The sequence below is a fragment of the Streptomyces sp. NPDC088730 genome, assembly GCF_044751215.1.
Taxonomy (GTDB): domain Bacteria; phylum Actinomycetota; class Actinomycetes; order Streptomycetales; family Streptomycetaceae; genus Streptomyces.
The window spans coordinates 398,451-456,121 of the sequence record NZ_JBIVLK010000001.1 but is presented as its reverse complement, the minus strand read 5'-3'; the positions used below and the strand labels follow the sequence as shown (position 1 = coordinate 456,121).

Sequence of the window (57,671 nt, the reverse complement as noted above, 5' to 3'; positions counted from 1 at the left end):
GGTTGAGGACAGCCCGGCGGGACGTGCAACCCGCGCTCAGCGGGACTGGCATCCCGGGCACCAGAACAGGTTCCGGGCCGACAGCTCCGCCGCCCGGATCTCCGTGCCGCAGACGTGGCAGGACTGCCGCGCGCGCCGGTAGACGTACACCTCGCCGCCGTGGTCGTCCACCCTCGGCGGGCGGCCCATCGCCTCCGGCAGGTGCTCGGCGCGGACCGTGTCGATGCGGTTGTTGCGCACGCCCTCGCGCATCAGCTCGCCCAGGTCCGTCCAGATCGCGTCCCACTCGCGGCGGGTGAGGTCCCGGCCGGCCCGGTACGGGTCGATGCCGTGCCGGAACAGCACCTCCGCGCGGTACACGTTTCCGACGCCCGCGACGACCTTCTGGTCCATCAGCAGGGCGGCCACGGTGATCCGGCTCCGGGAGATCCGCAGCCAGGCACGTTCGCCGTCCTCGTCGGAGCGCAGCGGGTCGGGGCCGAGCCGGTCGTGTATCGACTGCTTCTCGGCGTCGGTGATCAGCGCGCACGTGGTCGGGCCGCGCAGGTCCGCGTGGTGCTCGTCGTTGAGGAGGCGCAGCCGGACCGTGTCGGTGGGCGGCGGGGCCGGCACCGTACCGAATCCGAGCTTGCCGAACAGGCCGAGGTGGATGTGGACCCAGCCGGTTCCCGCGAAGCCGAGGAAGAGGTGCTTGCCGTGCGCGTCGGCGCCTTCGAGCACCCGGCCGTCGAGCAGCGCGGCGCTGTCGGAGAACTTGCCCTGCGGGCTGCTCACCCGCACCGGCCGGCCGGCGAACCTGTCCCGGTGGTCGTCCGCGAGGCGGTGGATCGTGTGGCCCTCGGGCACGGCGGCGGCGCTCCTGGGTGAGGCGGTGGTGCGGGCATGGCTGTGCCGCCGGGGGCTCCGGCGGCACAGCGGGGGCGGTGCGGCGGTCAGCCCTGCTGCGGGTGGTGGGCCGGGACCGGGGGGAGCTCGCCGGTGTTCTCGTACGCCGTGAGCATCGCGATGCGGCGGCTGTGCCGCTCCTCGCCGGAGTACGGAGTGGCGAGGAAGATCTCGACGAACTTCGTGCACTCCTCCTCGGTGTGCATCCGGCCGCCGATGGAGATCACGTTGGCGTCGTTGTGCTCGCGGCCCAGCGCGGCGGTCTGCTCGCTCCAGGCGAGTGCGGCGCGGACGCCCTTGACCTTGTTCGCGGCCATCTGCTCGCCGTTGCCGGAGCCGCCGATGACGATCCCGAGGCTGTCGGGGTCGGCGGCCGTCCTCTCGGCGGCACGCAGGCAGAACGGCGGATAGTCGTCCTGGGCGTCGTAGATGTGGGGACCGCAGTCGACGGCCTCGTGGCCCTGGGCCTTGAGCCACTCGACGAGGTGGTTCTTGAGTTCGTAACCGGCATGGTCGGATCCGAGGTACACGCGCATGGGAGGAGTGTGGCACGAGCTTCGCCGGGTAACCGACGACGGGGTGCGGTGTGGCCCTGATGTGCGGACCCTGTGCGCGCGAAGCCGCTGAAGCGATGATCGTGTCAACGATGCGGATGTGGGGGTTCCGCTTTCGGGGTTGACCGGGCTTCAATGCAACGCTCGCCGCCCACCACCGTGCGGCGGCGGGCACGCACCGAGTGATCCGAAACGTGAGGATTCGATCCATGACGTCGCAGACGACTCTGGCCGGACCGGGCCAACAGCCCGAGGGGCCGGGCCGGACGGGCCCCGGGGACGGGCTCCAGGCAGGCCTCAAGAACCGTCACCTCTCGATGATCGCCATCGGCGGCGTGATCGGCGCGGGCCTCTTCGTGGGGTCGAGCGCGGGCATCGCCGCCGCCGGACCGGCCATCCTGCTGTCGTACGCGCTGGTCGGCCTGATGGTCGTCTTCGTGATGCGGATGCTCGGGGAGATGGCCGCCGCGCGTCCGGCCTCCGGCTCCTTCTCCGCCTACGCCGACCAGGCGCTGGGCCGCTGGGCCGGTTTCTCGATCGGCTGGCTCTACTGGTTCTTCTGGGTCGTGGTGCTCGCCGTCGAGGCCACGGCGGGTGCCAAGATCCTGGAGAACTGGGTGCCGGGCGTCCCGCAGTGGGCCTGGGCGCTGATCGTGATGCTGGTACTGACCGCGACGAACCTGGTCTCGGTCGGCTCGTACGGGGAGTTCGAGTTCTGGTTCGCCGGGATCAAGGTCGTCGCGATCGGCGCCTTCGTGATCGTCGGGCTGCTCGCCGTCTTCGGCGTACTGCCGGGCTCGGACAACGCCGGCTCGGGGCTGGCCCACCTCACCGACACCGGCGGCTTCTTCCCCAAGGGTCCCGGCGCCATCCTCACCGGGGTGCTGATGGTGGTCTTCTCCTTCATGGGCAGCGAGATCGTGACGCTGGCGGCCGGTGAGTCGGAGGACCCGCAGCGCGCCGTCCAGAAGGCCACCAACAGCGTGATCTGGCGGATCGCCGTCTTCTACCTGGGCTCGATCTTCGTCGTGCTGACCCTGCTGCCGTGGAACGACGCCTCGATCATGGAGAAGGGCAGCTACGTCGCCGCGCTCGACTCGATCGGCATCCCGCACGCCGGACAGGTGATGGACGTCATCGTGCTCACCGCCGTGCTGTCCTGCCTCAACTCCGGCCTCTACACGGCCTCCCGGATGGCCTTCTCGCTCGGCGGCCGCGGTGACGCCCCGAAGGCGTTCGCCCGGACCAACAAGCGGGGCGTGCCGCAGGCGGCCATCCTGTCCTCCGTGGTCTTCGGCTTCGTCGCCGTCTTCTTCAACTACCAGTGGCCGGACACCGTCTTCGCGTTTCTGCTGAACTCCTCCGGCGCGGTCGCCCTGTTCGTCTGGCTGGTCATCTGCTTCACCCAGCTGCGGATGCGCGGCATCATCCTGCGCGAGTCGCCGGAGAAGCTGGTCGTACGGATGTGGCTCTTCCCGTATCTGACCTGGGCGACCATCGCGATGATCTCGTTCGTGCTGGTCTACATGCTGACCGATGACGCGGGACGCGAGCAGGTGCTGCTCTCGCTGCTGGTCGCGGTCCTGGTGGTGGCCGTCTCGCTGGTGCGCGAGGTGCGCGGGCGCCGCAACGGCACCCCGGCCGGGAAGTCCGCCGAATGAGCCTCCATACCTGACCGGAACTGTCAGGTATCGCGGGGAGGCTCTCCCTCGTAAGCCGGCGAACGCGTGAGCCACCGAGCGCGTGAGCCATCGAGCGAGCGAGTGGAGAGCCTCCGCCATGACTGCCGTCCCGTCCGGTTTCCAGACCGGTTTCCCCGTCCGCCCGGACCTCGTCGTGGAGGCCGCCGGGGCCGGTGACGTACGTGACGCCGTGGCACGCGCCGCCTCTGGCGGCCTCCGGGTCGCCGTCCGGGCCACCGGGCACGGGCTGGCCGGCCCCGTGGAGAGCGGGGTCCTGATCGACACCCGCCGGATGGACTCCGTACGGATCGACCCGGTGCGCCGCACCGCCGCGATCGGGGCGGGCACCACCTGGGGGCAGGTGGTCGAGGCGGCCGCGCCGCACGGGCTGGCCCCGCTGAACGGTTCCGCGCCCGGCGTGGGCGCCGTCTCCTACACGCTGGGCGGCGGGCTGGGCATCCTGGGCCGGGAGTTCGGGTACGCCGCCGACCATGTGCGGTCGCTCGACGTGGTGACGGGCGACGGGGTGCTCCGGCATGTCACCCCGGAGGACGAACCGGACCTGTTCTGGGGGCTGCGCGGCGGCGGGCACCGGCTGGGCGTGGTGACGGGCCTGGAGACCGGGCTCGTCCCGGTGGCCCGGCTGTACGGCGGCTCGATCGCCTTCGACGGGGACGGCGGGGCCGGCGCCGAGGTGCTCCGGCGCTATCCGGAGTGGACCCGGACCCTGCCCGACGCGCTGACGTCGTCGGTGGCCGCACTCGTGTACCCGGATGTGCCGCAGGTGCCGGAGGCGGTGCGGGGCCGGTACGTCGTCTCCGTGCGTGTGGCGTACACCGGGAGCGCGGCCGGGGGCGAGCGCCTCGTCGCACCGCTGCGGGCGATCGGGCCGGTGCTCGCGGACTCGCTGCGGGAGATGCCGTACACGCAGAGCCCGGGTATTCACAACGATCCGCCGTTCCCGCACGCGTACTACGGGGACGGGCTGATGCTGAGCGGACTGGATCCGGAGCGCGCGGTGCGGGTGCTGGAGCTGACCGGCCGCGAGGCTCCGATGATGACCGTGGTCCAGCTCAACCACCTGGGCGGCGCCCTGGCCACCGCCCCGACGGCGGAGAACGCGGTGCCGTACCGGGAGGCGGGGTTCCTGCTCCGGCTGCTGTCCCCGCTGGACGGTACGGACGTGGCCGCCGTCCGGGCCCTGTACGAGGAGGTGGCCGGGGTCCTCGCACCGCTCGTCGTGGGCCGTTCGCTGAACTTCTCCTTCGGCGGCGGGGACCGTACGGACGGGTTCCACGGCCGCCGGACACGCGAGAGGCTCGCCGGTCTGGTGTCGCGTCACGACCCGGCGAGCCTCTTCGGTGGTGCGTACGGAAGCGGCGGGATCAGCCCCGGCGGCCGATGAGCTTCCAGGACGCGGGCAGCGCGCCCATCGCGAGCGCCGCCTTCAGCGCGTCGCCGAGCAGGAACGGCGTCAGGCCGGCCGCGATCGCGGCGCTCGCCGACATGCCGGTGGACAGCGCCAGGTAGGGCACGCCGACCGAGTAGATGATGGCCGAGCCGAGCACCATGGTGCCCGCCGTGCGCAGCGCCGAGCGGTCGCCGCCGCGGCGGGCCAGGCCGCCCACCACGGTCGCGGCGAGCAGCATGCCGAGCACGTAGCCGAACGAGGCACCGCCCGGACCGGAGCTGCCGGCCGAGAACCACGGCATGCCCGCCATGCCGACGAGCGCGTAGACGGCGAGCGCGAGGAAGCCGCGGCGGGCTCCGAGCGCGGTGCCGACCAGGAGCGCGGCGAAGGTCTGGCCGGTGACCGGGACCGGCGAGCCGGGCACCGGCACGGCGATCTGCGCGGCTATGCCGGTGAGCGCGGCGCCGCCGAGCACCAGGGCGGTGTCCACGGCGTAGCGGTGCCGGGCGGCGGGCAGCAGGTCGGCGAGGACCGCTCCGGTACGGACGGGGGCGGCGGCAGCAGTACTCATCGGGACTCCGCGGGGTGAGGGCAGGTGGGTGGAGGGCTGAAGCCTGACGCTATCCGACGGAGCGATGCTCGATCACCATCAGCGGCCCACAAAGCGGCGGTTGAGGCATTGGTGGGATTCACACAAAGCGCGGCACACCATTACCCCTGGACGTGATGCTCATCACGGAGGTCGGAGCGGATCAACCGCTCGCCGGCGGAGAGGTGCGACGGGGGCCGACTGTCGACTCCCTCTAAACGGCGGACCCGTGACGGAACCTCGGCACGGGGCCGCTCCACGCCGTGCGGTGCGCGCCCTGTGTGGGCATGGTGCCCGTATAGCGGATTTCCGTTCCGCCTGAGCGGGGGACGCGTCCAGACTGGGACGCGTCCCCCCGTCTCACCGACCGAACAGAGTCAGTCCATGCCCCGGACCTCCGTGCCTCCCCCCACCGGCACCCCGGCCGCCGCTTCCGGCCAGGGGACCGATTCGGCCCTCACCCACGGGCTCAAGCAGCGCCATCTGTCGATGATCGCCCTCGGCGGCGTCATCGGCGCCGGGCTGTTCGTCGGCTCCGGCGCGGGAATCGCCGCGGCGGGCCCCTCGATCGTCATCGCCTACGCCTGTTCCGGGCTGCTGGTCATGCTCGTGATGCGGATGCTCGGCGAGATGTCGGCGGCCAATCCGGCGTCCGGCTCCTTCTCCGTGCACGCCGAGCGGGCGATCGGCCCGTGGGCGGGGTTCACGGCGGGCTGGGCGTTCTGGGTGCTGCTCTGCGTCGCCGTCGGCCTCGAAGGGATCGGTGCGGCGAAGATCGTCACCGGCTGGCTGCCCGGAACGCCGGAGTGGGCCTGGGTGGCGCTGTTCATGGTGGTGTTCCTGGGGACGAACCTGGCCTCCGTGACGAAGTTCGGCGAGTTCGAGTTCTGGTTCGCCGCCCTCAAGGTCGTCGCGATCACGCTGTTCCTGGTGCTGGGCGTGCTGGCGATCCTGGGGGTGCTCCCGGACACGGACGCGCCGGGCACGGCCAACCTCAGCGGCGAGGGCGGCTTCCTGCCGAACGGCTCCGAGGGGCTGGTCATCGGGCTGCTCGCCTCCGTCTTCGCGTACGGCGGCCTGGAGACCGTCACCATCGCCGCGGCCGAGTCCGAGAACCCGGTGCGGGGCGTCGCGAAGGCCGTGCGGACGGCGATGTGGCGGATCGCGCTCTTCTACGTCGGCTCGATGGCGGTCATCGTCACACTGGTCCCGTGGGACGACCCGAAGGTCGTCTCGGTCGGCCCCTTCTACGCGGCCCTGGACCACCTCGGGATCAGCGCCGCCGCGGAGATCATGAACGTGGTCATCCTGGTGGCGCTGCTCTCCGCGATGAACGCCAACATCTACGGCGCCTCGCGCATGGCCTGCTCGCTGGTGGCCCGGGGCCAGGGTCCGAAGCGGCTCGGCCGGGTCTCGTCCGGCGTGCCGCGCGGCGCGGTGCTGGTCTCCTCCGTGTTCGGCTTCCTGTGCGTGCTGCTGAGCTACTGGCGGCCCGACGACGTCTTCCCCTGGCTGCTCAACATGACCGGGGCGGTGATCCTGGTCGTCTGGATCTTCATCGCCGTCTCCCAGCTGATCCTGCGCGCCCGGCTGGAGCGGGAGGAGCCGCAGAAGCTGGTGGTCCGGATGTGGCTGTTCCCGGGGCTCACGGTCGTGGCCCTGCTCGCCATGGCCGGCATCTTCGTCCTGATGCTCCGCCAGCCGGACACCCGCGACCAGTTGCTGGCGACGGGCGCGCTGACGGCGGTCCTGATCGTCATCGGCGTCGTACGCCAGCGCCGCTCGGCGGCCCCGCCCCCGGCGGCGGACGCGTAGACCGGACGCGCGGACCGGGCACCCACGCGGTGCACGAAGCGCCGGGCGGGCCGGAACACTCCGGCCCGCCCGGCGCTTCCGTATGCCCGGAAGGGGCCGCGGGCGGCCGGAGTCCTACGCCGAAGGGCTGATCCACCCTCAGCCACTCCTGCTGTTAGCCTGCTCTTGCATATAGGTTGCAATAACAACAGGACAGCAGCTGGAGGGTTCGCACCATGGCCACCTACACGCTCCCGGAACTCCCGTACGACTACGCGGCGCTCGAACCGGTCATCAATCCGCAGATCATCGAGCTCCACCACGACAAGCACCACGCCGCGTACGTGAAGGGCGCGAACGACACCCTGGAGCAGCTGGAGGAGGCGCGCGACAAGGAGGCCTGGGGAGCCATCAACGGGCTCCAGAAGAACCTCGCGTTCCACCTCTCCGGCCACATCCTGCACTCGATCTACTGGCACAACATGACGGGTGACGGCGGCGGCGAGCCCCTCGCGGCGGACGGTGTCGGCGGCCTCGCGGACGCGATCACCGAGTCTTTCGGCTCCTTCGCGGGCTTCAAGTCCCAGCTGACGAAGGCCGCGGCCACCACGCAGGGCTCCGGCTGGGGCGTCCTCGCGTACGAGCCCGTCAGCGGCAAGCTGATCGTCGAGCAGGTCTACGACCACCAGGGCAACGTGGGCCAGGGCTCGGTCCCGGTCCTCGTCTTCGACGCCTGGGAGCACGCCTTCTACCTGCAGTACAAGAACCAGAAGGTCGACTTCATCGAGGCGATGTGGCGCGTCGTCAACTGGCAGGACGTGGCGAAGCGGTACGCGGCCGCCAAGGAGCGCGCGGACGTGCTCCTGCTCGCCCCCTGACCCGGACCGAGCCGCCCCCTGACGTCCTGCCTCGTGATCGTCTTCTCAACCTTCACCGGGCAGGCGGATGAACGAAGGGCCCCCGCGAGGACATGACTCGCGGGGGCCCTTCCATGTCCGCGTGGCGCGGACGGCGGCTACTCGGTCACCAGGGCCATCAGCAGGCCGTCGTACCCCTTGGCGCCGACGGTCTGGAGCGCGGTCGCGGTCAGGGTCGGCTCGGCCGCGACGAGTTCGGTGAACCGGCGCACGCCCCGCACCTTCGGGTCCTCGCTCCCGGCGTCGGCCACCTCGCCGTCGCGCACGACGTTGTCGGCGACGATCAGACTGCCGGGCCGGGTCAGCTTCAGCGACCAGGCCAGGTAGTCGGGGTTGCTCGGCTTGTCGGCGTCGATGAACACGACGTCGAACGGCCCGTACCCCTGCTCCGCGAGGAGCGGCAGCGTGTCGAGGGCCGGGCCCACCCGGACCTCCACGACCTCCGCCAGACCGGCGCGCTCGATGTTCCGGCGCGCCACCTCGGCGCACTCCGGATCGGCTTCGAGCGTGACGACGCTGCCGCCCGCGGGGAGCGCACGCGCCAGCCAGATGGTGCTGTACCCGCCCAGGGTGCCGATCTCCAGCACCGTGCGCGCCCCCTGGAGCCGGGTCAGCAGGTTCAGCAGCTTGCCCTGGTTGGCCGCGACCTGGATCGCCGGCAGCCCGGCCTTCTCACTGGCCTCGACGGCCGCGTCCAGCGCCTCGTCCGGGCCCAGCAGCAGAGCGTTGAAGTAGTCGTCGACCTCTGCCCAGCGCGCCTGCGACATGGCATGTCCCCTCTCGGCACCCTGTCGGCACCTCTGTCCGCACCACTTACGTTCCCAAAAGGAACTTACATCATGCGGGGTGAATGGGATGATGGTGGCCCCAGCGTTTCCCTGGAGAGGACGTCATGACGATCACCGTGCGAGAGCTGGTGCACTACCCGGTCAAGGGCTGCGCGGGGACCGCCACCGAATCCGCGCGGGTCGTCGGAACCGGCCTCGAACACGACCGGACCTTCATGGTGGTGGACGCCGGGGAAGGCGCCTTCCGCAGCCAGCGCACGCACCCGGTGATGGCCGCGGTCAAGGTCACCGTCCTGCGGTCCGGGGCGGCGCTGGCGCTCTCCGCCGCAGGCGTCGAGCCCCTGCTCCTGGAGGTCGACCGGGACGGCCCGCGCCGCGACGTCAGCATGTTCGACCGCCCGCTCGGCGCGGCCGTCGACCAGGGCGACACGGTCGCGGACTGGTTCTCCGAGGTACTGGGAGCCAAGTCGCGCCTGGTGCGCGCGGCCCCCGGATTCGACCGGGACGGCTGGGGCGAGACCCCCGGCAAGCTCAACTTCGCGGACGCGCACGCGGTACTGGTCACCTCGACCGCCTCGCTGGACGACCTGAACGCCCGGATCGCCGCACGGGGCGACGCCGACGCCGTGCCGATGGACCGGTTCCGCCCCAACATCGTCCTGACCGGCAAGGACGAACCGCACTTCGAGGACCGGGTGCGCCGGATGACCCTGGGCACCGTCGAACTCGCCCACTCGGTACGGGCGACGCGCTGCAGCGTCCCGCTCGTCGACCAGATCACCGGCCTGCGCAAGGGGCCGGAACCGGTCCGGACCCTGGCGACGTACCGGCGCGAGGCGCAGTACGGGAACCGGGTCAGCTTCGGTGTGAAGAACGCGGTGGTCTGCGAGGGCGTGGTGAGCGTGGGCGACCCGGTCACCGTCCACAGCCTGGTCACCCCTTGACCTCCGGGCCCCGCTCCTCCGGACCCGCGCCCCCGAAAACCACCTGACCCCGCCGCGCGGGTCGCCTATCGTCAGCGTCATTTGCCGGTACGGAGCCACGCCCCGCGCCGGCCCCGGACGATGACGTGGAGGACGACGGTGCGCTACCGCGAACTGGGACGCAGTGGGATGCGGGTATCCGAGATCGGCTACGGCGCGTGGGGCATCGGCGAGTCCAGCTGGGTGGGCGCCACGGAGAACGAGTCCGTCCGCGCCCTCCACCGGGCCGTCGACCTCGGCGTGAACTTCATCGACACGGCACGCGGCTACGGCGAGAGCGAGCGCATCGTCGGACAGGTGGTGCGGGAGCGGGCCGGGGACGAGGTGCTGGTCGCGACCAAGGTGCCGCCGGAGAACGGGGTGTGGCCCCCGGCCGACGGCACGGACCCGGCCCGGACGTTCTCGGGCAGGCACATCCGCGCGACCCTGGAGACGAGCCTGCGCGCCTCGGGGCTGGACCACTTCGACGTGCTCCAGTTCCACGTCTGGCACGACGAGTGGGTGGGGCGCGGCGACTGGCTGGAGACGGTCACCGAGCTGAAGCGCGAGGGGAAGATCCGGCTGTTCGGGGTCTCCGTCAACGACCACCGGCCCGAGAGCGCGCTCGCGCTGGTCCGCAGCGGTGCGGTGGACAGCGTGCAGGTCATCTACAACGTGTTCGACCAGTCACCGGCCGACGAGCTGCTGCCCGCCTGCCAGGAGCACGGTGTCGGGGTCATCGTCCGAGTGGCCCTGGACGAGGGCGGGCTGACCGGCCGGATCACCGCCGGCACGACGTTCCCCGAGGGCGACTGGCGCAACCGCTACTTCCGGGACGACCGGCCGGCCCAGGTCGAGCGCCGGGTGGCGGCGATCGTCGCGGACCTGGGCATCGAGCCGGACGCCGTCGCGGAGCACGCGCTGCGGTTCGTACTGAGTTCGCCCGCGGTCTCCACCGTCATCCCCGGGATGCGCAGCGTGCGCAACGTGGAGCGCAACACCGCGCTGAGCGACGGTCGCCCGCTCACCGGGGACCAGCTCGCCGTGCTGGCCGGGCACCGCTGGCAGCGCGACTTCTACGCCTGAGCCGCGCCGGGCCGCGCCGGGCGCGACGGCGGCCCGGTGGCCCTCGTTAGGGTCCTGGCCCATGGCGATACGGAAGCGGTACACGTCCCGGGTCCTGCTGACCGACGAGCGCGACCGGCTGCTGTTGCTGTGTGGCCGCGATCCGCGCCGTGCGGGGGCGCGTTGGTGGTTCACGGTCGGCGGCGGAGTGGAGGCCGGTGAGGACTACGTGGCGGCGGCGCTGCGCGAGGTCCGCGAGGAGACCGCGCTGGAGCTGACCGCCGCCCGGCTGGGCCCGGTCGTCTGGACCCGGCAGATCCGGTTCGGGGTGGACGGTCGGCACTTCGACCAGTACGAGGAGTACCGCCCGGTCCGGGTCACGGCCGCCGAGGTGCCGGGGATGCGGGTGGCGACCGACGAGGGCTCGTACGGCCATCACTGGTGGACCGTGGACGAGCTCCGCAGCACCTCGGAGACCGTCCATCCGACCGGGATGGGCGGGCTGCTCCCCCCGGTGCTGACCGGGACCGCGCTGCCCCACCCGCCGGTGCACCTGGGTGACTTCGACGTGGACGAGCAGCGCGACGCCTGCTGAGACGGACCGCTCAGATCCGGAACACCGAGCCCACGAACTCCGCGAGCAGCCGTTCCTTCAGCGGTCCCGGCAGGGCGTCCAGCAGGACCAGGACCGGGGCCATCCGGGCGGGCAGTCCGCCGTCGCCGGTGAGGCCCGCGAAGGCCAGGACCGCGTCGATCTCGTCCGGGCCGAGGGCGGACGGGTCGAGCCCCGCGGCCAGTTCGGCCAGTCCGGGGTCCACCGCGACCGGGGGCAGTGCGCGGGCCGCGCGCAGGGCGGTGGCGAGGTCGGTGAGCAGGGCGTCCACCTGGCCGACCGTGGCCGGGGTCAGGGTGAGGTGCAGGTTGGGCGGCAGCCCGTCGAAGGACAGCTGCGGCTGGAGGTACCAGCCGCGCTCGCGCATCTCATCCGCCAGGTGCAGCAGCAGGCTCAGGCTCGGGGCCCCGTCCGCCGGGTCCACGACCGTGAACGCGACGAGCCCCGCGGCGGGGGCACCGAGGACCCGTACGTCCGCCGTCGCGCGCAGCCCCGTGAGCAGCCGGCCGGAGGCCTCGGCCACCCGGGCGGCCAGTGCGGTGTAGCCGTCCTCTCCGACGTACCGCAGGACCGCCCACGCCTGGGCCAGCAGCCCCGCCGGCTTGGTGCCCTGGACGGTCGGGTTGACGACCGGGTAGCCGGGCCAGCCCGCGTGGGCGAAGTACTGGTGGCGGCGGAGCGCCGCGTCCCGGTAGAGCACGACCGAGGCGCCCTTGTCCGCGTAGCCGTACTTGTGCAGGTCGACGGAGAGCGAGGTGACGCCGGGGACGGAGAGGTCGAAGGGCGGTATCTCCTGTCCCGCGCGCCGCAGATGGGGCAGCAGCCAGCCGCCGATGCAGGCGTCCACGTGGCACAGGACGTCCCGTTCGGCGGCGGCCGCGGCGATCTCGGGTACCGGGTCGATGACCCCGTGGGCGTACGAGGGCGCCGAGGCGACGACGAGGGCGGTGCGCGGGGTGATCGCGGCGGCCGTGGCGGCGGCGTCGGCCCGGTACGTCGAGCGGTCCACCGGCACCACGACCGGTTCCAGGCCCAGGTAGGCGGCCGCCTTGTGGAAGGCCGCGTGGGCGGTGGACGGCAGCAGCAACTGGGGTTCGCTCACCCCGCGTTCGGCCTTCGCGTGGTCGCGGGCGGTCTTCACCGCCAGCAGTATCGACTCCGTGCCGCCGCTGGTGAACGTGCCCTGCGCGCCGGGCGCGCCCAGCAGCGCGGCCGCCGCGCCCACCACGTCGTTCTCCAGCCGGGCCACGCTCGGGAAGACCGTGGGGTCCAGTCCGTTGACGGTCGCGTACGCGGTGTACGCGGCGGCCGCCAGCTCGTCGAGGCCCGCCAGTCCCGCGTCGTAGACGTAGGCGAAGGTCCGGCCGCCCCGGGTGGGGGCGTCGGCGCCGCGCAGGGCGGCGAGTTCGGCGAGTACGGCGTCGGCGGGGACGGCGGGTGCGGGGTCAGTCGGCATGGGCGGGCTCTTCCTGGAGTGGGTCTTCGTAGCGGTGCAGCATCCACAGGCTCGCGGCGGCCAGGACGGCCGGCAGCACGCTCATGCCCAGGGCGATCCCGGTCAGCGCCGCGCCGGGCTGGTCCACCCGGTGGCCGGCGTCGGAGGAGCGGAACCCGGTCGTGGCCAGGACGAGCGCGAACAGCCCGGCGCCGAGCGCGAAGGCCAGGGTCTCGGCGGCGGTCCAGAGCCCGGTGAAGGTCGCGGCGCGCCGCTTCCCGGTCCGGGCCGCGTCGGCGGCGATGGTGTCCGCCAGCATGGTCAGGGGCAGCAGCTGGAGCCCGGCGTAGGCGATGCCGATGACCGCGGTGGCCGCGTAGCCGAGGGCGGGGCCGCCCTGCCGGGTGAAGGCGAGCGCGACCGCTCCGGCCAGGTAGAGCAGCGAGGCGCACCCCTGGGCGTACTTCGTGCCGCGCAGCCGGGCCAGCCGGGTCCACAGGGGCGTGAACAGCACCAGCGGGCCGATCAGGCAGGCGAAGAGCGGGGTGACGGCGCCCGGCGAGCCGAGGGTGTACGTGGCGAAGTACTGGACGCCCGCGAGCATCACCCCGATCGCCAGGGCCTGGAGCGTCCACATGGCGGCGAGGTGGCGGAAAGGGCCGCCGGAGCGGGCGGTGGCGAGCTGGGCGCGCAGCGACGGTTCGGCCTCACTGCGGGCGACGGCCGGGGCCCGGCGGGTGGTGGACCAGGCGCCGAACATGCCGGCGGCGAGCAGTGCGGCGACCGCGAGGCCCATCAGCCGGTAGCTCGCCGGGGTGTCGCCGCCGGCGTGCGCGATGGCCGGGGCGAGCGCGCCGGAGAGCAGGATGGCGACGCCGAGGAAGGTGACGCGCCAGCCGAGCAGGCGGCGCCGTTCGGCGGGGTCCTCGGTCATCTCGGCGGGCATCGTCACGTACGGCACCTGGAAGACCGCGTAGGCGGTGGCGGCCAGCAGGAACAGGGCCGCCACATAGCCGGCGGCGGCCGCTCCCCGCAGCGGCGGTGCGGCGAAGAGCAGCGCGAAGAACGGCGGCAGGGTGCAGGCGCCGGCCAGCAGGAACGGCCGGCGCGGGCCGCCGCGCAGCCGGCTGCGGTCGGACAGTGCGCCGACGAGCGGGTTGATCAGGACGTCCCAGGCCTTGGGCAGGAAAACGGCGGCGCCCGCGACGGCGGCGGGCACGGCCAGGACGTCGGTGAGGTAGTAGAGCAGGATCAGTCCGGGCACGGTGGCGAAGGTGCCGGTGCACAGGGAGCCGAGCCCGTATCCGATCCGGACCTGCCGTGGCAGGAGCGGGCCCGGTTCGGGCCCCGGGCCCGCTGTCGCGTCCGTCGGGACGTCGGCTGGCATGCCGCCGATCATGAACGAGAGTTCGAGCCCGCGGCAAGGGGTCAGCGTGACGTGAGTGTGAACTCCAGCAGCGGGAGTTCGCGGCCCGGGACCGATCCGGAGGGCGTCGTGCCGATGCGTACCGCGCCCATCGCCCGGTAGAACGGCTCGGCGTTGGGGTCCGCGTCGATCGTGAAGCGGGCGAACCCGAGCCTGCGGGCCTCGGAGACGACGTGTCCGAAGAGCAGCCGGCCCACTCCGCGCCCGACCGCGTCCGGCTCGGCGAACATCATGCCGAGCACTCCGGTGGGCGCCGTTCCTTCCAGGGTGGTGAAGCCGAGGACCCGGCCGTCCTCCTCCGCGACCGCGGTCCGGCGGGGGCCGATGTCGTCGGGGTCCATGGTGAGTTCGGCCCGGCAGGCCGCGAGGAACTCCTCGTCGTATCCCCAGTACGCCTTGGAGCGCAGGGCGAGTCCGGTCAGTTCCGCGGCCTCGGAGGGGCGTGCGGGCCGTACCTTCATCCGGTTCTCCGTCTCGCTCGGCGGCTTGTCAACGGTGTCTCCGGACCATGATGTCAGTCCTGTCCGTCATGCTTCATCCCATGGACTCCAAGGACTTCTGGAAGCTGATCGACGACGCCCGCGCCCTGGTCACGGACCCGGCGGACGCACAGGACGTGGCCGACCGGATCTCGGATCTGCTCGCCGAGCGGCCGGCACGCGAGATCGTCGCGGCGCAGCAGTTGCTGTGGGACCTGATGGCCGCCTCCTACCGGGCGCCGCTCTGGGCGGCCGCGTACACGGTGAACGGCGGCTGCTCGGACGACGGGTTCGACTACTTCCGGGGCTGGCTCATAGCGCAGGGCCGTGACGTGTTCGAGCGGGTGGTCGCGGATCCGGACGCGCTGGCGGAGCTGCCGGTGATCAAGGAGGCCTCGGCCGACTACGAGGAGGTGGAGTGCGAGCGCATGCTCGGGGTCGCGTGGGACGCCTACCGCCGGGTGGCGGGCGAGCAGCTGCCCCGCGGCTCGTTCACGGTCGATCTTCCCGCCCTGGATCCCGAGTGGGACTTCGACTTCGACGACGAGGACGAGATGGCCCGGCGGCTGCCGAGGCTGGACGCGCTGTACGGGTGAGACGGCCGGGTGCGGGCCCCGTGGCGCACGGGGCCCGCACCCTCGTGGTCAGGAGAAGTCGGGCCCGGCGGTCCGGGTCCGCTTGATCTCGTAGAAGCCGGGGATCGAGGCGACGAGCAGCGTGCCGTCCCACAGCTTCGCCGCGTCCTCGCCCTTGGGGGCGGGGGTGACGACCGGGCCGAAGAAGGCGATCTGCTCGCCGTCCGCGCCGGGCACGGCGATGACGGGGGTGCCGACGTCCTGGCCGACCTTGTCGATGCCCTCCTTGTGGGAGGCGCGCAGCTCGGTGTCGTACGCGTCGGAGTCGGCGTACTCCGCGAGCTCGGCCGGCAGGCCGACGTCCTCCAGCGCGCCCACGATCGCCTCGCGGGTCGGTCCCTCGCCCTGGTTGTGGAAGCGGGTGCCGAGCGCCGTGTAGAGCGGGCCGACGATGTCGTCGCCGTGCTTCTGCTGGGCGGCGATCACCACCCGGACCGGGCCCCAGGCCTTGTTCTCCAGGAGGTCGCGGTACTCCTCGGGCAGCTCGTCCAGCCGGGGCTCGTTGAGTACGGCCAGGCTCATCACGTGCCAGCGGACCTCGACGTCGCGGACCTTCTCCACCTCAAGCATCCAGCGGGAGGTCATCCAGGCCCAGGGGCAGAGCGGGTCGAACCAGAAGTCGGCGGGGATTTTGCGGGTTGCCGTGCTGTTCTCAGACATGTCTCTCCTCAGGCGGACCGATCTCCATCTGTGCGCCAGAACACCGAGGGACGCTCCGGCCATTCCCGCACGCCCGGCCGGGAAGCGGCATGGGAGGATCAAAGTATTCGAACGTGACACAAAGGAGTGTGCCGTGCCCGGTGAAAACCTGTCCCGCGACGAGGCCCGCGAGCGGGCCGAGCTGCTGACCGTCGACGGTTACGACGTCGAGCTCGACGTCCGGTCCGCCCTCGGTGAGGCCGACGGGGACGGCGGCCCGGAGTCCGGTCCGCGGACGTTCCGCTCGGTGACCACGATCCGGTTCCGCGCGGCGCGCGGCGGTGCGTCGACCTTCGCGGACCTGATCGCGCCGTCCGTGACCTCGGTGACGCTGGACGGCGCCGCGCTGGACCCGGCGGCCGTCTTCGACGGGACCCGGGTGGCGCTGGCGGAGCTGGCGGAGGGCGAGCACGTCCTGGTGGTGGACGCGCAGTGCGCGTACAGCCGCACCGGCGAGGGCATGCACCGCTTCGTCGACCCGGAGGACGGCGAGGTCTACCTCTACACGCAGTACGAGCCGGCGGACGCGCGCCGTGTCTTCGCCAACTTCGAGCAGCCCGATCTCAAGGCCCCCTACCGCTTCCGGGTGACGGCCCCCGAGGCGTGGACGGTGTGGAGCAACGGCGCCGAGGAGTCCCGCGAGGGCGGGGTGTGGCGGTTCGCGGAGACCGAGCCGATCTCGACGTACATCACGGCGGTCGTGGCCGGTCCGTACCACTACGTGACCGACTCCTACAGCCGGACGTTCGAGGACGGCACGGAGCTGGAGATCCCGCTCGGCGCGCTGTGCCGCAAGGGGCTGGCCAAGCACTTCGACGCAGACGACGTCTTCCTGATCACCAAGCAGGGACTGGACTTCTTCCACGACAACTTCGACTACCCGTACCCGTTCGGGAAGTACGACCAGGCGTTCGTGCCCGAGTACAACCTCGGCGCGATGGAGAACCCGGGCTGTGTCACGTTCCGCGAGGAGTACATCTTCCGGGGGAAGGTGACGAAGGCGGCGTACGAGGGCCGGGCCAACGTCATCCTGCACGAGATGGCGCACATGTGGTTCGGCGACCTCGTCACCATGCAGTGGTGGGACGACCTGTGGCTCAAGGAGTCGTTCGCGGACTTCATGGGCGTCTTCGCGATGGTGGAGTCGACCCGGTTCGAGGACGGCTGGATCACCTTCGCCAACAACCGCAAGTCCTGGGCCTACCGCGCCGACCAGCTGCCGTCCACCCACCCGATCACGGCCGACATCCGTGACCTGGAGGATGCCAAGCTCAACTTCGACGGCATCACCTACGCCAAGGGCGCCTCCGTGCTCAAGCAGCTGGTGGCGTACGTGGGACGGGACGCGTTCCTGGAGGGCGCCCGGCGCTACTTCAAGAAGCACGCCTACGGCAACACCCGGCTGGGCGACCTGCTCTCCGTGCTGGCCGAGACGTCCGGCCGCGACATGACCGGCTGGTCGCGCTCCTGGCTCCAGACGGCGGGCGTCAACTCGCTGACCCCGCTGGTGACGTACGACGCCGCGGACCGGATCACCGAACTGGCGGTCCTCCAGGAGGCGGCCGCATCGCACCCGGAACTGCGCCCGCACCGGGTCGCGGTCGGCCTGTACCGGCGCGCCGCCGACGGTGACCTGGTGCGATACGCACGGGCCGAGGCGGACGTGGCGGGACCGCGCACGGTGATCACGGAGCTGGCCGGGGCCGAGCGGCCCGAGCTGATCCTGGTCAACGACGACGACCTGACCTACTGCAAGGTCCGCTTCGACGAGGTGTCGCTGACCACGCTGCGCTCGCACCTCGGCGACATCACGGACCCCCTCGCGCGGGCGCTGTGCTGGTCCGCGCTGTGGAACATGACGCGGGACGGGCTGATGCCGGCCCGCGACTTCGTCTCGCTGGTGCTGGACTTCTCCGGCCGGGAGACGGACATCGGTGTGCTGCAGATGCTGCACGCCTGGACCCGGACGGCGCTGGTGCACTACGCGGCACCGGCCTGGCGCGAGGAGGGCGGCCGGGCGCTGTCCGAGGGCGCGCTGCGCGAGCTGCGGCTCGCGGCGCCGGGCAGTGAGCATCAGCTGGCCTGGGCCCGGTTCTTCGCGGCGGCCGCCGCCTCCGACGCGGACTTCCAGCTGCTGTCGGGGCTGCTCGACGGCACGGCCAGGATCGACGGGCTCGACGTCGACCAGGAGCTGCGGTGGGCGTTCCTGTCCCCGCTGGCCTCGCACGGCCTGGCCGACGAGTCGGTGATCGGGGCCGAGCTGGCCCGCGACGACACCGCGTCCGGCAAGCGCCACCAGGTGCGCTGCCTGGCCTCACGCCCTTCGGCGGCGGTCAAGGCGCAGGCCTGGGCGGGCGTCGTGGAGTCGGACGCGCTGTCCAACGCGCTGGTGGAGGCCACCATCCTGGGCTTCGCGCAGTCCTCGCAGCGGGAGTTGCTGGCGCCGTACGCGGCCAAGTACTTCGAGGTCATCGAGCGGGTGTGGGCCGAGCGGTCGATCCAGATCGGGATGGCCGTGGTGAAGGGCCTGTTCCCGGCGCTCCAGGGCGACGCGTCGACCCTGGCGGCGGCGGACGCGTGGCTCGCCGCGCACCCGGACGCGGCTCCCGCGCTGCGGCGGCTGGTGCTGGAGGCACGCGACGACCTCGACCGGGGTCTGCGCGCGCAGGCGTGCGACGGCGGAACCGCCTGAGGCGTGCGGTGCCCGGCTCGTCCGGCGTGACGGTCCCGTCCAGGTGCCCGGCACCTCGGCGGGGGTTCCGTCCTCGAAGCCGGACGGGCCGGGACTCGCCGGGTGCGGGCTGCACGCGGCGTGCGCGCCGGGCGCTCGGCGGCGCCGGCGCGCTCCCCCGGGAGGGACCGTCATCCCTGGCGGTACGGGCCTTTCCGGTTCTCGAACGTCCGTACTTCAGGACGGTGTTGTCCTGGAATGTCGACGGACCTGTAACAGGGGTTACGGCCCCGGCGGCGCGCGGGATACCCCGGAGCATGACCCAGAACACCCCGCTCCCTCCCTGCCACCTCCGGATCACCTCCGATGTACGGCAACGCGTGCTGTCCGCAGCCCAGTTGAAGGCGCGGGGTGTCTCCGCCGCGCAGGCCGCCGGACAGTGCCGGACCGGCGGTCCGTGGCAGCAGCCGCTGCCCGGTGTCTATGTGCTGCACCCGGGGCCGCTCAGCGGCCGGGAGCGGCTGCGGTCCGCCCTGCTGCACGCGGGACGCCCGCCGGTCTCCGGCCGGCGGGCCGCGCCGGTGCGGACCGGTGGTGCCGACCCCGCGTACGGCGAGGCGATGGTCACCGGGCTCGCCGCGCTGTCGCTGCACGGGTTCACCGCCGCGCCGCCCACCGTCTCGCTGGACCGGATCGACGTACTGGTCCCCCGGGCCCGCCGGCTGCGCTCCGTGCGGTACGCGCATCTCGTGCGGACGCCGGAACTGCCGGAGCCCGAGGTGCTGGACGGGCTGCCGGTCGCGCCGGTGGCCCGCGCGCTGGCCGACGCGGTCGCCGGGCTCAGCGACGCGTTCGCGGTGCGCCGGCTGCTCACGGAGGCGGTCCGCGACGGTCACTGCGAACCGGCCGTCGTGGTCGGTGAGCTGAACCGGGCCAAGGTCCTCGGCCGCCCCCAGGTGGTGAACGCGGTGGACTCGCTGCTCGCGGAGGGCCGGGCGCTGGCGGAGGACCGGCTGTACGGCCTGGTGCGCGGGTACGGGCTGCCGGAGCCCCTGTGGAACGTGGATCTGCGGCTGCCCGGCGGCCCGCATCTGGGCGGGGTGGACGCCTACTGGCCCAAGGAGGCGGTCGCGCTCGAACTGGACACCAGAGCGCCCCGGTTCAGCCGGCTCGACGACGACCGCCGACAGGAGGAGCACGACGCGGAGTGGTCCGCGTACGCCGCCCGGCGCGAGCACCTGGAACGGCTGGGGGTCACCGTCGTCCACCTCTCCCCCCGGAAGCTGCGCGAGGCGCCGGAGCGGCAGGCGGTCGTGGTGCGGACGGCGCTGATGGCGGCGGCCGCGCGGGAACCGGCCGCGTATGTGGTGATCCTGCCCCGGTGAGCCTCCCGGCCGCCACGTATCCACCTTTTCGTGCCACGTGACGCTTCGGCACCAGTGGCGGGAGTCCGCCATGTACACAACTCGCCCACGCCAAGTCTCCACAAACCCCTGTCATTTACGAAAGGGTGAGCGGTCATCCGGTACCGATTTCCGGACTCTCTCTTTCACATACAGGGATGCTGATGACCTCCGAATCCCCCGGTTACATACCCGGAGCGAGACGCGTGGCCCGAGTCGCGGCCGCCGCCGGTCTGGTGGCCGCACTGGCCGCCACCGGCGTCGCCCCCGTCTTCGCCGCCGACGACCCGGCCGCCACCCCCGTCAAGGCCGCCACCGGCGACGCCTCCGCGGACAAGCTCGGCACGGCCGATGCCGATGTGCTCGCCAAGGCGCGGGCCAAGGGCGAGAAGAACATCACGATGATGGTCGCCACCGCACCCGGTGCGACCGAGCAGGTCAGCAAGCAGCTGAGCGCCGTCAAGGGCTCCGTGCTGGGGCGCGCGTACGACAAGCTCGGCTACGTACGGGCGACCGTGCCGACCGCGAGCGCCGAGGCCACCATCAAGGCGGCCTCGAAGCTGACCTCCGTCCACGGCATCGATCTCAAGCAGGAGATCATGCTGGACGACCCGACCCCCGCGGCCGACCGGGCGACCGGCAGCAAGGCCAAGGCGAAGTCGACGGGCAGCTACGCGGCGCCGAACAAGAAGACGCCGGCGAAGAACCCGTACAACCCGTCGTTCGAGACGGGTGCGGTCGACTTCGTCAAGCAGAACCCGAAGGCCGACGGCCGCGGCATCACCATCGGTGTGCTGGACGCGGGTGTCGACCTCGGCCACCCCGCGCTCCAGAAGACCAGCACCGGCGAGCGCAAGATTACCGACTGGGTGACGGCCACCGACCCGGTCAGTGACGGCGACGGCACCTGGCTGCGGATGACGGACGCCGTGTCCGGCCCGACCTTCACCTACAAGGGCCGCACGTACTCCGCGCCCAAGGGCAAGTACCGGATCAGCCTGTTCGCGGAGGCCGCCACCAAGGGCGGCGACATGGCGGGCGACCTGAACCGCGACGGCGACACCACCGATGTGTGGGCCGTGCTGTACGACCCGGTCACCGGCACCACCCGGGTGGACCTGAACAACAACGCGGACTTCCGCGACGACACCGTCATGAAGCCGTACAAGGAGAAGCACCAGGTCTCCTACTTCGGCAAGGACAACCCGCGCACCGATGTCGTCGAGCGCATCCCGTTCGTCGTGGAGAACCGCAAGGGCGTCGTCTACAACGCCGCCGGCGACACCTCCGACTACGTCTCCATCGGGGTCATCGAGTCCGAGCACGGCACGCACGTCGCGGGCATCACCGCCGCGAACGGCCTGTTCGGCGGCAAGATGAACGGTGCCGCGCCCGGCGCGAAGATCGTCTCCTCGCGCGCCTGCACCTGGGACGGCGGCTGCACCAACATCGCGCTCACCGAGGGCATGATCGACCTCGTCGTGAACCGCGGTGTCGATGTCGTCAACATGTCGATCGGCGGCCTGCCGCCGCTGAACGACGGCAACAACGCCCGCTCCGAGCTGTACAAGCGGCTCGTCGACATCTACGGCGTCCAGCTGGTCATCTCGGCCGGCAACGACGGTCCGGGCGTCAACACCATCGGGGACCCGGGCCTCGCCGACCACGTGATCTCGGTCGGCGCGTCCATCTCCAAGGAGACCTGGGCCGCCAACTACGGCTCGGCCGTCACCAAGAAGTACGACATGCTGCCGTTCTCCTCGCGCGGTCCGCGTGAGGACGGCGGCTTCACGCCGACGCTGACGGCGCCCGGTGCGTCGATCAACTCCACGCAGACCTGGCTGCCCGGCTCCCCGGTCGCCGAGGCGGGCTACTCGCTGCCGGCCGGTTACTCCATGCTCCAGGGCACCTCGATGGCCTCGCCGCAGGCCGCCGGCGCCACCGCGCTGCTGCTGTCCGCCGCGAAGCAGAAGCACATCGAGCTGCCTCCGGCCGACCTGCGCACCGCGCTGACCAGCACCGCCACCCAGATCAAGGGAGTGCCCGCGCACGCCCAGGGTGCCGGTCTGATCGACATCATCGCCGCCTGGAAGCAGATCAAGAAGCAGGGCGCCCCGGCGCACGAGTACACCGTCAAGGCCCCCGTCGACACCGCGATCGACTTCGCGCTGAAGACTCCGGGCTTCGGCACCGGCCTGTACGACCGCGAGGGCGGCCTCAAGGCCGGCCAGAAGAAGTCGTACGACGTCACGGTCACCCGCACCACGGGCCCGGACAAAAAGGTCGAGCACAAGCTGTCCTGGAAGTACAACGACGGCACCTTCAAGCTGACCGGCCCGAAGACCGTCTCGCTGCCGCTCGGCAAGCCGGTGACGGTCAAGGTCCAGGCGGAGCCGGGCAGCGCGGGCGTGCACAGCGCGATCCTCCAGGTCGACGACGCGAAGACCTCCGGCATCGACCAGCAGATCCTGGCCACCGTCGTCGTCTCCAAGAAGCTGACGAAGCCGGGCTACGCGTACAAGGCGTCCGGCTCGGTGCAGCGCAACGGCACCACGTCGTACTTCGTGACCGTGCCGGAGGGCGCCAAGACCCTTGAGGTCGCGATGAGCGCCCTGCGCTCGGGCAGCCAGACCCGCTTCATCTCCATCCACCCGTACGGGGTCGCGGTGGAGGACAGCGGGACGCCGTTCTGCTACCCGAACTACGAGAACCCGGCCAACACCTGCCGCCCCGACGTGCGCTCGTACGCGGACCCGCAGGCCGGCGTCTGGGAGATCGAGGTCGAGGCCCGTCGTACCTCGCCGCTGCTGGACAACCCGTACAAGCTGGATGTCTCGCTGCTCGGCGCCTCCTTCGACCCGGCGGTGCAGACCATCCCCGAGGCGAAGATCGGCACCCCGGCCAAGGTGGACTGGACGGTCACCAACAACGCGGGCACCCTGGAGGGCAAGCTCAAGGGCGGCTCGCTGGGCTCGGCCAAGGTCGACCGCCCGTCGATCTCCACCGGCGACGAGCAGACCACCACGGTCACCATCGGTGAAGGTGTCGAGAAGCTCGACATCGCCATCGGGAACACCGCGGACGCCAACGCCGACCTCGACCTGTACGTCTACCGGGGCTCGGCCCAGGTGGGCGCCTCCACCACGGCCGGCTCCGAGGAGTCGGTCAGCCTGGTGAAGCCGGCCGCCGGCACGTACACGGTCGTCGTCGACGGCTACGACGTCCCGGCCGGCACCACCGAGTACGACTACCGCGACGTGTACTACTCGTCGTCGCTCGGCACGCTCTCCGTCGACGAGTCGAAGGCCGTCAACCTGGCCGCCGGCGCGTCGGCGCAGGTCAGCGCCGAGGTCGCGGTCGCCGGGGCGGCCCCCGAGGGCCGGCAGTTCTTCGGTGAGATCCAGCTGGTGAACGCCCGGGGCACCGCCGCGGGCACCGGCAGCGTCGTGATCGAGAAGGTCACGCCGTAACGGCATCGCGCTGAACATGTGATCCGTACGACAGTGGGGCGGGCGCTCGACGGGCGCCCGCCCCACTGCGCTGTGCGCACCCTGTCCGCTCCCCGGACAATGGATTGGACAAGGGAGCCGTGGACATACGCATGATGGACCGGCAACCGTGCCGTTCGTACGCTTGAAGGAGTTCCTGTGAAGGTCGGAATCGTCGGCGCCACCGGTCAGGTCGGCACAGTCATGCGCAGGATCCTGGCCGAGCGGAAGTTCCCCGCCGACGAACTGCGGCTGTTCGCCTCCGCGCGCTCCGCGGGCTCCACGATCGAGTGGCAGGGCCGGAGCATCACCGTCGAGGACGCCTCCACCGCCGACTACACCGGTCTGGACATCGTGCTGTTCTCGGCCGGCGGCGCGACGTCGAAGGCGCTCGCCGAGAAGGTGGCCGCCCAGGGTGCCGTCGTGATCGACAACTCCTCCGCCTGGCGCAGGGACCCGCAGGTCCCGCTGGTCGTCTCCGAGGTCAACCCGCACGCGGTCGCGGACCGCCCCAAGGGCATCATCGCCAACCCGAACTGCACCACGATGGCCGCCATGCCGGTGCTGCGCCCGCTGCACGACGAGGCCGGCCTGGAGGCGCTGACCGTCGCCACGTACCAGGCGGTGTCCGGCTCCGGACTGGCCGGCGTGGCCGAGCTGCACGGCCAGGTCTCCAAGGTCGTCGCAGAGGCCGACAAGCTCACCCACGACGGCGGCGCCGTCGACTTCCCCGAGCCGGACATCTACAAGCGTCCGATCGCCTTCAACGTGCTGCCGCTGGCCGGCGCGATCGTCGACGACGGCTCCTTCGAGACGGACGAGGAGCAGAAGCTCCGCAACGAGTCCCGCAAGATCCTGGAGATCCCCGGGCTGAAGGTGTCCGGCACCTGTGTCCGGGTGCCGGTCTTCTCCGGTCACTCCCTCCAGGTCAACGCCCGGTTCGCTCGGCCGATCGGCGTGGAGCGCGCCTACGAGCTGCTCGCGGCGGCCCCCGGCGTGGAGATCTCGGAGATCCCCACCCCGTTGCAGGCCGCCGGGCAGGACGCGTCCTTCGTCGGGCGCATCCGGGCCGACGAGACCGTGGAGCACGGTCTCGCGCTCTTCGTCTCCAACGACAACCTGCGCAAGGGCGCGGCGCTGAACGCGGTCCAGATCGCGGAGCTGGTCGCGGCGGAGCTGAAGGGCTGACCGGGATCAGCCCGTCCGCGGGGGTTCGGGGGCGCCGCCCCCGGGCCCCCGCTCCTCATTCGCCGGAGGGGCTTGAATCCGGGCGCCGGACCTCGAAGTGCCAGCAGCCGTACTCCACCGCCCTGACGTGCACCAGCGCCACCTCGGGATCGGCGAACGCCTCCGCGAAGGCCTCGTCGAAGCCCCGCTCCTCGTCCGCCGGGATCTGGAGCAGCCGGCCGCCCACGATGCGCCCGTCCCCGTTGTAGCGCCGCACCGTCCGCAGCGCCCCCGCCCGTGAGAACGGGTAGCCGGTGCGGCCGGCCGCCGGGCCCCCGCACTCCTCGGCGTGGATGAAGACGGGGCCCTGCTCGTCGTACGCCCCCGGCCTCGCCCAGGCCGCGGCCGCCCAGCGGCGCAGCGGGGCGTAGGAGACGAGGACGATCCTCTCCCCCGCCTCGTTGCCCCGCAGGCAGCAGCGCAGCGGGCTGCCCGCGTCCGCGGCGGTGTACGGGAGGCAGGGGCGTCCCGCGTCGTCGGTCTCCCGGAGTCCCCTGAGCGCGGCCTCGTCGATCGCGCGTGCCTCGTAACTGGTCATACGGAGAGAATGGCCCGCCCCGACGGTACGGTCCGGCGGAAAACGGACATCGCCTTGGGCGCGGGTCACGTGGAAGGATGACCGGAAACATCACACATCAAGGAGATGACCGCGTGCCTGGCACGAATCTGACCCGCGAAGAGGCACAGGAGCGGGCGCGCCTGCTGACCGTGGACGCGTACGAGATCGATCTCGACCTCTCCGGAGCGCAGGAGGGCGGGACCTACCGGTCCGTCACCACCGTGCGCTTCGACTCCGCAGAAGCGGGGGCACAGACCTTCATCGACCTGGTCGCCCCGGCCGTGCACGAGGTCGAGCTGAACGGCAAGCCCCTGGACGTCGCGGCCGTGTTCCGCGATTCGCGCATCACCCTCGCGCACCTGGCGGCCGGCTCCAACGAGCTGAAGGTCGTCGCCGACTGCTCGTACACGAACACGGGCGAGGGCCTGCACCGGTTCGTCGACCCGGTCGACCAGCAGGCGTACCTCTACACCCAGTTCGAGGTGCCGGACGCGCGCCGTGTCTTCGCGAGCTTCGAGCAGCCCGACCTGAAGGCGACCTTCCGGTTCACCGTGAAGGCCCCGTCCGGCTGGACCGTGATCTCCAACTCCCCGACGCCGGAGCCCACGGACGACGTCTGGTCCTTCGAGCCGACGCCGCGCATCTCCACGTACATCACCGCGCTGATCGCCGGCCCGTACCACTCGGTGCACAGCAGTTACGAGAAGGACGGGCAGAGCGTCCCGCTCGGCATCTACTGCCGTCCCTCGCTCGCGGAGTACCTCGACGCGGACGCGATCTTCGACGTGACCCGGCTGGGCTTCGACTGGTTCCAGGAGAAGTTCGACTACGCGTACCCCTTCGCCAAGTACGACCAGCTGTTCGTCCCGGAGTTCAACGCGGGCGCGATGGAGAACGCGGGCGCGGTCACCATCCGCGACCAGTACGTGTTCCGCTCCAAGGTGACGGACGCGGCGTACGAGACGCGGGCCGAGACGATCCTGCACGAGCTGGCCCACATGTGGTTCGGCGACCTCGTGACGATGGAGTGGTGGAACGACCTGTGGCTGAACGAGTCGTTCGCCACCTACACCTCGATCGCCTGCCTGTCGCACGCCGAGGGCTCGCGGTGGCCGCACTCCTGGACCACGTTCGCCAACTCGATGAAGACCTGGGCGTACCGGCAGGACCAGCTGCCCTCGACGCACCCGATCATGGCCGACATCCGTGATCTGGACGACGTCCTGGTCAACTTCGACGGCATCACGTACGCCAAGGGCGCCTCGGTCCTGAAGCAGCTGGTGGCGTACGTCGGCATGGACGAGTTCTTCAAGGGGGTGCAGGCCTACTTCAAGGCGCACGCCTTCGGCAACACCCGGCTCTCCGACCTGCTGGGCGCGCTGGAGAAGACCTCCGGCCGCGATCTGAAGACCTGGTCGAAGGCGTGGCTGGAGACGGCCGGCATCAACGTCCTGCGCCCGGAGATCGAGACGGACGCCGACGGCAACGTCACCTCGTTCGCCGTGCTCCAGGAGGCGCCCGCGCTGCCCGCGGGGGCCAAGGGCGAGCCGACGCTGCGGCCGCACCGGATCGCCATCGGCTGCTACGAGCTCGACGAGGCCGGGAAGCTGGTCCGCACCGACCGGATCGAGCTGGACGTGGACGGCGAGCGCACCGCCGTGCCGTTCCCGGCCGACACCAGGCGCCCGGCCGTCGTGCTGCTCAACGACGACGACCTCTCGTACGCGAAGGTCCGGCTCGACGAGGAGTCGCTGCGGGTCGTCACGGAGCACCTGGGCGACTTCACCGAGTCGCTGCCGCGCGCCCTGTGCTGGGCCTCCGCCTGGGACATGACCCGGGACGGCGAGCTGGCCACCCGCGACTACCTGTCGCTCGTGCTGTCCGGGATCGGCAAGGAGTCGGACATCGGCGTCGTCCAGTCGCTGCACCGCCAGGTGAAGATGGCGCTGGACCTGTACTCGGCGCCCCAGTGGCGCGAGGCGGGACTGACGCAGTGGACCGAGGCGACGCTCGCGCACCTGCGCGCGGCGGAGCCTGGCAGTGACCACCAGCTGGCCTGGGCGCGTGCCTTCGCGGCCACGGCCCGCAACCCGCAGCAGCTGGACCTGCTCCAGTCGCTGCTGGACGGTACGGAGGTGATCGAGGGCCTGGCCGTCGACACCGAGCTGCGCTGGGCGTTCGTGCAGCGGCTGGCCGCGACGGGGCTGCTGGACGAGGACGAGATCGGCGCCGAGTACGAGCGCGACCGGACGGCGGCGGGCGAGCGCCACGCGGCGGCGGCGCGTGCGGCGCGTCCCTCCCAGGAGGCGAAGGCGGAGGCGTGGGCCTCGGTCGTCGAGTCCGACAAGCTGCCGAACTCCCTCCAGGAGGCGGTCATCGGCGGGTTCGTCCAGACCGACCAGCACGAGCTGCTGGCGCCGTACACGGAGCGGTTCTTCGCCGCGGTGAAGGACGTCTGGGACTCGCGCAGCCACGAGATGGCCCAGCAGGTCGCCATCGGCCTGTACCCGGCGCTCCAGGTCTCGCAGGAGACCCTGGACGCCACGGACGCCTGGCTGGCCGCCGCGGAGCCGAGCGCGGCCCTGCGCCGGCTGATGTCGGAGTCCCGTTCCGGTGTGGAGCGGGCGCTGCGGGCCCGTGCGGCGGACGCGGCGGCGGCGACCGCGTAGCAGGGTCCGGATGTGGAAACCGCCCGGCGGGCAGGCGCTGAAGCGCAGCCGTCCGCCGGGCGGGTGTCTTTACGGGCAGCCCTCAGGCACCCGACTCCTCGTAGCGGGCTGCCAGGGCCGCCGCGCCGGACTCGGTCAGCGAGCCGTGCAGGCGCATCCGGGCCACCCCGCCGTCGGGGAAGGCGTCCAGCCGGACGTGGGTGACCACGGCCTGGGCGCGGAGCGGGAAGCGGTGCAGGGTGTCGGGCTGGAGGCGGGTGCGGGGGATGATCTCGAACCACTCGCCCGTCTCGCCGTTGCGGCCCTGGAGGGCGATCCAGCCGGCCGCGTTCCCCTTGAGATAGGCGGTGTCGATCTCGACCGCGCGGACGGCGCCCTGGGCGGGCAGCCGGAAGCGCACCCAGTCGTTGGTGTCGCGGACCCGGCGGCGGCGGTTCTCCCAGCCGTCGTCCATCTTGCGGGAGGTGCCGGGCAGGATGATCTGGGTCGGTGAGGAGTAGAAGCGGTCGGAGGCGTCCTCGTAGCTTCCGCCGTTGAGGACCGAGATCAGGTCGAAGGTGCCGAGCGCCGCGAGCCAGGACGGGTCGGGGACGACCTCTCCGTGCACCCGCAGGCGGGCGATGCCGCCGTCGGGGTGCTGGCAGAGGCGGATGTGGGTGTAGCGGCGGTCGCCGGTGATCTCGAAGCCGTTGGCGGCGTGGCCGCGTACCGGGGTCGGCGGGACGATCTCGTCCCACTTGACGTCGTCCGCGAGGAGCGCTTCGGGGCTGGGCGAGCCCGGGACCGAGGTGGCCTGGACCGAGACGCGCTGCGGGTAGTTGCCGCGGAAGTGGGCGGTGTCGACGACGAGCCCGCGGATGATGCCGGGGGCGCCGAGACGGATCAGGGCCCAGTCGTGCTCGTCGGGGGCCGGGAAGGGGTGGGCGGCGTCCGCGCCCCGGCGGCGGCGGGTCTCCCAGCCGTCCATGATCTTGCCCTTGTGGCCGAAGTGCTCGGGGTCGAAGACCGCGCGCTCCCTGAGCAGGAGGTTCTCGCGCTGGGCGAAGAACTCGTCGTTGGCGGCGATCACGCCCGCGCCGAGGCGCCGGTCCGCGAGGTCGACCAGCTCGGTGAAGGGGAGCTCTGTGGTGCGGTAGTCGGCGTACGGGTCACCGCCGCCGTACGGGGCCGCGTCATTGGCGTGGGGGTCGTTGTCCAGGGCGGGGGTCTCGCTCGCGTCGAAGCTCATGTGCCCACTGTCGTACAGACCCATCGATCAGGTCCATCGAAAGTTTTCGCACATTTCGTTCAGCTCAGCTGAACGATGCCTCGCGGGCGGCGCTGACCTCCTTCAGGGCGGCCAGTACCCGGGCCACCGCGGGACCGGTCTCGGCCCCCTGCCGCACGGCCGCGACCACATGGCGCCGGGGCAGGTCGGCGCCGAGTACCCGCAGCGCCACGCCCTTGCGGCGCTCCGCGGAGGCCATCCGGGGGATCAGCGCGACGCCCATGCCCGCCTCCACCATGGCCAGGATCGCGGTCCACCCGGAGGCGCTGTGGGCCTGCTCGGGGACGAATCCGGCGGCCTCGCACGCGGCGGTGGTGATCTCCGACCACGGGCCGGAGCCGCCGAAGATCCACGGCTCCGCGGCGAGGTCGGCCAGCCGGAGCCCGGGGGCGTCGGCCAGCCGGTGCCCGACGGGGAGGGCGACGTCGAGCGGGTCCGCGAGCAGCGGCAGCAGGGCGAACCGGGTGTCGCGAGCCGTCGGGGCGTGCGCGGCGAGCGAGAGCGCGAGGTCGACGTCACCGGCCGCGAGCAGCTCGTACGCCTCCGCGGCCTCCGCCTCCCGCACCCGGACCCCGGGTCCGGGCCGGCCGTCGGCGCGCAGCAGCTGGACCGCGGGGACGACGAGGGCGGGCACCGCGGTCGAGAACGCGCCGACCCGCACCTCCCCCGCCTCTCCCCGCAGATATCCGGTCAGCTCGGCCTCGGCGCGCTCCAGCTGGGCGAACACCACTTCGGCGTGGCGGAGTACGAGGTGGGCGGCGTCGGTGAGCCTGACCCGCCTGCCCTGCGCCTCCAGCAGCGGCACGCCGAGCTGCTTGCCGAGGTTCGACAGCTGCTGGGACACCGCGGAGGGGGTCATCATGAGCGCCTCCGCCGTCGCCGTGACGGTCCCGCGCTCGCTCAGCACCCGAAGGATCCGGAGCTTCTTGACGTCCCACTCGGTCATGTCCGCACATTAGCCGCCGGCCGGTCCCGGACCCGGCCCGCCCCCAGCGCCACTCCGCCGAGGATCAGGACCAGGCAGAGGAGCCGGCCCGGCCCGGTCGGCTCGCCCAGCAGGACGAAGGAGAGTCCGGCCACACAGACGGGCTGGAGGTAGTAGACGATCCCGGTCCGCGCCGCGCCGATCAGCGCGACGGCCCGGTTCCAGGCGAAGAACGCGAGGGCCGAGGAGAACACCCCGACGTACAGCAGCGGTCCGACGGTGCCGGCCGTCGGTTCGAATCCGCCCTGGACGGCGACGCTGACCGCGAAGACGGGCGCCAGCAGCAGCGCGCCCAGCACGAAGGTGGCGAGGAGGAAGGCCGGCTGGCCGATCTCCGGGGGGCGGCGGCGCAGCAGCGCGCTGTAGGAGGCGAAGCTGAGCATCGCGGCGAACATCCACAGGTCACCGGGGGCGAAGTGCGGAGCGAGGGAGCCGTTTCCGACCAGCAGCAGGACTCCGGTGCAGGCGATGCCCATTCCGGCGACGCGGCGCCCGCCGAGCCGCCGGCCGCCGAGCCGTTCGTACACCGCCATCACCACCGGCGAGGCGGCCATGATCATGCCCATCTGGCCGGCCGAGGTGGAGAGGCCCGCCTGGTTGACCAGGGTGTTGTAGGCGGTGATTCCGAGCAGGGCGGCGAGGGTGACGAAGCCCAGGTGGCGGCGGAGCAGCGCGCGCTGCCGCCAGGCCTGCCGCGCCGCGAGGGGCGCGACCGCCGCGACGGCGACGATCCAGCGCCAGAAGGCGGCCTGGACGGGCGGGACGGTGTCGTGCAGGGCGCGCGCCGCGACGAAGCTGCCGGACCAGACGACCGTCGCGACGAGGGCGAGCAGGAGGCCCGTCCCCGGGGTCCGCCGGACTCCTGCCGCTCGTCCCGCTTTCGGGGGAACCTCTTCGACGTCGGTCACGGGGCTACCGTCACACCGGCAGAGCATTCAGGTCCATCGAATACATTCGATGAATCCCTGAAGCAGAACTTAACGGATTACTCCTGGCGATGAGCGGAGCGGACGGCTCGCGGACACACGACAGGGCGCCCCGGCGCGCTCGCGCACGTCGGGACGCCCTGGGACGTCATGGGTGTCGCGCAGCCCTGTGTGCCGCGCGGCCGGGTGTCAGGCCTGCTGCTTCTTGGACTTGTCGAGGACCATGACCAGGCCCGCGATGACCCCGAACAGCACCAGGGGGGCCACGACGAACAGGCCGATCGTGTCGATCACGCTCAGGCCGGGGCCCGGGTCGTCGCCGTCGTCGCGGGTGAGCGCGAGCGCGGGGGACGTCATGAGCAGCATCATCAGCGTCGTTCCGGCGGCGACGGCACCGGCGCGCATAGCGTTCTTCTTGTCCACGGTGCAAACGTAGCGAACGGCTACGAGGGCCGCGCGCCCGGGGGTGCCGTACGGGTCCTCCTGGGCTCCTGGTGGGGGTTGAGCACCTCCATCAGCCGGTGCAGCCGGGGCGAGGCGGCCAGCTCCTCCAGGGTGACCGGCCGGCCCTCGCCGTCCGCGACGGGCAGCCGCCAGTTGGGGTACTCGTCCCAGGTGCCCGGCAGGTTCTGCGGGCGGCGGTCACCGATCGTGTCGGGCAGCCAGATCCCGGCCATCCGGGCCGGGGTGCGCAGCAGGAAGCGGTGGACGGCGCGGACGGCCGCCTCCTCGTCACCCCCGCCCTCGGGGAGCAGGCCGAGCCGGGAGAGCAGGCCGAGCCACTCCGCGGTGTCGGCGCCGTCCGCCGTCCGCTCCTGGTCCAGCGGGCGGGTGAGCAGGCCGAGGCGGTGGCGCAGCGTCACATGGTCGCCGGTCAGCCGGGCGGCGGTGGAGGGCAGATCGTGGGTGGTGGCGGTGGCCAGGCAGTCCTCGCGCCACTCCTCCGGGGCCAGCGGGCGGCCGGTGCCCGCCCAGTCCCGCTCGAACCAGAGGACGGAGGTGCCGAGGACGCCGCGGCGGGCGAGCGCCTCGCGGACGCCCGGTTCGACGGTGCCGAGGTCCTCCCCCACGACGACGGCGCCCGCGCGGTGGGCCTCCAGGACGAGGACGGCGAGCATCGCCTCGGCGTCCTGGCTGACGTAGGTGCCCTCGGTCGGCGGACGCCCCTCGGGCACCCACCAGAGCCGGAACAGGCCCATCACGTGGTCGATGCGCAGGGCGCCGGCCCGGCCGAGGATCCCGCGCAGCAGACCCCGGAACGGGGCGTAGCCGGAGGCGGCCAGCGCGTCGGGGCGCCAGGGCGGCAGGCCCCAGTCCTGGCCGCGCGCGTTGAAGGCGTCCGGGGGCGCGCCGACGGACATGCCGTGCGCGAAGGCGTCCTGCTGGGCCCAGGTGTCGGCACCGCCGGGGTGCACGCCGACCGCGAGGTCGTGGACGATCCCGACGGCCATCCCGGCGTCCCGGGCGGCGCGCTGGGCGTCGGCCAGCTGAGTGTCGGTCAGCCAGGCGAGCCGGCAGTGGAAGTCGACCCGGTCGCGCAGTTCACCCCGGGCGCGGGCGGTCTCCCGGGAGCGGGGGTCGCGCAGCCCGGCCGGCCAGCTGTGCCAGTCGGAGCCGTGCGCCTCGGCCAGGGCGCACCACAGGGCGTGGTCCTCCAGCGCAGGTCCCTGCCGGGCGAGGAAGTCGCAGTACTCGGCGCGGCGGCCGGGCGTGAGGGGGACGCCGGCGAGGATGGCGAGGGCCTGCCGCTTGAGCTCCCAGACGGCGTCGCGGTCGATCAGGGCGCCCTTGTTCAGGACGCCGTCGCTGAGCTCCGCGGCCCGGCGGCGCAGATCGTCGAGCGCGGCCCGGTCGGACGCGTGCCCGTACTCCGGGACGGACTCGACGCGCAGGTGCACCGGGTCGGGGAAGCGCCGCGAGGACGGGCGGTAGGGGGACGGGTCGGTGGGGCTGCCCAGGACCGCCGCGTGCAGCGGGTTCACCTGGACGAAGGAGGCTCCGAGGCACCGTCCGGACCAGGACGCGAGGTCGGCGAGGTCACCGAGGTCGCCCATGCCCCAGGAGCGGGCGGAGAGCAGGGAGTAGAGCTGGACGAGGAAGCCGTGGCTGCGGGGCGGCGGCTGCGGGACGCGGGCCGGGGCGACGATCAGCGTGCAGGACTCGGCGCGCTGCTCGGGCGCGCGGGCGGTCAGCCGGTGCACGCCGAGCGGGGGTTCGGTCCACCAGCCGGTCGCGGGCGCACCGCTGACCACGCCGGGCACCTGGCCGGAAACCACCGGAGCCGGGTCCTTGGAGGGGGTCCGCATCCGGGCCGGGCGGGCGGGGCCGGGCTCCTCGGGGCGGACGGCCAGCTCCGTGCCGGGGGGCAGCGCGGTCAGCGCCGGGGGCAGCGGCTCCCCGCTCCACACCACGAGCGTGGGCGGGAGCAGCCGGGAGCGGGCCGCGGACTCGGCGGCGGCGAGCGCCTTCCGAACCGCCTCGGGCGTGGCGGCGTCGACACCGAGCGCGGCGAGGACCGCGACGACCGTGCCGTCGGGGACGGGCACCGTCACATCGGTGGACGGGGAGTACGAGGTGGCGACGCCGTGCAGTGCGGCGAGCCGGGACAGGCCCATTCAGACTCCTGGGGACTCCATGCCCCAAGCACTGCCGGAGGAAGCCGGCTCGCTCGTCAGCGGGGCGAGGACGGCGAGCGGGGGCTCGCTGGTCAGAGGCGTGGCGTCAGCGAGCGGGGGCTCACTGGTCAGCGGTATGGCGTCGGCCAGCGGCGCCTCACTGGTGAGTGGGCCGGGGGCCGTGGCGGGGCACGCACTGATCAGCGGGGCGGGTCCAGGCACCTGTTTGGTCAGGGCGGAGAGCAGGAGCTGCGCGGCAGCGGGCATGGTGGCCTCCTGGCCGTGGAGAGCAGGACACAGCAGACCTACCCAGCGGACGCGTCCGCAGACGTAGGCGTTACGACAACGAGTTCAACGTGCTCCGGGTCACAATCCGTTCCCCGGAGGCGGATTTCCCGTAAGACGTCCGCCGTTTTCGGCCATTCGGCGCCATCTTTCGCGTGACGCTGCGTCAGTCACACCCTCCCCGTCCCATCCGCCACATCGGGCATTTGCACCACAACGACCACGCGCATTGACACCCTCGCGCCCGGGTGGTGGGCTCGGAGCCCACCGGTGGGAGCGAGGGGAGAACGGGCATGCGGCTCAGGGGCGGGAAGCAGGCGGCGGCGGTCGCCGTGGCCGTGCTCGGCGGGCTCCTCTCCACCGGAGCCCCGGCCGCCGTCGCCGCCCCCGCGCCCCCGGGAACGCCCGTCTCCAGCACCCCCGACCGCGCGGACGACGGCGCCCTGCCCAGCGTGTGGCCCCGGCCGCAGAGCATCAAGGCGGCCGGCTCCCCGGTCCCGCTGTCCGGCGAGGTCACGCTCGTGGCCGACGCTCAGGCCGACCCGTACGCCGTCACCGCGCTCCGCGAGGTGCTGCGCGACGCGGGCGTGCGGACCGTCCACGAAGCCCTGCCGGGGCGCGGCCCCGTCATCCGGTTCGGCGGCGACGGCGCCTTGGACGCGCTGCGCACCCTGCGCGCCCCGGAGCGCGGCGATCTGCCCGCCGGCGGCTACCGGATCGCGGCCGGCCACGTCGCGGGGCGGGACACCGTCGCCATGGACGGTCTGGGCGAGGACGGGCTGTTCCACGCGGTGCAGACCCTGCGTCAGCTGATCCGGGGCGGCAGCGTCGCCGGGGCCACCGTCCGGGACTGGCCCTCCAGCGCCGTGCGCGGGATGACCGAGGGTTTCTACGGACAGCCCTGGGCCCAGGCCGAACGCCTCTCCCAGCTCGGCTTCATGGGGCGCACGAAGCAGAACCGGTACCTGTACGCGGCAGGCGACGACCCCTACCGGCAGGCCCGCTGGCGCGACCCGTACCCGGCGGACCGGCGCGCCGACTTCCGCGCGCTCGCCGGGCGGGCCGCCGCCGAACACGTCACGCTCGGCTGGGCCGTGGCACCCGGCCAGTCGATGTGCCTGTCCTCGGAGCGCGACGTGAAGGCGCTGACGAAGAAGATCGACGCGATGTGGGCGCTGGGGGTGCGGGCCTTCCAGGTGCAGTTCCAGGACGTCAGCTACAGCGAATGGCACTGCTCGGCCGACGCCGACGCCTTCGGTGACGGACCGCGGGCGGCGGCCAGGGCGCAGGCCCGCGTCGTCAGCGCGGTGGCCCAGCACCTCGCGGAGCGCCATCCGGGCGCGCAGCCGCTGTCGATGATGCCGACGGAGTTCTACCAGGACGGGGCGACCGACTACCGCACCGAACTCGCCAAGGAGCTCGACGACCGGGTGCAGGTCGCCTGGACCGGGGTCGGAGTGGTGCCGAGGACCATCACCGGCGGCGAACTGGCCGGCGCCCGAGCCACGTTCCGCCATCCGCTGGTCACGATGGACAACTACCCGGTCAACGACTACGCGCAGGACCGGATCTTCCTCGGCCCGTACACCGGCCGCGACCCGGCGGTCGCCACCGGTTCGGCCGCGCTGCTGGCCAACGCGATGGAGCAGCCGTCCGCCTCCCGGATCCCGCTGTTCACCGCCGCCGACTTCGCCTGGAACCCGAAGGGGTACCAGCCGCAGGAGTCCTGGCAGGCGGCCATCGACGACCTCGCGGGCACGGACACCGGCAGCCGGGACGCGCTGCGCGCCCTGGCCGGGAACAGCGCCGCCTCCGTGCTGGGCGGCGACGAATCGGCGTACCTGAAGCCGCTGCTCGCCGCGTTCTGGAAGACCCACGGCGGGACGGACGCCGGGGCACGCGACAAGGCGGCGGCCCGGCTGCGTTCCGCGTTCACCGTGATGCGCGAGACCCCGCAGCGGCTGGCCGGACTCGCCGACGGGCGGCTCGACGGCGAAGTACGGCCGTGGACCGAGCAGTTGTCCCGGTACGGCAGGGCGGGTGAGCTGGCCGTCGATCTGCTCCAGGCCCAGGCACGCGGCGACGGGGCGGCCGCCTGGCAGGCGTCGCTGGCCCTGGAGCCGGTGAGCAGGTCCGTGAAGGGGAGCGGCGCGACGGTCGGCAAGGGGGTGCTCGGCCCGTTCCTGGACCGGGCGCGCAAGGAGGCCGACGCCTGGACCGGGGCGGACCGCGACAACGGCACGGTGACCGAGGCGCAGGGCAGCTACACGGTGCACCTGGGCCGGGTCCGCCCGCTGGAGGCCGTCACCGCGACGGCCGTGCCGGGCGACGGCGCCACCCCGGCGGACGCGACGGTCCAGGCCCATGTGCCCGGCGAGGGCTGGCACAGCCTCGGCGCGCTCTCGTCGAGCGGCTGGACCCAGACCGGGGGCCGGGGCCTGCGGGCCGACGCGGTCCGGATCAGCTGGCCGACCGTCACCCCGTCGGTCACCGGCGCGCCGCCCCTGATCATCCCGCCGCTCGCGGGCGCGGCCCCGTCCGCGGGTACGGCGCCACGGGTGCGCTCGCTGGTGCCGTGGTTCGGCGACGAGCCGGCGGCCCGGCTCGACCTCGCGCACGGCGCGACGGACGCGGAGATCGGCGGCAAGCCGCAGCGGGTCGAGGCGCGGCTCTCGCCCGGCCGTCCGGCCGAGGTGAAGGGCGCGCTCACCGCGAAGGCCCCCAAGGGCATCAAGGTGCGGCTGCCCAAGCGGACGACCGTCCAGCGCGGTTCCCGTACGGACGTCCCCGTGGAGATCACGGTGCCCGCGGACACCCCGGCGGGCGAGTACGAGGTGCCGTTCTCCTTCGGCGCGGAGGAGACCACCCTGACCGTCCGGGCCTTCCCGCGCACCGCGGGCCCCGACCTGCTGCGCTCGGCCACCGCCTCGTCCTCCGGCGACGAGACGGCGGACTTCCCCGCGTCCGCCGCGTCGGACGGCGACCCGGAGACCCGCTGGTCCTCCCCCGCCGAGGACGGCGCCTGGTGGCAGGCCGAACTGCCCGCCCCGGCCCGGATCGGGCAGGTGGTGCTGGACTGGCAGGACGCGTACGCCTCCCGCTACCGCGTACAGGTCTCCGCGGACGGCCGCACCTGGCGCACGGCGGCCACCGTCCAGGAGGGCAGGGGCGGCCACGAGTCGGTCCGGATGGACGCGAAGGACACCCGGTTCCTCAGGGTCCAGGGCGACGGGCGGGCCACCGAGTACGGCTACTCGCTCTGGTCCGTCCAGGCGTACGCCGTCGCGGAGTAGCGGTGCCCGTCGGCGCGCAGCCGGAATGACGGGCACCGGGGCCGACGGGGTGCACCTCGCGCACTCCGCCCTCGTCGTCCCCGGCAGCTTGCCCTCGATGCTCCCGCCGCTCGTGCCCGTGGCGGTGTACGCCGCCTGCCTGCCCGCCGCCGCGACGTCGCCGCCGCTGCCGCGGCGCATGCCGGGACCGGGCGGACGCGGCCTGAGAGCGCGGCCGGGGCCGGGATCTCAGGCGGATATTCCATCGATCCGGGCCATCGCGTCGGCCGCCCCGAACGGCTGCAGATAGGGCAGCCAGCGGGGGTCGCGGTGGCCCGTGCCGATGATCCGCCAGGCGAGTCCGGTCGGCGGGGCGGGCGGCTGGTGGAGCCGCCAGCCGAGCTCGGGCAGGTGGCGGTCGGCCTTGACGTGGTTGCAGCGGCGGCAGGCCGCCACCACGTTCTCCCAGGCGTGCTGCCCGCCCCGGCTGCGCGGAATGACGTGGTCGACGCTGGTCGCGGCGGCGCCGCAGTACATGCAGCGCCCGCCGTCCCTGGCGAAGAGCGCCCGGCGGGTCAGCGGGACGGGCCCGCGGTAGGGGACGCGCACGAACCGCTTCAGGCGGACGACGCTGGGGGCCGGAACGGCACGGGTGGCGCTGTGCATGAGGGCGCCGGATTCCTCAAGGCAGATGGCCTTGTTCTCCAGGACGAGGACGAGCGCGCGGCGGAGCGGTACGACGCCGAGCGGCTCGTACGACGCGTTGAGAACCAGGACGTGCGGCACGGTTGATGCCTCCTTGTACGCCGGCGGCGCGTGGCTCGCGCCGGGACGATCCGATCTCAGTCTCCCCTCAGGCCTGGTCAAAGCGCCACCACGTCCGGGTAACGGGCCGGAAGGATTTTTCTTCCGGCCACTCCGTCCCAGTGGCGCGAAGGCACCGGAACAGGCGCTTCGGGGGCCCTGCCGCCGACCGCCGCACCCGGTGTGCGATCGGCCACACGCGGCGCCGCCGACCGGGTCCCTTACCTCTTCCATATCCCCGGGTGAGACGCGTCTCTCCCCCGGATCACGGCAACGGAGCACGCCCGATGCCCCGTTAGTGTGGTTGGTCAGCGCTCGCCCAACTGGAGGTTTCACCGTGTCCCTGTCCGCCCTGTTGGCCGCAGCCCAGTCACCCGAGCCAGGTGGCTCGCTGGACGAAGCCGCCAAGCAGGCAGGCAACGCCGCGGGCTGGGTGGAGGAGAACTGGTCCACCTGGCTGAACACCGGTCTGCGGATCGTGCTCATCGCCGCGATCGCGATCGTGCTGCGCACAGCGGTCCGCCGTGCCCTGACCAAGCTCATCGAACGCATGAACCGCAGCGCCCAGGCGGTGGAGGGCACCGCGCTGGGCGGTCTGCTGGTCAACGCGGAGCGCCGCCGCCAGCGCTCGGAGGCGATCGGCTCCGTACTCCGTTCGGTGGCCTCGTTCCTGATCCTCGGCACCGCCGCCCTGATGATCCTGGGCGCGTTCCAGATCAATCTGGCCCCGCTGCTGGCCTCCGCCGGGGTCGCCGGGGTGGCGCTCGGCTTCGGTGCCCGCAACCTGGTCACCGACTTCCTCTCCGGGGTCTTCATGATCCTGGAGGACCAGTACGGCGTCGGCGACACCATCGACGCGGGCGTCGCCTCCGGAGAGGTCATCGAGGTCGGCCTGCGGGTCACCAAGCTGCGCGGCGAGAACGGTGCGATCTGGTACGTCCGCAACGGCGAGGTGAAGCGGATCGGCAACCTCAGCCAGGGCTGGTCCACCGCGGGCATCGATGTGCACGTGCGCCCCACGGAGGACCTCGACCAGGTCCGTACGGTGATCACGGAGGCCGCCCAGCTGATGGCCAAGGACGACCCGTGGACCGAGCGCCTGTGGGGTCCGGTGGAGATCCTGGGCCTGGACACGGTGCTGCTGGACTCGATGACGGTCCGGGTGACCGCCAAGACCATGCCGGGCCAGGCCATGGGCGTGGAGCGCGAGCTGCGCTGGCGGATCAAGCGCGCCTTCGACGAGGCGGGCATCCGGATGATCGGCGGCGTCCCGGCCCAGCCCGACGACGCCGCGGCCGAGGCCGCCGACCCCACCGCCGGTATGGCCGCCCCCTCCGCGTACGCCTCGGCCACCTCGCCGCAGTCCCTGGCGGCCACCCCGATAGTCCAGCCCCCGAACATCTCCAAGTAGCGCGACCGCCGAATACCGGCCAACTCGATTCGACCGGCGCCCTGTTGGGAATGCATCCCGACAGGGCGCCGACGTGCGCCGGGCCGCAGGCAGCGCCACCCGCGCCCGCCCAGGTAACGCTTTGGTTGCCACAGCGGTGCAGACCATTGACGCCCAGGTGACGTGCGCCCTACGGTCCTCTCACCGAATAGGAAACTTTCCTAACAGAGGGCAGGTGCAGTGATCATGGCCGGAACCACGCCGGGTACCCCCCGCGTTCTGCGGGCCATGAACGACCGGGCCGCCCTCGACCTGCTGCTGGAGCACGGCCCCCTCTCGCGGACCAGGATCGGGAAGCTGACGGGCCTGTCCAAGCCCACCGCCTCCCAGCTGCTGGCCCGGCTGGAGGCGGCCGGTCTGGTCGTCGCCACCGGGACCGCGGCCGGGCGGCCGGGGCCCAACGCACAGCTGTACACCGTCAACGCCGCCGCCGCCCATGTGGCGGGGCTCGACGTGAACGCCCAGCGGATCCTCGCCGCCGTCGCAGATGTGACGGGTGAGACGGTCGGGGAGTTCGAACTGCGGACCCCGGGGCGGCGCGCCGACAGCGTGGTGCGGCAGGTGGCGGACGCGCTGGACGGGGCGGTGAAGGACGCCGGACTGACCCGTTCCGACGTGCACCGGCTCGTCATCGGCACGCCGGGCGCCTTCGACCCGGGCACGGGCCGGCTGCGCTACGCCTCCCACCTGCCGGGCTGGCACTCCACGAGCCTGCTGGACGAGCTGGCCGCCTTCCTGCCGATGCCCGTGGAGTACGAGAACGACGTGAACCTCGTCGCGGTGGCCGAACAACGGCTCGGCGCGGCCAGGGGACACGACGACTTCGTCCTGCTGTGGAACGAGGAGGGCCTCGGCGCCGCCCTCGTCATCAACGGCCGGCTGCACCGGGGCTTCACCGGCGGCGCCGGTGAGGTCGGGTTCCTGCCGGTGCCGGGCGCTCCGCTGGTCCGGCAGGTCACCAAGGCCAACTCGGGCGGCTTCCAGGAGCTGGCCGGGGCCCAGGTGCTCGCCAGGCTCGCCCGTGAGGTGGGCATCGACGACGAGGCGGTCCGCGGGCCCGGCACCCACCACGAGATCGCGGCCGCGCTGGTGGGCCGGGCGGCCGAGGCCGTGGAGCGGGGCGAGGGCGGGCCGTACGGCGGGCTGCTCGACCGCTACGCCACCGGTCTGGCGACCGGCCTCGCCTCCATGCTCGCCGTTCTGGACCCCGAGGTCGTCGTGCTCTCGGGTGAGCTGATCTCGCGCGGCGGGGAACCGCTGCGCGGCCGGGTGGCGGCCGAACTGGCCGAGCTCGCGGCGTCCCGGCCCCGGCTGATCGCCGGTGAGGTGACGCACCGGCCCGTACTGCGCGGCGCGCTGGAGAGCGCACTCGCCACCACCCGCGACGAAGTGTTCGACACCTCGCGCTGAACCCCTTTCGCCCCCTTCACCAGCCCCTTTGCCACACCCCTGACGTACCCCGCCTTCCCCTTCCCCGTCCCAACCCTTCATCGGGAGACACCACCATGTCCGGAAACCGCCGGAAGCCGGCCGTCGCACTCGCCGCGACCGCCGCGATTGCCCTCTTCGCCTCCGCCTGTACCGGGCAGAGCAGCTCCGGTGCCAGTGATGACGCGTCCAAGGAGACGACCATCAACTTCTGGCACGGCTGGAGTGCCCCGAACGAGGTCAAGGGAATCCAGGACACGGTCGACGCCTTCGAGAAGGCGCACCCCAACATCCACGTGAAGATCGTCGGCAACATGACCGACGACAAGATCAACCAGGCGCTCCGCGCGGGCGGTTCCAAGGCCCCGGACGTCGTGTCGTCGTTCACCACGAACAACGTCGGCAAGTTCTGCAAGTCGAAGGCGTTCGTCGACCTCAACCCGTTCCTGAAGAAGGACGGGATCGACGCGGCCGCGACCTTCCCGAAGGCGATGAACGAGTACACCCAGTACGACGGCGTGCGCTGCACGGTGCCGCTGCTCGGTGACGCGTACGGGCTCTACTACAACAAGGACGCGTTCAAGGACGCCGGGATCACCAGTCCGCCCAGGACCTGGTCCGAGCTGGCCGCCGACGCGAAGAAGCTGACCAAGCCCAAGGGCGACTCGTACGAGCAGCTCGGCTTCATGCCGAACTACCACGGCTACGAGACCACCACAGAGCACTACCTCGGCAGCTGGGACCCGACGTACTTCGACGCGGACGGCAAGTCGAACATCGCCAAGGACCCGTCCTTCGCCGCCATGCTCACCAGCCAGAAGAAGCTGGTCGACTCGCTCGGCGGCTACCAGAAGCTGGAGAAGTTCCGCACCGGCTTCGGTGACGAGTGGGGCGCCAAGCACCCCTTCCACACCGGCCAGGTGGCCATGCAGCTGGACGGCGAGTGGCGTCTGGGCATGGCCGAGGAGACCAAGCCGGAGTTCGAGATCGGTGTGGCCCCGATGCCCGTCGCGGACGACCAGGCCGACACGTACGGCAAGGGCTACCTGACCGGCACCATCGCCGGTATCGCGTCCACCTCGACCAAGCAGAACGCCGCCTGGGAGCTGGTCAAGTTCATGACCACCGACACCGACGCGGTGGTCAACTTCGCCAACGCCATCCACAACGTGCCCTCCACGCTGGCCGCGCTGAAGTCGCCGAAGCTGAAGTACGACCCGCGCTTCAAGACGTTCCTGGACATCGCCGCCAACCCGAAGTCCACCACCACCCCGCCCTCGGTGAACGGCGGCGCGTTCCTGACGTCCCTGCAGAACCTCGGCTTCGACGTCGAGAAGGGCAAGCAGACGGACATCAAGGCGGGTCTGGAGAAGACCGCCAAGGAAATCGACGCCGCGATCGACCAGGCGAAGTAGAGCCGGCGCGATGAGCACGTACACACTCCGTTCGAAGCGCCGCCGGTCCGCGCTTCGGACGGCGGCCTTCATGTCGCCGTGGCTGATCGGGTTCTGCGTCTTCTTCGCCTACCCGCTGATCTCCACGCTCTATTTCTCCTTCACCAGCTACGACGGCTTCTCCGCCCCGCAGTTCAGCGGGCTGAAGAACTGGTCGTTCGTCTTCAACGACTACCCGCTGTTCTGGCCGGCGCTGCGCAACACGCTCTGGCTGGTCCTGGTCATGGTGACCTGCCGGGTGGTGTTCGGCCTCGGCATCGGCATGCTGATCACCAGAATCAAGACGGGTACCGGGGTCTTCCGGACGCTGTTCTACCTGCCCTACCTGGCTCCTCCGGTCGCCGCGACGCTGGGCTTCGTCTTCCTGCTCAACCCGGGGACCGGTCCGGTCAACTCGATCCTGGGCGAGCTCGGGCTGCCGACGCCGGGCTGGTTCACCGACGCCGCCTGGTCCAAGCCCGCGCTGACCGCGCTGGCGGTCTGGGGGGTGGGCGACCTGATGGTGATCTTCATGGCCGCGCTCCTGGACGTCCCCAAGGAGCAGTACGAGGCCGCGGAGCTGGACGGGGCGTCCTCCTACCAGCGGTTCCGCTTCGTCACCCTGCCGAACATCTCGCCGATCATCATGTTCGCCGTGGTCACCGGCATCATCCAGACGATGCAGTACTACACCCAGCCACTCGTGGCCGGGAAGGTCGCCTCGGGTGTGATGGGCGGCTCCGGGCAGCAGTTCGAACCGGGCTATCCCGACAAGTCGACACTGACGCTTCCGCAGCTGGTCTACAACCTCGGTTTCCAGCGCTTCGACTACGGCTCCGCCTGTGTGGTCGCGCTCGTTCTCTTCGTCCTCGCCATGGCGTTCACCGCACTGCTGATGCGGCGCCGCAGCGGACTGATCCAGGCAGGTGAGTGACATGGCGCAGGTACTCGACACCCCGAAGGCCGGCGGACCGGTGAGTGACCCCGTCACCCCGGCCGAGCGGGTGGCGCGCCGCAAGGCGCTGCTGCACTGGATCGGTGTGCACTCGCTCGGCGTCGCGGCCGCGCTCTTCTTCGTGCTGCCGTTCGTCTTCCTGTTCCTCACCTCGCTGATGAGCGACCAGCAGGCACTGACCCGTGACCTGTGGCCGCACCCCTTCGAGTGGAGCAACTACAAGGAGGTGTTCAACACCCCGGGCTTCCTGACCTGGTGGAAGAACACCCTGCTGTACGCGGGGCTCGGCACCGTCCTCACGGTGGTGTCCTCACTGCCCGTGGCGTACGCGCTCGCCAAGTTCCGCTTCCGCGGCCGGCATCTGTCGCTGATGCTCGTCATCTCGATGATGATGCTGCCGCCGCAGGTCGTCGTCATTCCGATGTACCTGTTCTGGGCCAAGCAGCTGGACATGTCCGGCACGCTCTGGCCGCTGATCATCCCGATGGCGTTCGGTGACGCGTTCTCCATCTTCCTGCTGCGGCAGTTCCTGCTGACCATTCCGAACGAGTACCTGGACGCGGCGAAGGTCGACGGCTGCGGTGAGTTCCGCACCCTGCTCCGCGTCGTGATCCCGATGGCCAAGCCCGGTATCGCGGCCGTCGCCCTCTTCCAGTTCTTCTACGCCTGGAACGACTACTTCGGACCGCAGATCTACGCCTCCGAGAACCCCGGGGCCTGGACCCTGAGTTATGGACTGGAGTCCTTCAAGGGCGCACACCACACCGACTGGAACCTGACCATGGCCGCGACCGTTCTGGTCATGGCCCCTGTGATCGTCGTCTTCTTCTTCGCACAGAAGGCCTTTGTCGAGGGCGTCACACTGACCGGAGTAAAGGGCTGATTCATGAAGCTCGCAGTAGTGGGTGGCGGGTCCACCTACACACCTGAACTGATCGACGGTTTCGCACGGCTGCGGGACACCCTGCCGGTCGAGGAGCTGGTGCTCGTCGACCCGGCGGCCGACCGGCTCGAACTCGTCGGCGGCCTCGCGCGGCGGATCTTCGCCAAGCAGGGCCACCCCGGCCGGATCGTCACCACCACCGACATCGACGCGGGGGTGGCCGACGCGGACGCGGTGCTGCTCCAGCTCCGGGTGGGCGGCCAGGCCGCCCGCGCCAAGGACGAGGCATGGCCGCTGGAATGCGGCTGCGTCGGCCAGGAGACCACCGGCGCCGGCGGCCTCGCCAAGGCCATGCGCACCGTCCCGGTCGTCCTGGACATCGCGGAGCGCGTCCGGCGCACCAACCCGAACGCCTGGATCATCGACTTCACCAACCCCGTCGGCATCGTGACCCGGGCGCTGCTCCAGGCCGGTCACAAGGCCGTCGGCCTGTGCAACGTGGCGATCGGCTTCCAGCGCAAGTTCGCCCGGCTGCTCGACGTGACGCCGGGCGAGGTGCACCTCGACCACGTCGGGCTGAACCACCTGACCTGGGAGACCGGGGTGCGCCTCGGCGGCCCCGGGGGCGAGAACGTGCTGCCCCGGCTGATCGCGGAGCACGGCGACGCGATCGCGGACGACCTGCACATGCCGAGGGCGATCGTGGACCGCCTCGGCGTCGTCCCCTCTTACTACCTGCGCTACTTCTACGCGCACGACGAGGTCGTGCGGGAGCTGGGCACCAAGCCCTCGCGGGCCGTCGAGGTCGCCGCGATGGAGAAGGAACTGCTCGCCATGTACGGCGACCCGACGCTGGACGAGAAGCCCGCGCTGCTCGCCAAGCGCGGCGGCGCCTTCTACTCGGAGGCGGCCGTGGACCTGGCCGCCTCGCTGCTGGGCGGCGGCGGTTCCACCCACCAGGTGGTCAACACCTACAACAACGGGACGCTGCCGTTCCTGCCGGACGACGCGGTGATCGAGGTTCAGGCGAAGGTGGACGGCACGGGCGCGACGCCGCTCGCCGTGCCGGAGCTCGACCCGCTCTACGCCGGGCTGATCGGCAATGTGACGGCGTACGAGGACCTCGCGCTGGAGGCCGCGCTGCGCGGGGGCCGCGACCGGGTGTTCAAGGCCCTGCTCGCGCACCCCCTGATCGGCCAGTTCGAGTACGCGGAAGCACTCACGGACAAGCTGATCGCGCACAACCGGGAGCACCTCCGGTGGGCGTGAACGGTTCGGTCCTCGCGATCGACGCGGGGAACAGCAAGACCGATGTGGCACTGATCGGTGCGGACGGCACGGTGCTGTCCACGGCCCGCGGCGGCGGCTTCCAGCCGCCCGTGGTCGGCATCGGCACGGCCGTGGACGCGCTCGGCTCCGCGGTGGAACGGGCGCTGGCCTCGGCCGGCGTGGGGACGGAGAGCGTCGCCCATGTGTCGGCCTGCCTCGCCAACGCCGATCTTCCGGTGGAGGAGGAGCAGCTGACCGAGGCCCTGGGCGAACGGGGCTGGGGCCGCACGGTGGAGGTGCGCAACGACACCTTCGCGATCCTGCGGGCCGGGGTCGACGAGCCGCGCGGCGTGGCGGTGGTGTGCGGCGCGGGCATCAACTGCGTCGGCATGGTGCCGGACGGGCGCACCGCGCGCTTCCCCGCCATCGGCCGGATATCCGGTGACTGGGGCGGGGGTTCGGGGCTGGCGGAGGAGGCGCTGTGGTTCGCCTCGCGGGCGGAGGACGGCCGGGGTGAGCCGACCGAGCTGGCCCGTACGCTGCCCGGTCACTTCGGGCTCGGCTCGATGTACGCGCTGATAGAGGCGCTGCATCTGGGCCGGATCGCGTTCGAGCGGCGGCACGAGCTGACGCCGGTGCTCTTCGCGACCGGCGCGGCCGGTGACCCGGTGGCGCGCGGACTGGTGGACCGGCTGGCGGAGGAGGTCGTGGCGATGGCCTCGGTCGCCCTCTCCCGGCTCGGGCTGCTGGACGAGCGGGCCCCGGTGGTGCTGGGCGGCAGCGTGCTGGCGGCGCGCCATCCGCACCTGGACGGCCGGATATCCGAACTCCTCGCCGTGCGGGCCCCGAAGGCGGTGGTCCGGGTGGTCGAGGAGTCCCCGGTGCTGGGTGCGGGGCTGCTGGGCCTGGACCACACGGGTGCGGCCCCCGAGGTGCACGAGAGGCTGCGGGCGCAGTACGCCTGACGCGGTGTGACCTCGGAGGGCGGCAGGGGCGTCCCGTAGCATTCGTGCTTCGGGGCGCCCCTTCCGCGAGGGAACCGATCAGCCGCCCCGAACGTGTTCCTTGTCGGGGAGATCGGTACAACTTCGGGGGATTGCGCCGTCGATCGTCTTGATCGGCGGCGCCGGCCTTGATCGAATGCTGTTGGCCGCGGTTGCCTGCGGGTGTCCGCGCTCATGGACCGGTGCGGGATCCGGGCGTTCGTTGTGTGGACGCCGTTCCCTGCGGCCATACTTCTGGCCGGGTACCAGTCCCCCGATCGGCCGGGGGGCGGGCCGCCGTCAGTGACCGAGGGGGAGGTCAAGTGACACACCCGCCGAATGTGCGGCCTGCGCCGCCGCGACGCGCGCCCGAGCAGGCGCCCGCGCCGGTGCCCGCAGTCGTGCCGCCGCAGCGCGGTGGCCGCGCGGTGGTCACGGAGCGGCTGCGCGCCGCGGCGACGACCGAACCGGGCCGGCTCCAGATCATCGGGGCGGTACTGGCCCTGCTCGTCGTCGCGTTCGGGGCCGTGACGGCGTTCGAGGTCTCCGGCCGGGCGGCCGCCGCCGACGACGTGGTGACACACAGCCAGCCGCTCAGCGCGGACGCCGCCGACATCTACCGTTCGCTGGCCGACGCCGACGCGGCGGCGGCGAGCGGCTTCCTGGCCGGGCCGCAGGAGCCGAGCAAGGTCCACGAGCAGTACGTGGCGGACATCGAGGAGGCCTCCCGGCTGCTGGTGAAGGCCGCGGCCAACACGGACTCCTCGACGGAGTCCGGCCACGAGATCACCACCCTCAACGAGGAACTCCCGCGCTACACCGGGCTGATCGAGCGGGCCCGCGCGAGCAACCGGCAGGGGCTTCCGCTGGGCGGCGCCTACCTCCGCTACGCGAACCAGAAGATGGCGGGCGACATGCTGCCGGCCGCCGAGCGGCTGTACGCGGCGGAGACCGGCCGGCTCGGCCAGGACTACGACTCCGCGCGCACCTGGCCGTTCTTCTCGCTCGGCATCGGCGTGATCGCGCTGGTCGTGCTCGTCTGGGCCCAGCGGCGCAACTTCCACCGGACGAACCGGGTGCTCAACCACGGCATGCTGGCCGCGACCGCGGCTTCGCTGGTGGTCCTGCTCTGGCTGGCGGTGGGGCATTCGGTGGCCCGCTCCGACCTGTCCGACGCCAACACCCGCGGGCAGCAGTCCCTGGACGTGCTCAACCGGGCGCGCATCGACTCGCTGAAGGCCCGCGCCAACGAGACCCTCACCGTGGTCGCCCGGGGCGCGGTGCTCACCGCGGACGGGAAGAACGACAAGTACGAGACCGACTACGGCACGGGCATGAAGGCACTCGTCGAGGAGCTGGACAGGGCCGCGAAGCTCGCCGAGGACACCCACGACACCGTGGGGAGCGAACCGGTGGCAAAGGCCATCAAGGGTGTCACCGAGTGGCAGAGCCGCCACCGGACCGCCCGCAAGACCGACGACAGCGGCGACTACGACACCGCGCTGACCCAGATCATCGGGACGGCCGACTCGACCAAGGGCTCGACCGGTGAGTCGTTCAACCGCGTGGACGACGCGCTGAAGCAGGCGCTCGCCCATGAGCAGGAAGAGTTCACCCGGGCCGCGCGGGACGGGCGCGGTGCGCTGGGCGGGCTGCCGATAGGCGCGGCGGCCCTCGCCGTGCTGGGCGCGGTCGCCGCGATCGTCGGGGTCAACCGCAGGCTCTCGGAGTTCCGGTGACAGGGGGAGCGATGACAGGGAAGGACGAGCCCGGGACGGGGCGCGCGGGCCCGCTGCGCAGGCTGCGCGGCTGGGGCGGTGTGACCGCCATGGCCGTGGCCTGCGCGCTGACGGCGGCACTGACCCTGCTGCCGCTCTCCCACAGCGGCGGCGCCGCCTTCGGCGAGGGGGTCTCGGGACCGGGCGCGGCACGGGCCGTGCAGGCGCGGGCCGACGACTGCGCCGATCCGGACGCCAGCCTGCCGCCGTCCGTCGCCGGAGGCGCCGCCATCGACCGCATCAAGGCGCGCGGAAAGCTGATCGCGGGCGTCGACCAGAACAGCTTCCAGTGGGGGTACCGCAATCCGGAGTCCGGGGATCTCGAAGGTTTCGACATCGATCTGGTGCGGGCCATCGCCAAGGACATCCTGGGCGACCCCGGCGACGTGATCTTCCGGGCGATCCCCACCAACCAGCGCATCGCCGCCCTGGAGAACGACAAGGTCGACGTCGTCGTCCGGACGATGACGATCAACTGCGCCCGGCTCGACCAGGTCTCGTTCTCCACCGCCTACTTCCAGGCCGGGCAGCAGGTCCTCGCGCCCAAGGACTCCACGATCACCGGCTACAACTCCTCGCTGGCCGGCAAGCGGGTCTGTACGGCGGAGGGGTCCACGGCGTACGAGGCCCTGGAGAAGCAGTCGTTCGGTTCGGTGTTCAAGGACAAGCACGACGGCACCGACGCCGACGAGGACCTGCTCACCGTCCCCAACCAGCTGGACTGCCTGGTGCGGCTCCAGATGGGCGAGGTCGACGCGATCGTCACGGACAACGCCCTGGCGGCCGGCCAGGCCGCCCAGGACCCGGCCGTGGAGCTCAAGGGCGACAAGCCCTTCACCACCGAGTACTACGGCGTGGCCACGAAGAAGGGCGCGGACGATCTGGTGGCCCGGGTCAACCAGGTGCTGGTCGACTACCGGGCCGGCGGCAAGAACAGCCCCTGGATGCGGTCCTACCGCAACTGGCTTCAGGACGGTCTGCCCGGAATCACGGCACCGCCGGTGCCCAAGTACCGCAGCAACTAGGGCCTGGTCCTCGGATCAGGCGGAACCTGCCGGGCCCGTCCGGCAGGGAGAGCGGAGAGGTGATCGATGGGCGTCGCGGGCCCCTTCCCCAGCTACGCGGCCCGGCCCCCCGGCCCGGTCATGGACCGGGACGAGGCGGACCGTGCGCTGGCCCGGCTCGGCGCGGAGCACGAGGCGATCGAGACCTCGCTGCTCGCCCTCCAGGACCACGCCGGACGCCGGCTCCTGGAGGGCGCGGAGCTGACCGGTGTCACCCGGGAGCGCTGGAGCGTCACCGAGCAGTCGATCACGCTGCTGTGGAGCTACTTCGAGGCCTACGCGGGGGTGCTGCACCAGGCCCGTGAGGTGCGGGCCCGGCGGCGCCACCCGAACCGGGACGATCTGTCGGCCCTGACCGAACTGCTGCGCGGCGACGGCGTCACGGTGGCGCACGCCGCCGCCCGGCCCGATCCGTCGATCACCGGCCCGGCCCGGCTCTCCGAGCGGTTCACGCTGGCGGAGCTGGTCAACCGGATGAACGAGCTGTACGCCCGTTCGCTGGACATGGTCGTCGCCTCCGACTCCGTCTGGTCGGCGATGCCCGCCCGGATAGATCTGCTCGCGGCCGAACTGCGCCGCACCAGCTCGCTGGCGCACTCGGTCGGGGTGCGGCCGGGCGAGCACCCGTCGGGGGACGATCTGGAGTCGATCACCCAGGAGCTGGCCACGCTGCGGATGCAGGTGATCTCCGATCCACTGGCGTTCTGGCTGCCGGGGCCCGGCAGTTCGGCACCCGGCGGCGGACGCCCCGACACCACGCGCTACGACCGCGCGGCCCGCGCGCTGGACGAGGTGCGGCGGGAGATCGACGCGGTGCTCGCGGTCCGGCAGGACGCCGAACAGCGGCTGGTCCAGCTGCGCGACGTGCTCTCCCGGGCCGACCGCACGCTGGCCGAGGCCCGCTCCGCGCGCGGCGAGGTGCTGGCCAAGATCGCCGCGTCCGAGGTGCCCGCGGTCAACGGCCCGCCCACCGTGCTCCAGGAGCGTCTCGCCGCCGCTTCCGAGTACCGCAGGCATGCGCAGTGGCACCGGCTCTCGCCGCTTCTGGAGACCCTGGAGCGGCAGGCCGAGGAGGAGCTGCTGCGGGCCAGGGAGCAGCTGACGGCGGTCACCGCCCCGCTGGCCGTCCGGGCGGAGCTGCGTGGCCGGCTGGACGCGTACAAGGCGAAGGTGGCCCGGCACGGACTGGCGGAGGACCCGGTCCTGATCGAGCGGTACGACGCGGCGCGCCGGATGCTGTGGAGCGCACCCTGCGATCTGCGGGTCGCCGCCCAGACGGTGCAGCGTTATCAGGACGCGGCGCTGGAACTGCTGGGGCAGCGGCGCGCGTCGGGACCAGAAGACCGGCGGGACCAGTGAGGACGCTGGTGCCCGAGGGGCATCCGACGGGCCGGACCGGCCGTGGCGGGACGGGCAGTATCAGAGCGACGTGGCCGCTGCGGCTCCGGGGCGAAGAGGGGGAACGACCATGAGTACGCAGTGCCAGCGCCCCGCGTGCGAGGGCAGTTACGAGGACATGGGCGGCGGTGAGCTGTACTGCGACACCTGCGGTCTGGCACCGGTCGTCTCCCCGACGGGGATGGTGAGCTCACCGCCCACCGGGATCGCGGGCGGCGGGCGGGGCAGCTCCAGCTCCTCGGCGCGCGGCAGTTCACGGGCGTCGTCGAGGGCGTCCTCGCGTTCCTCGACGTCCCGGCGGTCGGTGTCGGGGCGGCTCTCGCGCGCCGTGTCCGCGAGCGGGGCCTCGCGTTCGGTCTCGGTGCGCTCCTCCGGTTCCTCGACCGGTGTCTCCGGGCGGAACCGGCTGGGCGCCGGTCTGGTGCTCGTGCCGGACGTGCCGCGTCCCGATCCGCGGACCGCCGTGATGGAGAACCCGGAGGTGCCCGAGCGCAAGCGGTTCTGTTCGCGTTCGGACTGCGGGGCGCCGGTGGGCCGGGCCAGGGGTGCGCAGCCGGGGCGGACGGAGGGGTTCTGCACCAAGTGCGGCCACCCGTACTCGTTCACGCCCAAGCTCCAGGAGGGCGACGTCGTGCACGGCCAGTACGAGGTCGCGGGCTGTCTGGCGCACGGCGGGCTCGGCTGGGTCTACCTCGCGGTGGACCGGGCGGTCTCCGACCGCTGGGTGGTGCTCAAGGGCCTGCTCGACACCGGTGACCAGGACGCCATGGCGGCGGCCATCTCCGAGCGCCGGTTCCTCGCGGAGATCGAGCACTCCAACATCGTCCGCATCTACAACTTCGTCGAGCACCTCGACCAGCGCACCGGTTCGCTGGACGGCTACATAGTGATGGAATACGTGGGCGGCAAGGCCCTCAAGGAGATCGCCAACGAGCGGCGCACCCCGGCCGGGAAGCGGGATCCGCTGCCGGTCGAGCAGGCGTGCGCGTTCGGCATCGAGGCGTTGGAGGCGCTGGGCCACCTGCACAGCCGCAACCTCCTGTACTGCGACTTCAAGGTTGACAACGCGATCCAGACCGAGGACCAGCTGAAGCTGATCGACATGGGCGCGGTCCGCCGGATGGACGACGAGGAGTCGGCCATCTACGGCACGGTGGGGTACCAGGCGCCGGAGGTCGCGGAGGTCGGCCCGTCGGTCGCCTCCGACCTGTACACGGTCGCGCGGACGCTCGCGGTGCTCACCTTCGACTTCCAGGGCTACACGAACGTCTTCGTGGACTCGCTGCCGGACCCGGACAACATCGAGGTGTTCCGGTCCTACGAGTCGTTCTACCGGCTGCTGGTCCGGGCCACCGATCCCGATCCGGTCCGGCGGTTCGCCTCCGCCTCCGAGATGGCGGAGCAGCTGATGGGCGTGTTGCGGGAGGTGGTGTCGCTCCAGACGGGGCGCCCGCGTCCGGCGCTGTCGACCCTGTTCGGTGCGGAGATGCGGGTCACGGACACGGAGTTGTTCACCCGCATGACGGGCGAGGTGTCCCTCCTCGGGGCGCGGAGCGCGGCGACGCGCGGCTCCGGGCGCTTCGGCCGCCGCAGGGGCGCGGGGGCGCTTCCGCCCGCGCCGGGTGCGCCGACGCCGGCCGCGGTGGCGCCGCCGGGCGGTGCCCCGGGCGCGCTGCCCGCCGGGCCGCCTCCCGGGTACACGGCGGGCGCCGGTCCGGTGTCCTCGCCCGCCACCCATGTAAGCGGCGCCGGGTACGCCGTCGCGTCCGCCCACCCGCAGCCGGCGGCCGCCGTTCCGGCCCCCCGGTCCCCCGCCGCGAACACCGGCGCCGGAACAGGGGTGTTCGGCCCGTCCGGCACGGGCGGGGTGCGGCTGGCCGGGCTCGATGTACGGAGCACGTCGCTGGCGCTGCCGGTCCCCCGGGTCGACGCGAACGACCCCAACGCGGGTTTCCTCGCCGGGATGATGGCGTCGGCGCCCGCCGAGCTGATCGCCGCGCTGCGGTCCGTACCGGCCGCCTCGGTGGAGACCAGGCTGCGCGAGCTGCGCGCGTCCCTGGAGATGAACGACCTGGGTGCCGCGCTGGAGACGCTGGCCACCCTTGAGCTGAAGTACCCGGACGACTGGCGGGTGGTCTGGTACCGGGGCATCACCTCCCTGGTGACCGGTGACCACGAGAACGCGGCTCTGTCCTTCGACGCGGTCTACGACGCGTTTCCCGGGGAGCCGGCGCCGAAACTGGCCCTGGGCGTCTGCGCGGAGGTCCTGGGCCAGCTGGACAACGCCGCCGAGTACTACCGGCTGGTGTGGGCCACCGACCCGAGCTTCGTGAGCGCCGCGTTCGGCCTGGCCCGGGTGCAGATCGCCGCCGGGGACCGGGGCGGGGCCGTCGGATCGCTGGAGTCCGTGCCGGAGGCGTCGATCCACTACACGGCGGCCCGGGTCGCGGCGGTACGGGCCCGGCTGCGCGACCGGGCCCCGCAGGAGCCACTGATCACGGACCTGATGGCGGCCTCCGCCCAGGTCTCCGGGCTGGCCGGTCTCGGTCTGGACGCGGTGCGCCGGGAGCAGTTGTCGACCGAGGTGCTGGGGACGGCGCTCGACTGGGTACTCTCCGGAAGTCCCGAGGCCCGTCCCCCGGCGCCGCAGTCACCCGCGGGCGGCGGGGCTCAGGGGCCCGGGACGCTGCTCGGAGTCGAGTTGAACGAGCGCGGCCTGCGGTTCGGGCTCGAACGTTCGTACCGGATGCTCGCCCGGCTTGCGGAGCCCGGTGCCGAGAGGATCGAACTGGTGGAGCGGGCCAACCGTTTCCGCCCCCGAACGTGGGTGTGAAGATGTCGCAGAACGACCAGGAGGCCGCCTTGTCGAGGTGTCCCGGCTGCCAGGAGCCGCTGGAGCCGGGGGATCTGTTCTGCGGGGCGTGCGGGTACGACCTGTCGGCCGTGCCCGAGCCTCCGCGGGACCACCCGACGATCGCCATGGGCACCGCGGTGGCCGCCCCCGCGGAGCCCGGTCCCGTCGCCGCGCCGTCCGCGTCCGGCGATTTCGAGCTGGCGGCGCCGGGCGCGGCCGCCGGGGGCGCGGCGCCCGATCCGCGTGCCGTCGCGGAGCCCACCCCGACGCCACCGGCCGGCACCAAGGTGTGCGTGGCCTGCCGGGCGGGCCGTGTCGATCTCGACGGCTACTGCGAGAACTGCGGCCATGCCCAGCCCCGCGAGCGCGATCACATGGAGCAGGAGCTCGGCTCGGTCGCCGCGGTCACCGATCGCGGGCTGCGCCACCACCGCAACGAGGACTCGTTCGCGATCTCGACGACGGCGCTGCCCGACGGCACCCCGGCCGTGGTGGCGATCGTCTGCGACGGGGTGTCCTCCGCGAGCCGTCCCGACGAGGCGTCGGCCGCCGCGACGACCGCCGCCAACGAGTCGCTGCTGGAGTCGCTGCCGCGCGGAACGCATCCGCAGCAGGCGATGCACGAGGCGATCGTGGCGGCCGCCGAGTCGGTCAACCGGCTGGCCCAGGAGCCCGGCGGGGCCGGGGAGCGCGATCCGCACCGCCAGCAGAACGCCCCGGCGTGCACGCTGGTCGGCGCGGTCATGGCCAACGGGCTGCTGATCGTGGGCTGGGTCGGTGACAGCCGGGTGTACTGGGTGCCGGAGGACCGGAGCAGTCCGCCGGCCCGGCTCACGGAGGACGACTCCTGGGCCGCGCAGATGGTCGCGGCGGGCCTGATGAACGAGGCGGAGGCGTACGCGGACGAGCGGGCCCACGCCATCACCGGCTGGCTGGGCGCCGACTCCTACGAACTGGAGCCGCACACCGCCTCGTTCAAGCCGGACCGGCCGGGCACCGCGGTGATCTGCACGGACGGCCTGTGGAACTACGCGGAGTCCGCGGCCGAGATGTCCGCCGCGCTGCCCCCCGACGCCCACGAACGGCCGCTGCACGGCGCCCAGGTGCTGGTGGGTCACGCGCTCGACGGAGGGGGCCACGACAACGTAACAGTGGCACTGCTGCCGTTCGCCGTACCGGCGCAAGGGGCAGGATCCGCCCGGAGCGACGGTTGAGTCCTGTTCCGTCCGCCGCCTGCCCTTCCGATGACTTTGCCCTTCCGATGACTTTGTCCGTAAATCTGTCTTCATCTGACACGTGGAGCCTCAAGGAGCCGATCAGATGGCCAACTTCTCCAAGTCGAACGTGCCGCAGTTCTCCGTCGAGGTGTACCAGAACGAATTCCTGCCCGAGGGCGGCCGCGAGGTCAACGGCATCATCACCGTCACCTCGACCGGCGGTGGCACCACGGGCGGGGTTCCGCTGACGAGCGCCGCCCACGCGTCCTCGCACCTGCCGGGACAGGCGCCGAACGCCGCCGTGGTGATCATGGTGGACTGCTCGGGTTCGATGGACTACCCGCCCACGAAGATGCGCAACGCCCGCGATGCGACGTCGGCGGCCATCGACACCCTGCGCGACGGCACCTCCTTCGCCGTGATCGACGGTACGCACGTCGCCAGGGAGGTCTACCCGGGCGGCGGACGGCTCGCCACGGCCGGTCCGCAGACCAAGGCGCAGGCGAAGGGGGCGCTGCGCCGGCTCAGCGCGGGCGGCGGTACCGCGATCGGGACGTGGCTGCGGCTGGCCGACCGGCTGCTGAGCTCCACGGACGTGAGCATCCGGCACGGCATCCTGCTGACCGACGGACGCAACGAGCACGAGGCGCCGGAGGATCTGCGGGCCGCGCTCGACGCGTGTGCGGGCCGGTTCACCTGTGACGCCCGCGGGGTCGGCACCGACTGGGAAGTGAAAGAGGTCACAGCGATCGCCTCCGCGCTGCTCGGCACCGCCGACATCGTCGCCGATCCGGCGGGGCTGGCCGCGGACTTCACGCAGATGATGGAGAACGTGATGGGCAAGGAGGTCGCGGACGTCGCGCTGCGGCTCTGGACCCCGGTCGGCGTGGAGATCAAGTTCGTCAAGCAGGTCGCGCCGACGGTCGCCGAGCTGACCGACCGCCGTACGGAGGCGGGACCGCGTGCGGGCGACTACCCCACCGGCTCCTGGGGCGACGAGTCCCGTGACTACCACGTGTGCGTGCAGGTACCGGAGGCCGGTATCGGACAGGAGATGCTGGCGGCCAGGGTCTCGCTGATCCTTCCCGACCCCTCGGGCGGCGCGCCCCAGACCCTTTCGCAGGGGCTGGTACGGGCGGTGTGGACGGACGACATGGTGGCCTCGACGTCGATCAATCCGCAGGTCGCGCACTACACGGGCCAGGCGGAACTGGCACAAGTCATCCAGCAGGGGCTCGATGCCCGCAAGTCGGGAGACTTCGACGGCGCGACGGCCAAACTCGGCCGCGCGGTGCAGCTGGCGTCGGCGTCGGGGAACGCGGATACCGCGAAACTGCTTTCGAAGGTGGTAGACGTCGTCGACGCGGCGACAGGTACTGTGCGACTGAAGGCGAAGGTCGCGGAAGCGGACGAGATGACACTCGAAACGCGCTCCACGAAGACCGTCCGCGTCAAGAAGTAACCACATATCCGCACTGATGAGCCGCCCGGCCGGATCCGTCCGCCGGGCGGCGAAGCAAGAAAAATGACGGCCCCCTGGGCCGGACGAGGAGAGGGGGAAGCGCCGACATGCCGACCTGCCCGAACGGACACCAGTCGGGTTCCGAGGACTGGTGCGAGGTCTGCGGCCATCGCGTGGCCGGGGCCGCCGTCCCGCCGCCGCCTCCCCCGCCGCCCGCTCCCGGCTACGGATATCCGCCGAGCCCCGGCCCGGACGCGACCGCCCAGGCCGACATCTGCCCGCAGTGCCGCACCCCGAGGGAGGCGATGGCGCCGTTCTGCGAGGAGTGCCGCTGGAACTTCCTCACGAACACCGCGACCTCGTACACGCCGCTGGCCCCGCAGCACGGCGGACCGAGCGGACCGCCCGGTCCCGGCGGCCCCGTCCCCGGAATCAGCCCGCCTCAGGGCTTCCCGGGCCAGCCGCCCGGACCTCCGCAGCCCCGCGACCCCTTCGAGTACCAGGGCTCGCGCCCCTCGCAGGTGAACCGGCCGGCCGAACCGCTCTCCTCCGGTCCCGGTCAGCCCGGCCCCGGTCAGCCGCCGTTCCCGGGACAGCACGGGCAGCAGGGCCCGCCGCCTCCGCCGGCTCCGTTCCAGCAGGGCCCCGGTCAGAGCCCGCAGGGGCAGCCCGGTCCGCAGGGACAGCACGGCCACCAGCAGGGCTTTCCGCAGGGTCAGCACGGCAGCCAGCAGCAGGGGTTCCCGCAGGGGCAGCAGCACGCCCAGCAGCAGAGCTCGTCGCAGGGCTCGCCCCCGCCGCCCTCGTTCCAGCAGCAGAGTGCCGCGCCCGCGTTCCAGCAGACGGCTCCCCCGGTCTTCGACCCTTCCGCCCCGGCGCCCCCGCCGCAGGCCGAGCGGCCCGGCAACGACGACTGGATGCTTTCGCCGCCGGCGCAGCCCCAGGCCCCGCAGCCGCCGATGCAGCAGCAGCCCTACCCCGGGCAGAACCAGGGCCCCGGCATGGGCCAGGACCAGGGACCGGGTCAGGTACCGGGTCAGGGGCAGGCGTCCACGAGCTGGGCGGCCGTCGTCGCTCCGGACCGTGACTACTTCCTGGCGATGATGCAGCGCAGCGGTCCCGAGGCCACCGGGCTCAACCTGCCCGCGTACTCCCCGGAGCAGCACCTTCCGCTGACCGGCAGCCAGATCACGATCGGCCGCCGCCGGCACAGCACGGGCGAGTCCCCCGACATCGACCTGTCCGTGCCCCCGGAGGACCCGGGCGTCTCGCACCAGCACGCGGTACTGGTGCAGCAGCCGGACAACAGCTGGGCCGTGGTGGACCAGAACTCCACCAACGGCACCACGCTCAACGGCGCCGAGGACCCGATCCAGCCCTACGTCCCCGTTC

At 72.2% G+C, this 57,671-nt stretch carries 44 protein-coding genes (1 of these 44 only partly in view); 28 read left to right on the top strand and 16 right to left on the bottom strand.

The window, feature by feature from the left end:
* Positions 1 to 36: 36 nt before the first annotated feature.
* The gene (locus tag ACIP89_RS01935; protein ID WP_402112446.1) at positions 37 to 846 is read right to left on the bottom strand and encodes an Fpg/Nei family DNA glycosylase; all 810 of its coding nucleotides are present in this window, start codon (positions 844 to 846) and stop codon (positions 37 to 39) included.
* 86 nt (positions 847 to 932) lie between these two features.
* Positions 933 to 1,421: a ribose-5-phosphate isomerase gene (locus ACIP89_RS01930; protein WP_402112443.1), complete on the bottom strand. Its 489-nt coding sequence runs from the start codon at positions 1,419 to 1,421 to the stop codon at positions 933 to 935.
* A 227-nt stretch (positions 1,422 to 1,648) separates the two neighbouring features.
* Between ACIP89_RS01930 and ACIP89_RS01925 the strand changes: the two genes are divergently transcribed.
* Entirely contained in the window at positions 1,649 to 3,100 is a 1,452-nt protein-coding gene (locus tag ACIP89_RS01925; protein WP_402112440.1) for an amino acid permease, read from the top strand.
* A gap of 118 nt (positions 3,101 to 3,218) precedes the next feature.
* Positions 3,219 to 4,526 carry an FAD-binding oxidoreductase gene (locus ACIP89_RS01920; RefSeq protein WP_402112437.1) on the top strand — a complete coding sequence of 436 codons (1,308 nt, stop codon included), beginning with the start codon at positions 3,219 to 3,221 and terminating at the stop codon, positions 4,524 to 4,526.
* On the opposite strand, the gene ACIP89_RS01915 is transcribed toward ACIP89_RS01920, so the two are convergent.
* Entirely contained in the window at positions 4,507 to 5,103 is a 597-nt protein-coding gene (locus tag ACIP89_RS01915) for a biotin transporter BioY (protein ID WP_401922115.1), read from the bottom strand. The genes ACIP89_RS01920 and ACIP89_RS01915 overlap by 20 nt on opposite strands.
* Positions 5,104 to 5,505: 402 nt before the next feature.
* On the opposite strand from ACIP89_RS01915, the gene ACIP89_RS01910 reads away from it, so the two are divergent.
* Both ACIP89_RS01910 and ACIP89_RS01905 read left to right on the top strand, forming a co-directional pair.
* A complete protein-coding gene (locus tag ACIP89_RS01910; RefSeq protein ID WP_402112434.1) occupies positions 5,506 to 6,936 on the top strand; it encodes an amino acid permease in 1,431 nt (476 codons plus the stop codon).
* A 215-nt stretch (positions 6,937 to 7,151) separates the two neighbouring features.
* Entirely contained in the window at positions 7,152 to 7,793 is a 642-nt protein-coding gene (locus tag ACIP89_RS01905) for a superoxide dismutase (RefSeq protein WP_073739012.1), read from the top strand.
* A 137-nt stretch (positions 7,794 to 7,930) separates the two neighbouring features.
* Here ACIP89_RS01905 and ACIP89_RS01900 read toward each other — a convergent pair whose 3' ends face one another.
* Positions 7,931 to 8,599, bottom strand: a complete 669-nt coding sequence (locus tag ACIP89_RS01900) for an O-methyltransferase (RefSeq protein ID WP_401921518.1) — start codon at positions 8,597 to 8,599, stop codon at positions 7,931 to 7,933.
* Between the two features lie 125 nt (positions 8,600 to 8,724).
* Here ACIP89_RS01900 and ACIP89_RS01895 point away from each other — a divergent pair, with 125 nt between their 5' ends.
* The 3 genes from ACIP89_RS01895 (at position 8,725) to ACIP89_RS01885 (ending at position 11,242) form a co-directional block, all read left to right on the top strand.
* Entirely contained in the window at positions 8,725 to 9,564 is an 840-nt protein-coding gene (locus tag ACIP89_RS01895) for an MOSC domain-containing protein (RefSeq protein WP_402112431.1), read from the top strand.
* Between the two features lie 138 nt (positions 9,565 to 9,702).
* Complete coding sequence (locus ACIP89_RS01890) at positions 9,703 to 10,668, top strand: aldo/keto reductase (protein ID WP_401921521.1); 966 nt, start codon at positions 9,703 to 9,705, stop codon at positions 10,666 to 10,668.
* Positions 10,669 to 10,729: 61 nt separating this feature from the next.
* Positions 10,730 to 11,242, top strand: coding sequence for an NUDIX hydrolase (locus ACIP89_RS01885; RefSeq protein ID WP_401921522.1), 513 nt, complete (start codon positions 10,730 to 10,732; stop codon positions 11,240 to 11,242).
* 10 nt (positions 11,243 to 11,252) lie between these two features.
* Here the strand turns inward: ACIP89_RS01885 and ACIP89_RS01880 are convergent, their stop codons facing one another.
* The 3 genes from ACIP89_RS01880 to ACIP89_RS01870 are packed head-to-tail and all read right to left on the bottom strand — an operon-like array spanning position 11,253 to position 14,582.
* The gene (locus ACIP89_RS01880) at positions 11,253 to 12,716 is read right to left on the bottom strand and encodes a pyridoxal phosphate-dependent decarboxylase family protein (protein ID WP_401921523.1); all 1,464 of its coding nucleotides are present in this window, start codon (positions 12,714 to 12,716) and stop codon (positions 11,253 to 11,255) included.
* Positions 12,706 to 14,082, bottom strand: coding sequence for an MFS transporter (locus tag ACIP89_RS01875; RefSeq protein ID WP_401921525.1), 1,377 nt, complete (start codon positions 14,080 to 14,082; stop codon positions 12,706 to 12,708). Before ACIP89_RS01875 ends, ACIP89_RS01880 begins: the two co-directional genes overlap by 11 nt.
* A 41-nt stretch (positions 14,083 to 14,123) precedes the next feature.
* Entirely contained in the window at positions 14,124 to 14,582 is a 459-nt protein-coding gene (locus tag ACIP89_RS01870) for a GNAT family N-acetyltransferase (protein ID WP_401921526.1), read from the bottom strand.
* An 80-nt stretch (positions 14,583 to 14,662) separates the two neighbouring features.
* Between ACIP89_RS01870 and ACIP89_RS01865 the strand changes: the two genes are divergently transcribed.
* Positions 14,663 to 15,196 (top strand): DUF4240 domain-containing protein, encoded by a 534-nt coding sequence (locus tag ACIP89_RS01865; protein WP_402112429.1) that lies wholly within the window; start codon positions 14,663 to 14,665, stop codon positions 15,194 to 15,196.
* 48 nt (positions 15,197 to 15,244) lie between these two features.
* Here the strand turns inward: ACIP89_RS01865 and ACIP89_RS01860 are convergent, their stop codons facing one another.
* Complete coding sequence (locus ACIP89_RS01860) at positions 15,245 to 15,895, bottom strand: DsbA family protein (RefSeq protein WP_401921529.1); 651 nt, start codon at positions 15,893 to 15,895, stop codon at positions 15,245 to 15,247.
* 133 nt (positions 15,896 to 16,028) lie between these two features.
* On the opposite strand from ACIP89_RS01860, the gene pepN (ACIP89_RS01855) reads away from it, so the two are divergent.
* The 4 genes from pepN (ACIP89_RS01855) to ACIP89_RS01840 all read left to right on the top strand — a co-directional run bounded on the left by pepN (ACIP89_RS01855) (position 16,029) and on the right by ACIP89_RS01840 (position 24,684).
* Positions 16,029 to 18,626: an aminopeptidase N gene (gene pepN, locus ACIP89_RS01855; protein ID WP_402112426.1), complete on the top strand. Its 2,598-nt coding sequence runs from the start codon at positions 16,029 to 16,031 to the stop codon at positions 18,624 to 18,626.
* A gap of 296 nt (positions 18,627 to 18,922) precedes the next feature.
* Positions 18,923 to 19,990 carry a hypothetical protein gene (locus ACIP89_RS01850; RefSeq protein WP_402112423.1) on the top strand — a complete coding sequence of 356 codons (1,068 nt, stop codon included), beginning with the start codon at positions 18,923 to 18,925 and terminating at the stop codon, positions 19,988 to 19,990.
* 176 nt (positions 19,991 to 20,166) lie between these two features.
* Complete coding sequence (locus ACIP89_RS01845; RefSeq protein ID WP_401921532.1) at positions 20,167 to 23,478, top strand: S8 family serine peptidase; 3,312 nt, start codon at positions 20,167 to 20,169, stop codon at positions 23,476 to 23,478.
* A 177-nt stretch (positions 23,479 to 23,655) separates the two neighbouring features.
* Positions 23,656 to 24,684, top strand: a complete 1,029-nt coding sequence (locus ACIP89_RS01840; protein ID WP_402112420.1) for an aspartate-semialdehyde dehydrogenase — start codon at positions 23,656 to 23,658, stop codon at positions 24,682 to 24,684.
* Positions 24,685 to 24,739: 55 nt separating this feature from the next.
* On the opposite strand, the gene ACIP89_RS01835 is transcribed toward ACIP89_RS01840, so the two are convergent.
* The gene (locus tag ACIP89_RS01835) at positions 24,740 to 25,261 is read right to left on the bottom strand and encodes a DUF1203 domain-containing protein (protein ID WP_402112417.1); all 522 of its coding nucleotides are present in this window, start codon (positions 25,259 to 25,261) and stop codon (positions 24,740 to 24,742) included.
* A 113-nt stretch (positions 25,262 to 25,374) separates the two neighbouring features.
* Between ACIP89_RS01835 and pepN (ACIP89_RS01830) the strand changes: the two genes are divergently transcribed.
* Positions 25,375 to 27,951: an aminopeptidase N gene (gene pepN, locus ACIP89_RS01830; protein ID WP_401921535.1), complete on the top strand. Its 2,577-nt coding sequence runs from the start codon at positions 25,375 to 25,377 to the stop codon at positions 27,949 to 27,951.
* Positions 27,952 to 28,033: 82 nt separating this feature from the next.
* On the opposite strand, the gene alc is transcribed toward pepN (ACIP89_RS01830), so the two are convergent.
* The 6 genes from alc to ACIP89_RS01800 form a co-directional block, all read right to left on the bottom strand.
* Positions 28,034 to 29,179, bottom strand: a complete 1,146-nt coding sequence (gene alc, locus ACIP89_RS01825; protein WP_073739075.1) for an allantoicase — start codon at positions 29,177 to 29,179, stop codon at positions 28,034 to 28,036.
* Positions 29,180 to 29,243: 64 nt separating this feature from the next.
* Complete coding sequence (locus tag ACIP89_RS01820; protein ID WP_401921536.1) at positions 29,244 to 30,164, bottom strand: LysR substrate-binding domain-containing protein; 921 nt, start codon at positions 30,162 to 30,164, stop codon at positions 29,244 to 29,246.
* Positions 30,161 to 31,138 carry a DMT family transporter gene (locus ACIP89_RS01815; RefSeq protein ID WP_402112414.1) on the bottom strand — a complete coding sequence of 326 codons (978 nt, stop codon included), beginning with the start codon at positions 31,136 to 31,138 and terminating at the stop codon, positions 30,161 to 30,163. Before ACIP89_RS01815 ends, ACIP89_RS01820 begins: the two co-directional genes overlap by 4 nt.
* Positions 31,139 to 31,318: 180 nt before the next feature.
* Complete coding sequence (locus ACIP89_RS01810; RefSeq protein WP_073738998.1) at positions 31,319 to 31,534, bottom strand: hypothetical protein; 216 nt, start codon at positions 31,532 to 31,534, stop codon at positions 31,319 to 31,321.
* A 38-nt stretch (positions 31,535 to 31,572) separates the two neighbouring features.
* Positions 31,573 to 33,744, bottom strand: coding sequence for a 4-alpha-glucanotransferase (gene malQ, locus ACIP89_RS01805; protein ID WP_402112412.1), 2,172 nt, complete (start codon positions 33,742 to 33,744; stop codon positions 31,573 to 31,575).
* Positions 33,745 to 34,011: a hypothetical protein gene (locus tag ACIP89_RS01800; RefSeq protein WP_401921539.1), complete on the bottom strand. Its 267-nt coding sequence runs from the start codon at positions 34,009 to 34,011 to the stop codon at positions 33,745 to 33,747.
* A 311-nt stretch (positions 34,012 to 34,322) separates the two neighbouring features.
* Between ACIP89_RS01800 and ACIP89_RS01795 the strand changes: the two genes are divergently transcribed.
* Positions 34,323 to 37,322, top strand: coding sequence for a beta-N-acetylglucosaminidase domain-containing protein (locus ACIP89_RS01795; protein ID WP_402112410.1), 3,000 nt, complete (start codon positions 34,323 to 34,325; stop codon positions 37,320 to 37,322).
* Positions 37,323 to 37,550: 228 nt separating this feature from the next.
* Here ACIP89_RS01795 and ACIP89_RS01790 read toward each other — a convergent pair whose 3' ends face one another.
* The gene (locus tag ACIP89_RS01790; protein WP_401921541.1) at positions 37,551 to 38,087 is read right to left on the bottom strand and encodes an HNH endonuclease; all 537 of its coding nucleotides are present in this window, start codon (positions 38,085 to 38,087) and stop codon (positions 37,551 to 37,553) included.
* Between the two features lie 355 nt (positions 38,088 to 38,442).
* Here ACIP89_RS01790 and ACIP89_RS01785 point away from each other — a divergent pair, with 355 nt between their 5' ends.
* The 14 genes from ACIP89_RS01785 to ACIP89_RS01720 all read left to right on the top strand — a co-directional run.
* Entirely contained in the window at positions 38,443 to 39,516 is a 1,074-nt protein-coding gene (locus ACIP89_RS01785; protein WP_402112407.1) for a mechanosensitive ion channel family protein, read from the top strand.
* A 225-nt stretch (positions 39,517 to 39,741) separates the two neighbouring features.
* Positions 39,742 to 40,965, top strand: coding sequence for an ROK family protein (locus tag ACIP89_RS01780; RefSeq protein ID WP_401921543.1), 1,224 nt, complete (start codon positions 39,742 to 39,744; stop codon positions 40,963 to 40,965).
* Between the two features lie 95 nt (positions 40,966 to 41,060).
* Positions 41,061 to 42,398: an ABC transporter substrate-binding protein gene (locus ACIP89_RS01775; RefSeq protein WP_402112404.1), complete on the top strand. Its 1,338-nt coding sequence runs from the start codon at positions 41,061 to 41,063 to the stop codon at positions 42,396 to 42,398.
* A 10-nt stretch (positions 42,399 to 42,408) separates the two neighbouring features.
* A complete protein-coding gene (locus ACIP89_RS01770; RefSeq protein WP_401921546.1) occupies positions 42,409 to 43,350 on the top strand; it encodes a carbohydrate ABC transporter permease in 942 nt (313 codons plus the stop codon).
* Between the two features lies 1 nt (position 43,351).
* The gene (locus tag ACIP89_RS01765; protein ID WP_401922091.1) at positions 43,352 to 44,254 is read left to right on the top strand and encodes a carbohydrate ABC transporter permease; all 903 of its coding nucleotides are present in this window, start codon (positions 43,352 to 43,354) and stop codon (positions 44,252 to 44,254) included.
* 3 nt (positions 44,255 to 44,257) lie between these two features.
* A complete protein-coding gene (locus tag ACIP89_RS01760) occupies positions 44,258 to 45,523 on the top strand; it encodes a 6-phospho-beta-glucosidase (protein ID WP_401921549.1) in 1,266 nt (421 codons plus the stop codon).
* The gene (locus ACIP89_RS01755) at positions 45,514 to 46,488 is read left to right on the top strand and encodes an N-acetylglucosamine kinase (protein ID WP_401921550.1); all 975 of its coding nucleotides are present in this window, start codon (positions 45,514 to 45,516) and stop codon (positions 46,486 to 46,488) included. The genes ACIP89_RS01760 and ACIP89_RS01755 overlap by 10 nt, the downstream gene beginning before the upstream one ends.
* 341 nt (positions 46,489 to 46,829) lie before the next feature.
* The gene (locus tag ACIP89_RS01750; RefSeq protein ID WP_402112400.1) at positions 46,830 to 48,245 is read left to right on the top strand and encodes a hypothetical protein; all 1,416 of its coding nucleotides are present in this window, start codon (positions 46,830 to 46,832) and stop codon (positions 48,243 to 48,245) included.
* Positions 48,246 to 48,256: 11 nt separating this feature from the next.
* Positions 48,257 to 49,309, top strand: coding sequence for a glutamate ABC transporter substrate-binding protein (locus tag ACIP89_RS01745; protein WP_401921552.1), 1,053 nt, complete (start codon positions 48,257 to 48,259; stop codon positions 49,307 to 49,309).
* Between the two features lie 66 nt (positions 49,310 to 49,375).
* Entirely contained in the window at positions 49,376 to 50,707 is a 1,332-nt protein-coding gene (locus tag ACIP89_RS01740) for a hypothetical protein (RefSeq protein ID WP_401921553.1), read from the top strand.
* Between the two features lie 109 nt (positions 50,708 to 50,816).
* The gene (locus ACIP89_RS01735; protein WP_402112398.1) at positions 50,817 to 53,579 is read left to right on the top strand and encodes a tetratricopeptide repeat protein; all 2,763 of its coding nucleotides are present in this window, start codon (positions 50,817 to 50,819) and stop codon (positions 53,577 to 53,579) included.
* Entirely contained in the window at positions 53,576 to 54,814 is a 1,239-nt protein-coding gene (locus ACIP89_RS01730; protein WP_402112395.1) for a PP2C family serine/threonine-protein phosphatase, read from the top strand. Before ACIP89_RS01735 ends, ACIP89_RS01730 begins: the two co-directional genes overlap by 4 nt.
* 106 nt (positions 54,815 to 54,920) lie before the next feature.
* Complete coding sequence (locus tag ACIP89_RS01725) at positions 54,921 to 56,279, top strand: VWA domain-containing protein (protein ID WP_401921556.1); 1,359 nt, start codon at positions 54,921 to 54,923, stop codon at positions 56,277 to 56,279.
* A gap of 107 nt (positions 56,280 to 56,386) precedes the next feature.
* Positions 56,387 to 57,671: the 5' portion of an FHA domain-containing protein gene (locus tag ACIP89_RS01720; RefSeq protein WP_402112392.1), read on the top strand. The gene runs 65 nt beyond the window's last position; the window shows 1,285 of its 1,350 coding nt (coding positions 1-1,285); its start codon is at positions 56,387 to 56,389; its stop codon lies off the right edge, out of view.

Coding starts and splice junctions, on each gene's coding strand:
- ACIP89_RS01930 (WP_402112443.1), bottom strand. CDS start 1,421: ATGCGCGTGTACCTCGGATCCGACCATGCCGGTTACGAACTCAAGAAC.
- ACIP89_RS01925 (WP_402112440.1), top strand. CDS start 1,649: ATGACGTCGCAGACGACTCTGGCCGGACCGGGCCAACAGCCCGAGGGG.
- ACIP89_RS01920 (WP_402112437.1), top strand. CDS start 3,219: ATGACTGCCGTCCCGTCCGGTTTCCAGACCGGTTTCCCCGTCCGCCCG.
- ACIP89_RS01915 (WP_401922115.1), bottom strand. CDS start 5,103: ATGAGTACTGCTGCCGCCGCCCCCGTCCGTACCGGAGCGGTCCTCGCC.
- ACIP89_RS01910 (WP_402112434.1), top strand. CDS start 5,506: ATGCCCCGGACCTCCGTGCCTCCCCCCACCGGCACCCCGGCCGCCGCT.
- ACIP89_RS01905 (WP_073739012.1), top strand. CDS start 7,152: ATGGCCACCTACACGCTCCCGGAACTCCCGTACGACTACGCGGCGCTC.
- ACIP89_RS01900 (WP_401921518.1), bottom strand. CDS start 8,599: ATGTCGCAGGCGCGCTGGGCAGAGGTCGACGACTACTTCAACGCTCTG.
- ACIP89_RS01895 (WP_402112431.1), top strand. CDS start 8,725: ATGACGATCACCGTGCGAGAGCTGGTGCACTACCCGGTCAAGGGCTGC.
- ACIP89_RS01885 (WP_401921522.1), top strand. CDS start 10,730: ATGGCGATACGGAAGCGGTACACGTCCCGGGTCCTGCTGACCGACGAG.
- ACIP89_RS01880 (WP_401921523.1), bottom strand. CDS start 12,716: ATGCCGACTGACCCCGCACCCGCCGTCCCCGCCGACGCCGTACTCGCC.
- ACIP89_RS01875 (WP_401921525.1), bottom strand. CDS start 14,082: ATGCCAGCCGACGTCCCGACGGACGCGACAGCGGGCCCGGGGCCCGAA.
- ACIP89_RS01870 (WP_401921526.1), bottom strand. CDS start 14,582: ATGAAGGTACGGCCCGCACGCCCCTCCGAGGCCGCGGAACTGACCGGA.
- ACIP89_RS01865 (WP_402112429.1), top strand. CDS start 14,663: ATGGACTCCAAGGACTTCTGGAAGCTGATCGACGACGCCCGCGCCCTG.
- ACIP89_RS01860 (WP_401921529.1), bottom strand. CDS start 15,895: ATGTCTGAGAACAGCACGGCAACCCGCAAAATCCCCGCCGACTTCTGG.
- ACIP89_RS01850 (WP_402112423.1), top strand. CDS start 18,923: ATGACCCAGAACACCCCGCTCCCTCCCTGCCACCTCCGGATCACCTCC.
- ACIP89_RS01845 (WP_401921532.1), top strand. CDS start 20,167: ATGCTGATGACCTCCGAATCCCCCGGTTACATACCCGGAGCGAGACGC.
- ACIP89_RS01835 (WP_402112417.1), bottom strand. CDS start 25,261: ATGACCAGTTACGAGGCACGCGCGATCGACGAGGCCGCGCTCAGGGGA.
- alc (WP_073739075.1), bottom strand. CDS start 29,179: ATGAGCTTCGACGCGAGCGAGACCCCCGCCCTGGACAACGACCCCCAC.
- ACIP89_RS01820 (WP_401921536.1), bottom strand. CDS start 30,164: ATGACCGAGTGGGACGTCAAGAAGCTCCGGATCCTTCGGGTGCTGAGC.
- ACIP89_RS01815 (WP_402112414.1), bottom strand. CDS start 31,138: ATGCTCTGCCGGTGTGACGGTAGCCCCGTGACCGACGTCGAAGAGGTT.
- ACIP89_RS01810 (WP_073738998.1), bottom strand. CDS start 31,534: ATGCGCGCCGGTGCCGTCGCCGCCGGAACGACGCTGATGATGCTGCTC.
- malQ (WP_402112412.1), bottom strand. CDS start 33,744: ATGGGCCTGTCCCGGCTCGCCGCACTGCACGGCGTCGCCACCTCGTAC.
- ACIP89_RS01800 (WP_401921539.1), bottom strand. CDS start 34,011: ATGCCCGCTGCCGCGCAGCTCCTGCTCTCCGCCCTGACCAAACAGGTG.
- ACIP89_RS01795 (WP_402112410.1), top strand. CDS start 34,323: ATGCGGCTCAGGGGCGGGAAGCAGGCGGCGGCGGTCGCCGTGGCCGTG.
- ACIP89_RS01780 (WP_401921543.1), top strand. CDS start 39,742: ATGGCCGGAACCACGCCGGGTACCCCCCGCGTTCTGCGGGCCATGAAC.
- ACIP89_RS01775 (WP_402112404.1), top strand. CDS start 41,061: ATGTCCGGAAACCGCCGGAAGCCGGCCGTCGCACTCGCCGCGACCGCC.
- ACIP89_RS01770 (WP_401921546.1), top strand. CDS start 42,409: ATGAGCACGTACACACTCCGTTCGAAGCGCCGCCGGTCCGCGCTTCGG.
- ACIP89_RS01765 (WP_401922091.1), top strand. CDS start 43,352: ATGGCGCAGGTACTCGACACCCCGAAGGCCGGCGGACCGGTGAGTGAC.
- ACIP89_RS01760 (WP_401921549.1), top strand. CDS start 44,258: ATGAAGCTCGCAGTAGTGGGTGGCGGGTCCACCTACACACCTGAACTG.
- ACIP89_RS01745 (WP_401921552.1), top strand. CDS start 48,257: ATGACAGGGAAGGACGAGCCCGGGACGGGGCGCGCGGGCCCGCTGCGC.
- ACIP89_RS01740 (WP_401921553.1), top strand. CDS start 49,376: ATGGGCGTCGCGGGCCCCTTCCCCAGCTACGCGGCCCGGCCCCCCGGC.
- ACIP89_RS01735 (WP_402112398.1), top strand. CDS start 50,817: ATGAGTACGCAGTGCCAGCGCCCCGCGTGCGAGGGCAGTTACGAGGAC.
- ACIP89_RS01725 (WP_401921556.1), top strand. CDS start 54,921: ATGGCCAACTTCTCCAAGTCGAACGTGCCGCAGTTCTCCGTCGAGGTG.